Origin of the sequence: Acinetobacter sp. Tol 5 (genome assembly GCF_019702905.1) — a bacterium.
Taxonomy (GTDB): Bacteria; Pseudomonadota; Gammaproteobacteria; order Pseudomonadales; family Moraxellaceae; genus Acinetobacter; species Acinetobacter bereziniae.
Map to the genome: position 1 here is coordinate 1,211,103 of NZ_AP024708.1, position 57,671 is coordinate 1,268,773.

Below are 57,671 nucleotides of genomic sequence, written 5' to 3' on the forward strand. Positions count from 1 at the left end.
AAACCACAATGTTTATGCGCTGGACATATTTCTCAGATTTTAAACCGATTGAACATCAATGGCGCAATTATGATGAGATAAGTGACAACATTAAGCATGCAATTGTTGCGGCTGAAGATGCCAAGTTTTTAGATCATCATGGTTTCGATTGGGATGGGATCGAAGATGCTTTGCAACGTAATCTAAAGAAAGACAAAGTTGTCGCTGGGGGTTCAACCATTTCGCAACAACTGGCTAAAAATTTATTTTTCTATAACCGCCGTTCAGTGATTCGTAAAGGGCAGGAAGCCATTGCAACGACCATGATGGAGCGTATGTGGACTAAGCAGCGTATTCTTGAAGTGTATATGAATTCTGTTGAGTTTGGCGATCATATCTATGGAGTAGAAGCAGCCTCACGTTATTATTTTGGTAAAAGTGCAAAAAGTTTAAACCGAGAGCAAGCTGCCTTTTTAGCGGTGATTTTGACCAATCCCAAATACTATCAAGAAAATCGCAATGATCCTAAATTGCTCTATCGAAAAAAACTGGTATTAAAATATATGCGTTATACCCGTATCCCAAAATAATCTGCAATATTTAAAAAGTGAAATTATCATGTTAGGGTCTGTGGACAATTCGTCTATGTTTGCGACTAGGTGTGTTTTTTAGACGATTCTAGGCATGAAATACGAAATTTAGTCATTCTAAATGAGTAGTTCGTAACGACGAAGCGACAAAAAACACACTAGTCCCGAAGGGTTGTGGCTAAAATTATCTCTGGCTACGTTATGAAACTTGAAAATAGTCTCGCTATTCTCTTCATTTCATGCCTTGCCTGCTCAATTTTAACCTACAACGCAAGTCATTTATGAAATGTCCACAGCCCCTAAGAAAAGCACAAAAAAAATGTGCTTTTTTTATATCGTGATGCTTTTTTTATGAAATTGTCATAAATTTGAAGCATACTAGAATAATGACATTTTCTTGATGCAGGTTTATTGCATGAATACCGCAGTGACTCCAACAATACCGACAGAATATTCTTATAATGAACGATATATCAATCGTGAACTTTCTATCTTAGATTTCCATTTGCGTGTTTTAGAGCAAGCTGTTGATCCTCTGCATCCGCTACTAGAACGTATGAATTTTTTGCTGATTTTTTCTCGCAACATGGACGAGTTTTTTGAGATTCGTGTCGCTGGAATGATGGAGCAATTAACGCTGGGGAATGAAAGTCGTTCACCTGATGGGCTTACACCTAAGCAAGTTCTAGATCAAATCTCTAAAACAGCCCATGAAGCCATTGAACGCCAATACCGTATCTTAAATGAAGAGATCTTCCCGAAACTCCGTGAAGAAGATATTTGTTTCTTACGTCGTGGAGAACTGACACCTGCTCAGTCGGTGTGGATTAAAAAATATTTTCAAGAACAAGTTGCGCCTGTATTGACGCCAATTAGTCTTGATCCTGCGCACCCATTCCCACGCTTAGTAAATAAAAGCTTAAACTTTATTGTCACTTTAGAAGGTAAAGATGCTTTTGGTCGACAAATTGATTTAGCGGTTGTTCCAGCACCTCGTTCTTTACCGCGTGTGGTACGTTTACCTGATGAATTGACGGGCGGTAAAGAACATTTTGTAATGTTGTCTGCGATTATTCATGAACATGTCTCTGATTTATTTCCAGGGATGACTGCAACAGGTTGCTATCAGTTCCGTGTGACACGTAATGCAGATTTAGCGCTGAACGAAGATGTTGAAGACTTGGCGAAAGCACTTAAAGGTGAATTGAGTTCACGTCGTTTTGGTCGTGCGGTGCGTTTAGAAGTCACTGAAAACTGTCCAAAACATATTTATGAATATTTGTTGGATGAATTTGATTTAGAAGAAGAGCAACTTTATAAAGTCGATGGACCAGTAAACCTCGCACGTTTAGTATCAAATTTTAAACGTCCACATATGCGCTATGATTCACATGTGCCTGCAATTCCAAAAGTATTGAAAAAGTCTGAAAATATTTTTTCAGCCATGCAGAAGCAAGATATTCTTTTGCACCATCCCTTCGAATCTTTTGCACCTGTAATCAATTTGTTGCGTGAAGCAGCACGAGATCCTCAAGTTCTTGCGATCAAACAAACCTTGTATCGTAGTGGAGCGGATTCAGAAATCGTACAGGTCTTAGCCGAAGCGGCGCGAAATGGTAAAGAAGTCACAGCAGTGATTGAACTGCGTGCTCGTTTTGATGAAGAATCAAACATTGCTGTTGCCAATGTATTGCAAGAAGCAGGAGCCGTGGTGGTATATGGTATTGTGGGCTATAAGACACATGCCAAAATGATTTTGGTGGTTCGCCGTGAGAATAATAAACTTGTTCGCTATGTTCATTTAGGAACAGGCAACTATCATGCAACCAATGCACGCATATATACCGATTATGGTTTATTAACCACAGACAAAGAACTCTGTGAAGATGTGCATCGTATTTTTCAAGAGTTGACGGGCATGGGTAAAATGGCGAAGTTGAAAAAACTTCTACACGCACCGTTTACCTTACATGCACAGTTAATCGCTTATATTGATGATGAAATTGCCAATGCTAAAGCGGGTAAACCAGCTCAAATCATTGTGAAGGTGAATGCTTTAACAGAGGTTCAGTTAATCAATAAGTTGTATGAGGCTTCGCAAGCAGGTGTACAAGTCGATTTGATTATTCGTTCAATCTGCTGTTTACGTCCTGGTTTAGCAAATCTCTCGGAAAATATTCGTGTACGTTCAATTGTTGGACGTTTCTTGGAACATACCCGTGTTTATTATTTTGGTAATAACGGAAATGCCCGTATTTATTGCTCAAGTGCGGACTGGATGGATCGAAACTTATTTAATCGTGTCGAAGTATGTTTCCCAATCGAAGATCCTGCACTGAAAAAGCGTATTTATCAGCAAGGTTTGGTGAATTATCTTAAAGATAATACTCAAGCTTGGTTGTTACAGGGAGATGGTACATGGGTTCGTGCTCAACCTAAAGAAGGTGAAACTGTACACAATGCACAAAAAACCTTGTTAGAGCATTTTAACGGCTAAACTTAATATTTCACGATTTAAACCCGATTGATTTCAATCGGGTTTTTTTGTTTCTTCAGAATATGGCTAGAGATAAACCCGTTTATAAAACAAAGATAGTTAGCTGAAAGTTAAAGCGGTTTAGCTTTGAGTTGAAACAGTATCAAAGGGAGGACAAACAAATAAATAATTGCAACGATTAACCAGATTGCACCCGACCATTGAGTATGAAAGTGAAAATAAATACTCGAAAAAAATAAGGGAGAAATGACTGAGGCTAGACTCACGGTAGATGCAATCAAGCCCTGAAATTGTCCTTGTATATCTGCGGAAACTTTTGCAGATGCTAACGCTTGTAAGGATGGTGTTCCAATACTGCCTAAGGCAAAAATTGGCATGATGACAAAGATGATCCAACCTTGTTGAGCAAAAGCCATGATATTTAGAGCAACAAAGAGACAGCCTAATCCAATGAGTACGGTATTTCGTTCACCCCAAAATTTGACAGCATGTTGGGGGAGCAAGGATTGAACCAGAGCTTGGCATAATCCAAAAGTACCTAAAGAGAGCCCGACCCAAAAACTGTTCCAATGAAAGGTGTCATGTCCCCAAAGTGCCCAGCAAACCCCATAAGCCTCACCACAGGCACTAAATATAAAAAATATTACCATTAGAGGAATTAGGTTTCTTTGACTAAGTGCAACTTTAAATATTTTAAATGGATTTAAACTGGCATGGTTTTGAATGGTGGCATGTTGGGGGCGAGATTCAGCCAAAGCAAAGAGAGCAATTAAAAAATTCAATCCCGTCAAAAATGCGGCGATCAGAAAGGGGAGTTTGAGTCCGTATTGTCCTAATAGTCCACCGAGTACAGGACCTATAATGAAGCCCAAACCAAACATGGCATTGAATCTACCAAAGTACTTGGCGCGATTTTCTGTTGATGAAATATCAACGATATAAGCTGAAGCGACAGCCATATTGGCACTGGTCATTCCAGCAATGATTCTTCCGATGAACAACCAACTTAAATGCGAAGAGAAAGCCAATAATAGATAGCTGATCGTTGAGCCAGCTAAAGAAATTAACAGTACAGGTCTTCTTCCTATTTTATCGCTAAGACTGCCCAAAATCGGAGAGAAAATGAATTGCATCATTGCATAACAACCGATGAAAAAACCCATCAAGAGTGCTACGTTTTGTTGTTGGCTTAGCGTTTTAAGTAATGAGGGGAGTAATGGGAATACAATTCCGATTCCAATCGAATCTAAAACAATCGTTGAAAAAATAATAAATAAAGGTCGATTCATGGTGCGTCCTATCGAAAATTCAGGCACAGAAAAACTGTGGAAACCTGTTAACGATGCTTGAAAAATCCAAGCCCTTGGGAACGCTGACCAATAGAGTGATTGGCTATGTGTCGCTTACAGCATTTTTCAAAAATTGAAAAATAAAACAAAGTAAGTCGATTTTTCGCGATTTTTTATCGTAACAAACCATGCAAAGTTAGAAAGCTAACGGTGTAATGTGCAAATATTAACACCTTTAGTTTGAAGAAAACATCATCTTTAAAATTTGGCTAACCCGCTAGACATAAATTCGGTGATTTAAAGAATCATCTGCTTAACATTAATGATTAAAAAAGGAGTCATATTTGACTCCTTTTAGAAATTCGCAGATTAACGTAAATTGGTGGTGATCTTCTGAAGAATTTGCAACAAGACATCAAATTCACTTTGCAGTGGTGTGCTTTTACGTGTGACCAAAGCGAGTGTACGAGAAGGTGCATTTTCAATTGGTTTTACCACAATTTGATCATTGTTTTTCAACATATGGGCATGAATCGCAATCTCAGGGAGTAAGGTATAGCCCAAGTTTGAACTCACCATTTCAACCAGTGTTGGTAAAGAACTTGCCTTTAAACGATGATCATTTTTACGTTCACCAATTGGGCAAACACTTAACGTATGATCACGCAGGCAATGTCCTTCTTCAAGCAACATCAGATGTGACAAATCTAGGTCGTCTAAACTTCTTGCATTCATGGCATTTTGATCTGCTTTATTGCAAACCAAGAATAAATCTTCTTTTGCAATTTCAGCAACTTTTAGACCGCGTGTGTCAAAAGGCAATGCCAGCATGATCACATCTAAATTACCGTGCTCAAGTTTTTCAACAATTTTTTCACTTTGTGCTTCGTGTAAATGTAGTTGAATCTTAGGAAGTTGTTTATGCACTTCTTCCAAAAGTTGAGACAAAATAAATGGTGCGATGGTGGGAATGATCCCTAAATGTAAATCACCAGTCAAAGGCTCACTCATTTCACGACTTAAACGCATTAAGTCTTGTGCATCGGCGAGTAGAACACGGGCTCGGGCAACAACTTGTTCACCTAAGGGAGTTAAACGTACGTTTTGGCGATCACGTTCTACGAGTACGCCACCCAATAAACGCTCTAACTCCATAATTCCACCCGATAATGTGGATTGAGTTACAAACGAACGGCGCGCTGCTTCAGTAAAGTGCAACGTCTCAGACAATGTCACTAAATATGACAACTGTCTTAGGGATGGTAATGCAGCCATAGTGTCCTAATGCTTATGATTTAAAATGATGTGCAAATAAGCCGCTAAGTTGAGGAACAAAATGCGGTGGGATATCATGCCCCATTCCTTCAATTAATTCAAATTTAGCGCCCGAAATTGCTTTCGCAACTGCCTTACCATGACTTGGAGGTAGTAAACGATCTTTAGAACCATGTAACACCAGCGTTGGCTTATTGATCTGTTTATCCAATTTAAGTAAGGAACCTGTACATAATATTGCTAAAAACTGTTGAAGTACACCCGCAGGATGATAACTACGGCGATATAATTTACGCGCGGTCTGAATTGCCTCAACTTGATTAATATAACCTGGGGACCCAATCACTTGAAAAACCTTGAGTGAATGATTCACAATCCCTTCTTCATCACGAGATTCAGGCTTGCCTATTAGACTAAAGAGTTGCTTTGGAAAAGGCGGGGGTAAAAGCGGTTGGTTGTTACTGGTAAACAAAAGTCCAACTTTCTCAATTTTTTCTGGATATTTTGCCGCTAAAATTTGAGAAATCATTCCACCCATTGAAGCACCGAGAATATGCGGTTTTTCAATTCCTAAGCGATCAATCAATAACGCGACATCATCTGCCATATCAAATAGATTATAGGGTGCGCCATCATTCGGTAAGCCTAATGCAAAACGCCCCATGAGTTTATACGAGTTTAAACGTGGACCTTTGTGGCGAATTTTTGACGATAAGCCAATATCACGATTGTCAAAACGAATGACATGAAAGCCTTGATCTATGAGGGACTTACAAAAAAAGTCGGGCCAAAATAACATTTGCGCTCCCAATCCCATAATCAAAAGAATCGAAGGGTGTTCTGGATTTCCTCCTGTTTCGACATGAAGTTGAATACCATTACCTAAATCGACTTTGGTTTCATTCATGAATGAAGCATACGGTGAAATTTGGAATTGAAGTGCGCTATTCATTGTTATTTTCCTAAGCAAGGATATTTTGATTAAAAAATATCCTTGCTATTAAACCCTTAAACTGATGCAGGAATCAAGTCTGGAACCAGTTTTGTTAAAGTAAGGCGTTGTTTACCTGCCGTTGCTCCTAGTAAGACGAAACCACGTAATGTTCCATCAGCATCAGTGGCTTTAGATAACATTCCATCGTCAAACTCTTCATTTTCCCACGTGACTTCAACACCAATTGGCGCAGGTAAGACCGTTAATGGTGCAGCTGGCGTTTTTACCGCAACAGGCATTGCTGGGTAATGAACTGTAGTCGTTTGACCACTTAATGTTTTGGCTAAAGCGCGAGCTTGTTGCATGATTGGCATTACATATGGCAACAGTGTTCCATTTACTTCCGCACAGTCACCAATTGCAAAAATATCCGCTTGATTGGTTTCAAGTAAAGTATTGGTAATCACGCCTCGACTGGTGTTGATTTCTGCTGTCTTTGCTAACGCGATATTCGGTTGTAGACCAATCGCGGAAAGGACCACATCTGCGACTAATGACTGACCACTTGCCAATGAAACGATATAACCGCGTTCGGTTTTAGATACTTTTTCTACAGTTGTACCTAAAACAAAGTTGATACCCGATTCTTCAAGATTTTCTTTAAATGCTTGTGCGACATGCTGCGGAAGCAGACGACCTAAGGGTTGTGGTGCCAAATCAATCACTGTGACTTGATGACCTGTATTTTGTAAATCATTGGCAAATTCGCAACCGATCAGACCCGCACCCAAGATCACGACACGTTTATTTCCACATTCACCTGTCGTGCAATGTTCCAGTGTTTCTCGAAATGCACGATAGTCTATGAGCGAGTTCACGACATGGATGTCGTCACTGCCATCACCAGCAATGGCCAAGCGAATTGGGTTTGCACCAACAGCAAGGATGAGTTTCGAGTAGGCTTGAGTTGAAGTCTGACCATCTTTTTCAAGGGTTAACTCATGCTTTTCTGCATCAATGTTTTTTACCCAAGTTTCTTTTTCGATACGCATATTTAATTGCGTACTCATTTTTTCAGCATCGCCTAAACCTATTTGCTCAGGTGCTTTTTTGCCAACTAAGGCATTCGACAATGTAGGTTTCGCATAATTGACCGCATCATCTGCGCAAATCATCACTAACGCTTGTTCAGTGTTTAACTTACGGAATTCTCTTGCCAGTGTATAACCTGCCATACCAGAACCGATGATGATGATTGGTTGCATATCTTTCTCCATACATGCCTAAAAGAGTGGGGGATTGAATAATTTTTATGACAAATATACGTAAAAAAGACCATGTAAACATGGTCTTTACGCGATATTTTAGATCTCTACCATTTCAAAGTCTGCTTTAGAAACACCGCAGTCTGGGCAAGTCCAGTCGTCTGGGATATCTTCCCATTTGGTACCTGCTGCGATGCCGTCTTGTGGCCAACCCTCTGCTTCGTCATAAATCCAACCACAAACGATGCATTGATATTTCTTCATCTGATTCTCCGATAACTGACAGGTAGATTGCTTTTCTGCCAGTAAAATTCCATCCGCTGCTTGACTCAAATAATATGCAAATAAAGTGTGTACATATTCCTCTAAATTTTTACGCAGTTCTGTGTCTAAAGTAAAGTAAATATCGGAGTTTATCTCACTCTTGTAAAAGCTGAATGGCAGGTCAGGACAAAAGCAATGTTTATTATGCCAACTGATTGGGTAAAGTTTTTAAGGAAACTGATTTTTAGTAAATGTCAATCTGACGTCCTAAATTGTTTAAATCATTGAATATAGACTAAGGTCTGAATGATAAATTACAAAAGTATTGTTAAAATAAAATAAGGTTAAACTATAGCCAATATTTTATATAAAAATGGCTTTAATAAAATCAATAACTTAAGTTGGTGTAGGATCTTTCTGGGTTTGGTGTCGCTGTCAATTTTGCTTAAAAAGCGTTAAAATTCACGCATTAATTTTCTTTTAAATATCTCCCTAATGATGAACATGTCTACTGCTTTGTGGTCAAGTATTCGTACTGTCCAAGATTTTCCAAAACCAGGTATTTGTTTTTATGATTTAACCCCATTGTTTATGAACAATCTGGGTGAATTGGCTGATGCATTGATTGCAAGTATTCCTGATGAACAATTGGCAGAGGTGGAGAGTTTTGTTGCGGTAGAAGCACGTGGTTTTGTTTTAGCGAGCTTATTGGCACAACGTACAGGCAAGGGGTTATTGCTGGTGCGTAAAGCAGGAAAATTGCCACCACCGGTTGTTGGCGTGGGCTATAGTCTGGAATATGGTTTAGATCGTTTGGAAATGTCCGCTAACATTGCACCACAAAAAGTGATTATTGTGGATGATGTATTGGCAACAGGTGGAACACTCAAAGCAGTCAACCAATTGATGCACAAATGTCATCATACAGTATTGGGTGCGAGTATTTTTCTTGATTTGCCTGACTTACATCAAGACTTGGGTTTAAAGATTTGGTCTGTCTTAGATGAACGCTCAAAACCCGTAGAAAAAGCAGTCGCTTAATCTGTTTAAAAGCCTTGTTTTAACAAGGCTTTTTTATATATGCATCGACAAGTTTAGTCTGTTCATAGAAATCAATAAATAAAAGTCTGTTCCATATAGCGAATTAAGCGATTTAGATTTTCGGGTTGAGCCAATCGATGATGTCCCCCTTCAACAGTTTCAATCTGCATATATGGGTCTAATTGTTCAAAAACTTTGTACATATCCAAGACTTCATCACCCAATTCAATATATGCAATTTGAGGAATATCATGCTCAAGATCAGCTTCATTGATCTCAGGATAATCGTCACGAAAGTCAGGTTTTAAACTTGGATTGGCAATCACAGTCGGGATACGATGTTTCTGAGACATTTTTAATGACCAATAGCCACCTAAACTATGTCCTACCAATAAATCTGGCTTAATTTTTTCAATGATATCGTGATAAAAACGTTCAACAGTTTGATAGTTTAAATTGCGATAATCCACATTAATGCAATATTTTTTAATTGCATTGATGGCATGGAACTTGGTTGATTCTTTAGATGAATCCAAGCCATGTAAAAATAAAATTTTAGTATTGCTCATTGTTATCACTTGCATATTGTCTTTATATCTATAGACAGAAACAATAATTCATGGATTTAAAAACTTTCCATTTCAACTATTTTTGGTATGAAGCTAGTGTACTGAGCAAGATATTTTTTATAACTTAGCTTTTGGTCTAAGAACTTTTATTTTTTCCATCAAATAAATTAGATTATTTTGTAATGTATTGAAAAATAAATATTAAAATTATTTCTATTTAAATGCCTTGTTAACAAAAATTAATCATTTCTATCCGTGATTATACTAAGCTATATGCAACACAATTAAAAAAGAGATTGGGATGATCACATTAAAATACGATATCAAAATCCATGCAACTGCACAGAAAGTATGGAATATTCTTTGGGATACGCACACTTATTCTCAATGGACACAATCCTTTTGTGAAACGTCACAAATGCAATCGGATTGGAAAATTGGTGGTGAGACATTATTTCAAGATGCCAATGGTGATGGAATGGTTGCTACCATTGTCGAGTTAGAGCAATTTAAAAAAGTGGTTTTCAAACATTTAGGCATATTAAGAAATGGTATAGCGGATACCACAAGTGCCGAAACCCAAGAATGGAATGGCACATTTGAGCAATACCATCTAGATGAACAAGATGGTATAACCACTTTACACGCTGAGGTTGAAACTGCTGAAGAATATCAAGAAATGATGGATCGTGGGTTTCAACAAGGCTTTGCTGTTGTCAAATCATTGGCAGAACAACCTTAGTTAAATCAGACCTTTTTATTCATTTAGTAGGTTTAAGATGAATTGATGTTGTTTCGTTTTTGGGTGCATGACATTGAATAATGATCGGTTGTTCGATAGAAAAGGATGTTAATACACCTGAAATATTGCGTGGGTAAAAGCGAATTTTTTTAAGTAAGGGCTCTAATATCATTTTAATGTCATGATTTATTTTAGGGACATATTCCATTTTTCGAATTTGTCCTTCTGTGCCAACGAGAAATTTGACATTCAATGCGATATTTCCCTGTGAATCAAATTGTATTTTAGGGTTCGAGTTTGCATCTACAGGTTGGCAAAACGGTTCTAACACACTTTGTAATTGGGAAAAATGAGGCTTGATTGCATAGCTAATGGTCTTAGGAAATTTGATAAATAAGCTGTATTTTCCATAATAATATGTTGTTCTTGCAATATTTTCTTCATCAAGATTGAGGGGTTTATTTTTAAAATCATTACTGACCTGAGGAAGTTGTGCCAATGTTATTGTGTTGGCGATTTCTAAAGCTCTTTTGTTGAGTGTTTTTTGTGTGGGGTGTGGATTCATCAATTTAATTTGAATCTTTTGAGTCTGCTGATTTGGGCTGATTTCCAATTGCCAAATATAATCTTGATTTGCAATATTTGTCGTTTCAATTTTTATTGGGAGATCTTTGCGAGTATTACTCATGACAATGATTTGCTCTGCGGTAATTTCGCCTGAAAACAACAAAACATTGAAAAGAATGATACTTTGGGCGAATCCTTGCCAGTATTTATTCATGATTTTTAATTTTTACAGGGTTCATTGAGTTATATTCATACGCATTATGTTGTAAATCTGCTATGCTATGCAACTTCCGTTTTTTAATATAATCGAGGCAGAGATGACGCAACAAAACGCTCAATCGACTTCTGAACAACCCATTTCCGAAAACGATTTAATCGCACAGCGTCATGCCAAGTTAAAGCAAATTCAAGATCATGCCAAGGAAACTGGTGTTAGCCCGTGGCCAAATACTTTTAAGCGTGAGCATTACGCACAGGATTTACAAGATCAATTTGCAGATCAAACGAAAGAACAAATTGAAGCTGGTGAACAAGTCCACGTTTCTGTCGCAGGTCGTGTGATGTTGAACCGTGGATCATTTATTGTGATCCAAGACATGACAGGTCGTATTCAGCTCTATGTTCCTCGTAAAGAACTTGCTCCTGAAGTATTGGAAACTGTAAAAAGTTTAGATCTAGGCGATATTATTGCTGTTCAAGGCTATATTGGTCGTTCTGGTAAGGGCGATTTATATGTACATATCGAACATTTTGAATTATTGACCAAATCTTTGCGTCCACTTCCAGATAAGTTTCATGGTTTAACTGATACTGAAGTGAAGTATCGTAAACGTTATTTAGATTTAATTGTGAATGAAGAAACACGTAAAACTTTTGAAATTCGTGCAAAAGTAGTCTCTGGTATTCGTAATTACTTAACCAATGAACGTTTTATGGAAGTTGAAACTCCGATGATGCATGTGATTCCAGGTGGTGCGTCAGCACGTCCATTTGAAACACATCATAATGCATTGGACATGCCATTATTCTTGCGTATCGCACCTGAACTATATTTAAAACGTTTAGTTGTTGGTGGTTTTGAACGTGTATTTGAGATTAACCGTAACTTCCGTAATGAAGGGGTATCAACACGTCATAACCCAGAATTCACCATGATTGAGTTCTACCAAGCTTATGCTGACTACAAAGATCTTATGGCTTTGACTGAAGGTATGTTGGAAAAACTGGCGATTGATATTTTAGGGTCAACGGATGTGCCTTATGGGGATGAAGTATATAGCTTCAAAGGTCCATTTAAGAAAATCTCAATGTTCGATGCAATTTTAGAGCATAACCCAAGTTTGACTGCAGAAAATGTATCTGATCGTGAGTTCTTGGCGACATTTGTACGCGAAGAGCTTAAAGAGCAAGTGAAGCCTGGTTTTGGTTTGGGTCGACTACAAACAATCGTATTTGAAGAAACTGTTGAAACTCAATTACGTCAGCCGACATTCATTACTGAATATCCTGCTGAAACTTCACCTTTGGCACGTCGTAATGATGACAATCCACATATTACGGATCGTTTCGAGTTCTTTATTGGTGGTCGTGAGCTTGCAAATGGTTTCTCAGAGTTAAACGATCCAATTGACCAAGCTGAGCGTTTCCAAGCACAAGTTGCTGAAAAAGATGCGGGTGATGATGAAGCAATGCACTTCGATGCGGACTTTATTGAAGCATTAGAATACGGCTTACCTCCAACAGCAGGTGAAGGCATCGGTATTGACCGTTTGGTGATGTTGTTTGCTAATGCACCAAGTATTCGTGATGTGATTTTATTCCCACATATGCGCCATAAAAATTAATTGATGCGATTAAAAAAGCCACTGAATTCAGTGGCTTTTTTTATTTTTAGATAGATTTAAGTAGATTAGAAATGGAATACACCTAAACCATTTTTGATTTCATCTAAGGTATCTTGGGTAATAACACGGCATTTTTCAGTGCCTGTTTTTAAGATGTCCATGATGTAATCTGGGTCTTTTGCAAGTTCCATACGACGTTCACGAATTGGTGTGATCAACTCTTTTAGAACACCTTCAAGGCGCTTTTTCACTGTACCATCGCCTAAACCACCGCGACGATAATGTGCTTTCAGTTCTTCAACTTCTTCTTTGTTTGGATCGAAAGCATCTAAGTAGGTAAATACAATATTACCTTCTACTTGACCTGGATCTTCGATACGCAAGTGATTTGGATCGGTATACATTGCATTGACTGCTTTTTTGATGTCTTTATCTGTCGCATCTAAGACAATGGTATTGCCCAAAGATTTTGACATTTTAGCTTTACCATCAAAACCAGGTAAACGACTCATATTGGATAAAAGTGCTTTACACTCAGGTAAAACCTCTTGACCAATTTGACGATTTAAACGACGAACAATTTCGTTGGTTTGTTCGATCATTGGAATCTGGTCTTCACCTACAGGAACGACTGTCGCTTTAAATGCAGTAATGTCAGCAGCTTGAGCAACGGGGTAGCACAAGAAACCTGCTGGAATATCTCGTTCGAAGCCACGCAATTGAATTTCAGCTTTAATTGTTGGATTACGCTCTAAACGTGACACAGTGACAAAGTTTAAATATAACATGGTCAGTTCATTTAATGCTGGCAAGCATGATTGAACACAGATCGTAGTTTTGGTTGGGTCAATACCAACAGCTAAATAGTCTGTAGCGACTTCAATAATATTGCGGCGAACTTTTTCAAAGTTATCAGCATTATCAGTTAAAGCCTGAGCATCAGCGAGAAGTAGATGCTGATGATGAGAATCCTGTAAGCCTACTCGTGAGCGCAAAGAACCTACAAAATGTCCCAAATGTAGTTGTCCAGTAGGACGGTCGCCTGTCAAAATCACAGGACGATTATCTTGATTCGTCATTATCGCTTCCAAAGTCTTTATAGAGACAGTCGTGTTTTGTGAATGGGCACTATTGTACGAGATAATTTATTTTAATGTCAGCGAAAAATAGCCCAGAACCAATTTTTATGGATAAATGTGAAAATCTACAAAATTTTATATAGAAAAATGAAATTTCACTTTAAAATAGTGTGATAACTAAAATTTTGGATAAGAAATGGCAAGTAGTTTATTAATATTATTAGATGATATTGCAGCAGTGCTTGATGATGTTGCAGTCATGAGTAAAATGGCAGCAAAAAAAACAGCAGGCGTTTTAGGTGATGACTTAGCACTCAATGCACAACAAGTCAGTGGTGTTCGAGCTGAACGTGAACTTCCCGTCGTTTGGGGTGTTGCGAAAGGTTCATTTATCAATAAACTCATTTTAGTACCATTAGCTCTATTGATTAGTGTGGTTGCCCCTTGGCTGATTAATCCTTTATTAATGATTGGTGGTTTGTTTCTATGTTATGAAGGTGTAGAAAAAGTACTGCACAGTTTGAAGCATAAAAAAGCCACAACTGAAGAGGGTGCTCAACAAGAGCTTGAGCAGATTGAAACTGATTTAGCAACTTTTGAAAAAGAGAAAATTAAAGGTGCGATACGCACTGACTTTATTCTTTCTGCTGAAATTGTGGTGATTTCTTTAGGTACGGTTGCAACCGCTGCTTTTGGTACAAAAGTCATGGTGCTGTCCGTGATTGCCGTGATTATGACTGTAGGGGTCTATGGCTTTGTTGCGATGATTGTCAAAATTGATGATTTAGGTTTGTACTTGACGCAACAAGCATCGAATGTAAAAAAAAGTATTGGTCGCGGCTTATTGGCATTTGCACCGAAACTCATGAAAACATTAACTATTGTTGGAACAGTTGCGATGTTCCTTGTGGGAGGAGGGATTATCAGTCATGCGGTATCTACTTTGCACCACTTGACTGAAGAAGCTGTCGATCATATTGAACACATTCCAACAGTGGGAAATATCATTGGTGCACTCACACCAACACTGATCAATCTGGTCATTGGTATTGTTGCTGGTTTGGCTGTGGTATTGGTGGTTGGACTGATTCAAAAATTACGTGGTCAATCTAAAACTGCTTCATAAAACAATCTTTGTAAAACTGATTCCAATTTAAAAATAAAAGGACAAATCTATGCGTTGGAAAGGACGTAGAGAAAGCGATAATGTCGAAGATCGCCGTGGTGGTGGCGGTGTGAAAGCGGGTGGTATTAGCATTTTAGGATTGGTTGTTGCTTTTATTGCTTGGAAATTTTTTGGTGTTGACCCGCAGCAGGCATATCAAGCAACCAAGCAAGTCACCTCAGGTAATGTGAGCCATAATACTGCACCTGCCAATGCGACGCCTGAACAGCAAGAAACAGCTTCTTTTGTTAAAACAGTCTTAGCAGATACGGAAGATACTTGGAAACAAGTGTTTATTCAACAAGGTGCCCAATATACACCACCAAAACTGGTGATGTTCAGTGGCGCTGTGCAATCAGGTTGTGGAACAGCTGAGTCTGCGATGGGACCGTTTTATTGTCCAGCAGACCAAAAAGTTTATATTGATACTCAATTCTTCAAAGATATGCGCCAACAAATGGGTATTTCAGGTGAAAAAAACCAATCTGAGTTATCTGCACAAGATGAAGCAGGTGATTTCGCACAAGCTTATGTAATTGCACATGAAGTTGGTCATCATATTCAAAATTTATTGGGTATTTCCTCGCAAGTTCAACAGGCTCGTCAACGTGCTAATCAAGCTCAGGGTAACCAACTCTCAGTGCGTTTGGAATTACAGGCAGATTGTTTAGCAGGTGTATGGGCGAATCGTACACAACAGCGTACACAATTTCTTGAGCAAGGCGATATCGAAGAGGCAATGGATGCCGCAGAGAAAATTGGTGATGACTATTTGCAGAAAAAGGCACGTGGTTATGCTGTTCCAGATAGCTTTACCCATGGTACCAGTCAACAACGTATGCAGTGGTTCAATACAGGGATGAAATCAGGCGATATCAATAGTTGTGATACGTTTAAATAAGTTGTTTAAGTTCAATGGTTTAAAAAAGAGCACAAGATATGCTCTTTTTTTCTAAATAGATTTTCCAAGCCAATTTTTTATGTTAAAAAATATAACGAAAAAAGTCAGACTGTACTTTTTTTTGTAAAATTATATTGATTGTTAAATGGTCTTTTATTCTATATTTAATAAAGAAATGATTGAGTGTTTGATGTGCATTTAAATTAAAAATCGAAAATAGGGTTCGAATGGGTAATTATTTCTTTCTCCAAGTTTTTACAGTAGTTTTTGCGCTTTCTATTGCGACGACCATATTTAATAAACGTATACTCGGTTTTCCTCAAGCGATTGGTGTACCTATCGTTTCTGCAATTTTTGTCTTTATCTTGCAATGGGGTGCCAGTTTACTGAATGGTAACCAATTTATCTCGATTAATATTCATAATATTGAAGAGGCAGTGCGCCATGTCGATTTTTATGATTTTTTAGTCAATGGTGTGATTTGTTTCATTCTGACATCATCCGCATTGAAATTTAAAGTTTCTGATTTAAAAGTCTATTGGAAGCCGATCAGTATCTTAGCCACAATTGCACTATTGTTGTGTGCAGTATTTTTTGCAGGATTGGTGTTTGGCTTCCAGTTCTTGATTGGAAATCCTGTGTCTATTTTAGTGTTGTTATTACTTGGTTCAGCACTTGGAGCAACGGATCCAATTGGGATTAAAGGCGTACTGAGTTCAGTACGTGCACCACATCATTTGATGGTCAAATTAGAAGGTGAATCCTTATTTAATGACGCAATGTGTATTGCCGTCTTTATGACCTTATTGAATGTCCTTGAAGGTGAACATTTCAGTCTGATTGCAACCCTACAAACCCTATTATATGAAATTGTAGTGGCTGTGATCATTGGTTGGGCATTCGGTTTAGGGATTTTACGTTTATTACGTGGTAAACATGAGATGGAATCTCTCATCTTAACTACGGCATTGTTGGCGTGTGGTTCGTATCTTGTGGCATTGTTTGCGCACGCATCTGCACCAATTGCTTGTGTCATCGGTGGTTTGATCGTCGGGAATAAATGGAAAGAAATTCTACAAGACCGTGAAATTCGTGAGGTCAATCACTTCTGGCATACGGTTGAAGGGATTATTAATTCATTCTTATTCACTTTGATTGGTCTGGAAATCTTTATTTTGGATCTTAGTACCAGTCTTATTCTGGGTGGTATTTTTGCATTCTTTGCCCTGCATTTATCACGTTTTGCGGCAAATTTCCTTGCTTTTGCATTCTTCCCATCATTTCGAAAAAAGAGCTATAACGGTAGTCTTGCCATTTTGTCATGGGGAGGGGTTCGAGGAGGTATTTCACTTGCATTGATTCTTGCTGTGGCAAACGTACCAGAGTTACGTGATTACAGCAGTATTTTGATTGGTTATACTTTTATCAGTGTATTACTTTCAGGCGTGGTCTGTGGTCTAGGCTTACCTGCGGTAATGAATGCTTTTTATTACAATCCCAACGAAGAAACTCAAGGTTTCAAAGGCTGGTATCAACGCATGTGCAATAAAATGAATCGCAAAGGATTTAAATATATTGTGGGTGAGGATGCTGAAGGTCACGAAACAATTACGATTTATAATCCGGAAGCATTGGTTGATAAAAAATCTGATGATGGCGTTGCAACCGTTCATCACCCAGAAAAGGCTCAAGAAGTGAAGCGCTTGGAAAATCCAGCAAATTTCTGATTCAAAAAGTCACATTCAAATGTTGAACTTTAATGTCATACCAGCTTAAAAAATACCCTTCAACATGAAGGGTATTTTTTAAGGTCTCATAGATTAGCGAATCATTATTTCGCATTTTTTGCCAAGAAATCCAAATACGGCTTAATCAACAATTGCTCTTGTTCAAGAAGTGGTAAATGTCCTACACCTTTTAAGATTACAGGTTCTTGAGCATTTTTTAACAAACCCTTCAATTCAGCAGCAGCTTCAACATTGATAATTTGATCCTTATCACCCCATGCAATTAATACAGGCTGATCAATAGAGCGTGCTGCAATCGCAAATGAATCAGGGGTAAACAATTTAGACATTACAATCAATTGTTCAACCAGTTTTGTTGTGTTCGCAGATTGACTGATCATCAGTTTTTCTTGAGAGTCTTTTAATTCTTTTGGAATAAATGGTGGAAGGCTAGTCGCTATCTTCATTAAGCGATCAAAGTCGCCAGGTTTACTGACGATCATATTGCGTAAAGTGGTTGGATCTTTAAGATATGGCGTATTGGCAGATTTAAATACGCCTGCACTGTCGATTAAGAACAGTGACTTGGTATCGACAGGATACTGAGCAGCATATAGTAACGAAATCGAACCGCCCATTGAATGTCCTGCAACATTTAGACCATTCTCAACTTTGATTGCTTCTGCAAAACGACGTAACTTTTCAGTCAAATTCGGGAGTGAGTAGTCAAAATCATTTGGAACTTTACTATCACCTTGACCCGGTAAATCAGGAATAATGACATGATAATATGGCGTTAAATAACGTGCCACACGGTTCCAGTTGTCTCGGCTACCTGCAAGCCCATGTACAAGCATAAGCGTTGGTTTTCCTGCAGGTCCCCCTTCACTGTATGCCCAGTCAATATCACCAACCTTAACTCGTTTGGTTTCCATTCCAGCCCAAGCGCGTTCTTGTTGAAGAACACTTTGAATATCAATACTTGGAGCAGCATAGGTATTGGACAAACCGAGTGATGTCACAGTGCCCATGACCAATGCGGTAGATAAAAGCAGTTTATTGAAGATTCCTTTCATTTTTGCATACTCTTGTTGTTGTATTTCAGGTAGGGTTTAAGATTAGAATATGTACTATTAAATTACATTTGCCTAAAATGTTCGAAGCTTATTTTCTAAGTCAATTTTGTTGAGTTATTTTCAACATTTTTTAATTATTTAAATGTTAAGGTCTAATGCAAAATCATGAACTGGCGCAGATGATTTTAAATGTCATCGTGCAGATTCCAAAAGGCAAAGTGGCAAGTTATGGTCAAGTCGCAAAGTTTGCTGGCTTACCAAAACATGCACGGCTTGTCGGGCGTGTACTGGGACAACTTCCAGAAGATCATGATATTCCATGGTATCGGGTCGTCAACTCACAAGGTCGTATCAGTCTGAATAAATTGGATGAACATGGTATGTGTATACAGACGGCAAAATTACGCGAGGAAGATGTGGTCGTTGTTGATGGCAAAATTAATTTAAAAAAATACCAATGGTCACCTTAAAATTAAAAACCTCACCATAATTCTAGCGTGAGGTTTTTAGACATTGAGTCAATTTATTTAATGACTAAAACAGGAATTTGTAATTCAGTTAACAAATTTTGTGCAACACTTCCCATGATAATTTTTTTCAATCCTGTACGTCCATGTGAGCTAAGAATGACTAAATCAGTTTTTAAATCTTGCACGGCTTGATTTAATGTATGCGCAATATTTTCACCTTCAAGTAAGCGAGTTTCTACTTGGACGCCTTCTGCAGCGAATTGTGCTTTGGCTTCGTTGATATTGGTTTGAATAAATTCACGGGCACGTTCAATGAGCATATTACTTTGACCGTTTGCCAAATATTCTGATGCAATATATGGGTCCAATGTCATGACTTGTACAACTGTAATTTTACTTTTAAATGCTTTTGCAAATTCCACAGCATGTTTAACAACAGATAAAGATGTTTCTGAGCCATCTACAGGCACGAGAATGTTTTGATAAGCCATGACTATTTTCCTTATTTTAACAAAAAGCTGAATTGAATATTTATACGCATCACCAGTCTACAACATGATCATAACGCGAATATGAAATGAATAAAACCCAGTAAAAGCATAGGGATAATTAATATAAATATCATAAATTTAAATCAATGCATTAGCATAAACTCCCATTAGTTATGCGAGGGCTCCTGGTGATACTGTGCTGAGACAGGAATCCGCCAAAAATGAATTTAATCCATGCTATAATTAATGTGTATTTTATTGTTTTTAAAAATTAAATTACTTTGATTTATAAAACATATACAGAATAATGTACGGATAAAAAATCAATTGAAACAATTGGTAAATTGTAAATCAAAAACATGCTTTAGAATGAACTTGAAACAAACTCAAAGGGAATAAGACTGCTCCACATCATTTATACAAAAACATTGAGGAAATGATCATGGAATATCAAACAGTTATTATAGAAAAGAAAAATGGGGTAGGTTATTTAAAGCTTAACCGTCCAGAACAATTGAATAGCTTAACGCCTGAGATGAGTCTAGAAATTATAGAGATACTCAGGCAATGGAAAGAGGATGTTGAAGTTCGTGTGATTGTCATTGCAGCAGTTGGCAAAGCATTTTGTGCAGGGCAAGCAATAAGTCCAGAAGTTCTCAATAGTGGAGTCATTGACTTAGGTGAGGTGTTGGAAAAATACTTTAATCCACTCTTAGACATTATCAATGATATGCCCAAAGTCATCATCTGTGCGGTGAACGGCATCGCTGTTGGGGCGGGGGCGAGTTTACCATTGTTATGTGATATTACACTTGCAGCAAAATCAGCAAGTTTCTCGCAAATCTTTAGTAAAATTGGTCTTATTCCTGATTGCGGTGCAACATGGTTACTTCCACGCTTGATTGGCTTTGCTAAAGCCAAAGCATTGATGTTGACAGCAGAAAAGATCAGTGCAGAAGAAGCTGAACGAATCGGAATGATTTATAAAGTCGTGGCAGATGATCAGTTGGCTTTAGAAGTTGTACGTTTAGCTGAGTATTTTGCTACGCAAGCCAGTTTGAGTTTTGCATTGATCAAACAAGCGATGCGGGTCACCATGCACAATGATTTTTATACTCAAATTAAAGTTGAACAGGATTTACAAAGAAGGGCGGGTCAGTCGGAAGATTTTTTAGAAGGAGTCCGTGCTTTTTTAATGAAAGATCAAGCCCATTTTAAAGGACGATAAATCATAATGCCTATCTTTAAAAGCCAATCTAACAGCATTGTTCAATGGATAATATTGACATGGGTGTTCTTGCTCTCTCATGCTGCTGTTGCCGATCAAATTAAAGCCATTCCTTGGATAAAGCTAAAAACAGAAAGCTCACAAGCTAAACAAATTTGTCAGGCATTAAAAGTCAATTGTGGAAAGGATGTAGAAGTTTGGAAAAAGCAATCAGGGGCTGACACTCATTTATATTTAACTGACGATACACCGCAATTAATCGAATTTATAAAAGAAAACAATCAGTATGTTGTACTGAATTCTTGGAGTTTTCAGCAGTATCAGCATCATGGTCGTAACAGTGATTTTGATAAGGAATTAAACAATGATGGATTGAGTATTTATCCTGCATTTTATCCTTTAAATCGTCAAAAGCTTGCTATTGCTGTAGTTAAGCGCTGGAGTACGACTTACTCTGGAGGTGGAAGAGCAGAAGAGATCGCTGATTTTGTCATGTTAGAACCGAATCATGCCTATAAACTGGCGTTGGCTGATGTTGCTTTTCATTCATATGAGATGATTCGAGCTTGTTTTTCTCAAGAGGAATATCAATCTTCTCCACACTGTCATGATGAAAGTGGTTCTAATTTATCCATTCAATTTAAAGATATTGGCAAAGAGTATTATCAATGGCGGTTAAATTTTACTGATTTTAATTGGGAAGCGTTCAAACCTGAATCATCAAAAGTTGTAGAAAAGTCGTATAACATTGTGGTGCCTTTCAGCAAAAATAGTGACCTGATATTTTGAGTAAATAATCAACAAGATTACACAATACATAATTTAATTATGTATTGCATAAATTATAGATTTCTTATAGGATGAATTTAGAGTAAAAGTTCACTGTCACCAAACTGATATTTTTGGCATTAGACAGGCTGAATGATGGAATGAAAAGGACCAGCTTTCATGGTGCTTTGATCAATGAATCAAAGTAACGATAAGCTGTTCTCAGCATTAAAAAACGGATGAATTTATCTAAATAAGGGAAACTAGATGGATATTTTAGATAACCCATTAGAATTATGTGGTTTTGCTTTTATTGAATTTGTATCGACGGAAAATGGATTAGATCAAATTTTTGAAACCATTGGTTTTAGCAAAGTTGCAAAACATAAATCTAAAAAAGTGTATTTGTGGCGTCAAGGTAATATCAATATTATTTTGAATTATCAACCAGAGTCTTATGCTTCATTCTTTTTCAAAGAGCATGGACCTTCTGCTTGTGCAATGGGATTTAGAACCCGTGATGCAGCTAAAGCTTTTAAAAATGCTATAGCACTAGGCGCTGAACCTATGTATTCACAAGCAGGACCGATGGAATTGAATATTCCAGCGATTAAGGGAATTGGAGGAATGCCAATTTTCCTTGTAGATCGTGATATTTACGAAAATGATTTTGTTTTCTTTGATGATGTAGAAAAAAATCCGCGTGGCGCAGGGCTTAATGAAATTGATCATTTAACCCATAATGTGTATAAAGGTCGCATGGAATATTGGGCGAATTTCTATGAAAAAATCTTTAATTTTCAGGAAATTCGTTACTTTGACATTAAAGGTGAATATACCGGTTTGACCTCTAAAGCATTGACTGCGCCAGATGGTATGATCCGTATTCCATTGAATGAAGACTCAGACAAAGGGAATGGTCAAATTGCAGAATTTCTGGCTGATTTCAATGGTGAAGGTATTCAGCATATTGCCTTTATCACAGACGATTTAATTTCAACCTGGGATAAGTTGAAAGGTTTAGGTTTGAAGTTTATGACCGCGCCACCAGAAACTTATTATGAAATGTTAAAAGATCGTTTACCTGGTCACGGTGAACCAACTGAAGAGTTACAAAAACGTGGTATTTTGTTAGATGGAAATACCAAAGAAGGCGAGAAAAAGCTGTTATTACAGATTTTCTCTGAAAACATGCTTGGACCAGTTTTCTTTGAGTTTATTCAACGTAAAGATGATGATGGCTTCGGTGAAGGAAACTTTAAAGCATTGTTTGAATCTATTGAACGTGATCAAATCCGTCGTGGTGTATTAGAAGCCAAATAAAGTGATTGGTATCAGCAGAAAAAGCCAAGAAAGTGTTTTCTTGGCTTTTTTATTTGGGAGATAAAGCTATAACTTAACGCGTTTGAATGTATTGATTAATTGCAGCCACTTCATGTCTAAATAGTTCAAGTTTGTCACTGCCTGTATGCACAGGTAGAAATACTTCACTATCCAGAGCCACAATGCAGAATTCCATAGCTTGATGTGCATTAAAAATAGGTAAACCAATAGCATTGATGCCTGTAAGAAGATCACCTTGAGCAATTGCCATACCTTGTTCTAAAGTGGTTTCTTTAAGTTGAATAAATTCATCCCAATGACTCGGTTTAATCTGATAATGATTGATTGCGGCTTTTTCCCATTCCGCAAATATCAATGGTTTGATGATTGGCTCAGGTAAATATGCTGCAAAAACTCGCCCAGCAGCTGAGTTGACCAATGGCATAATTGAACCGACTTTTGTGACAATTGAAATTGGGTGATTAGATTCAATCGATTGTACAACCAAAGGACCTTTAGGTGACCATTTACTGATTTGAATACCACAGCCAATTTTATTTTGTAATTCATAAATTCGATGCTGTACCAACTGTAGGGCATCGGTATGTTGAATGCAGTTTAAACCTAAACGCCAAGCCTGATCACCCAGTGCATATTGACCATCTTCCAGTTGCTTTGCATAGTTCATGCGTATGAGGCTGACTAAATAACGATGTACTTTGGCAGGATGCATATCCAGCTTGCTTGATAGTTCTTTTAATATAATCGGTTTGTTATGTTCCAAAAGGGCATTGAGAACGGCTAAGCCCACTTCAAGTGATTGAACGCCACCAGATAACTTTTCTTCAATCATTCAACAACCCTTGATCGCATTTAATCTTGCAGCTTTGATTTGCTGTCGATATTTGATTTTACATTCAGCACATAATGCCTGAGCATGCTACAAAATAGAAATCATCTTTTTAAATGAGATAAATAGATGAATAGCATAAGCATACTATGCATTGAGCATTTTAGTGTGACTTTACCACGTATTGTATATCAACATGCTCAAGTTAAAATAACAGACCTTGCTGAAATTTAGGCAATAAAAATCGGGATCGAAGCCATTGATCTTCCATCCCGATCAGATTGTGCTTTATGCAGCTTGAATATTTTTAATCCTGACTGCTGTCGCCGCTTGAATGTCATCAAAACTGACATTATCTGCTAACTCAACCAGTTCTAAACCATTTTGAGTTACATCGAGTACACCTAAGTCGCTGATAATACGATGAACGACTCTGCGACCAGTCAATGGCAGGGTGCATTGAGGTAAAATTTTAGCTTGACCCTCTTTGGTCGTATGCTCCATTAAAATCACGACTTTTCGAACACCTGCAACAAGATCCATTGCACCGCCCATGCCTTTGACTTTTTTACCCGGAATCATCCAATTGGCGAGATCACCATGTTCAGAAACTTCCATCGCACCTAAAATAGCAAGGTCAACCCGACCACCACGAATCATGGCAAATGATTCTGAACTTGAAAAAAATGCACCACCTTTTTTAACGGTGACAGTTTGTTTACCAGCATTGATCAAGTCCGCATCTACATTGTCTTCAGTTGGAAATTCATCAATGCCCAATAAACCATTTTCGGATTGTAACCATACATCCATTCCTTCAGGGATGTAATTGGCAACCAAAGTCGGTAAGCCAATGCCGAGATTGACATAGAAACCGTCTTGCAACTCTTTGGCAGCACGTTGAGCTATTTGTTGTTTTGTCCAAGCCATTCTGTCACTCCTTATACTGCAACTTTTAATGTACGTTGTTCGATACGCTTTTCAGGCTGAGCATTGAGTACAATGGCATTGACATAGATTCCTGCTAAATGAATGTCATCAGGATCAATTTCACCAAGTTCAACAATATGCTCAACTTCAACAATCGTATAACGACCTGCCATTGCACACTCAGGATTGAAATTACGTGCAGTTTTTCGGAATACCAGATTACCAGCTTTGTCCGCTTTATAAGCTTTGATTAATGCAATATCTGCACAAAGTGAAGTCTCTAGGAGAAAAGACTGACCATTAAACTCACGAAGCTCTTTACCTTCAGCAATACTGGTACCAACACCAGTTGCAGTATAGAACGCTGGGATTCCAGCTCCGCCTGCACGAAGTTTTTCTGCCAATGTGCCTTGAGGTGTCAATTCAACTTCAAGTTCACCATTTAAAAACTGTCGTTCAAATACTTTATTTTCCCCAACGTAGGATGAAATCATTTTTTTGATTTGTTTAGACTGCAATAACAGCCCTAAACCATAATCATCCACGCCTGCATTATTACTGATGCAGGTTAGTTGCTTTACTCCACTTTGTTTAAGCGCATTGATCAAAGCTTCAGGAATACCACAAAGTCCGAATCCGCCCACAGCAATGGTTTGTCCATCTTGCACGATACCTTGCAGGGCTGCTTCGGCACTCGTTGATACTTTATTGACCATAATGATTACCCTAACTCAGCTTCATGTAAGAAATGCGTATGTTGAGGTGCGCGTTTGGTTCTGCTCCATTCATCCAGCATATCGACCTTCATTTCTTCAGTAATTTTTGAAATTTTCGCATCGGCATGAACATCGTTATATGTTAGTTCTAAACGATGTCCATTCGGATCAAAGAAGTAAATCGAGTGGAATATCCCATGATTGGTAATACCGAGCACTTTGACACCATTGGCTTCAAGATGCGATTTTGCAGAAAGAAGTGCATCTAAGTCTTCAACTTCAAATGCGATGTGTTGAACCCATTGAGGCGTATTTTCATCGCGTCCCATTTCTGGTTGAGTCGGTAATTCAAAAAACGCCAACACATTGCCTTGACCTGCATCAAGGAATAAATGCATATAAGGATCAAATGCTTTAGTTGATGGAACATGGTCTTCTGCAAAAGCCAAAATAAACTCCATGTTGAGCATTTTTTTATACCATTCCACTGTTTCTTTGGCGTCTTTACAACGATAAGCCACGTGATGAATTTTTTTAATTGCAAAGCTCATGATAAAACTCCTTTTTTGTTTATTCCCAATCTGGTTGTTGTTCTGGGGTCGCCTTTAAGAATGCAGGCAGGCTTAGGCAGTGTTGATCAATGGATTGAATCTTTGGAAAGTCGCTTAGATCAACATTGAAACGTTTGGCGTTATACACTTGAGGAATCAAACAACAATCTGCAAATGTGGCTTGAGTGCCGAAGCAGAATTGACCATTTGAATCTTTTAATTGCATCTCTAAGCTTTTAAAACCTTCAATAATCCAGTGTTGGTACCATTGATTTTTCTGTTCATCATTTACAGCGAGTTCATGTTTTAAATATTTCAGCACTCTGAGATTATCTAAGGGATGAATATCACAGGCGATGGTTTGTGAAAAAGCACGGATTTTGGCGCGCTCAACAAGATCTGTAGGTAATAAAGGAAGTGATGGGTAACGTTCTTCCAAATATTCCAAAATATTGAGTGACTGTATAAAAGACTGATCTTGATCAATCAAACTTGGTACAAGCTGGCTGGGATTGAGTGCGATGTAGCTTTCTTGTTGTTGCTCATTTTTGAGCAAATGGACAGGCTGTATGACATAATCCAATTGCTTGAGGTTTAAAGCGATCCGAACTCGATAAGCCGCAGAGCTACGAAAATAACTATACAGTTTCATCACACAATTCCTTGTGTTGCTTAAAGCTAAACTGTTTGGCTGGTAAAATCGTATTTGCCACCTGACCAAAGCCCACTCGAATAGCACCTTTTTCAGCATAGCCTTTCATTACTACACGGTCGCCATCTTCAAGGAAGCCGCGCTTTTCACCATTGGATAAGGTGAGGGGTTTGGTGGTGTTCCAAGTAAGTTCGAGTAGGCTTCCATAAGAATTTTCTGTAGGACCTGAAATTGTGCCAGAACCCATTAAATCTCCAACTTGAACATTACAACCTGAAATGGTGTGGTGAGTCAGCTGTTGCGCCATCGACCAGTACATGTATTTAAAGTTGGTTTGACAAATCACTTCACTTTGCTGTGATTGTGAGCTTTGTAGTTCCACACTGAGATGAATATCAAAACTGTTGGGAGTATGTTCTTTTAAATAATCTAATGGCTCTGGCAGTTGTTGCGGACCTTTGACTTTAAAGGGTTCTAAGGCTTGCATCGTTACCACCCAAGGTGAAATTGCACTGGCAAAGGTCTTGGCATTAAATGGACCTAAGGGCACATATTCCCATTGTTGAATATCACGTGCAGACCAATCATTCAGCAAGACCATGCCAAAAATATGATCCCACGCATCTTCAATTGCAATCGGTTCACCCAACTCAGTTGTCTTACCTACGATAAAAGCTGTTTCGAGTTCAAAGTCGAGTTTACGGGTTGCCGAAAAGAGAGGGCGTTCTTCATGAGGAAGTTTAATTTGACCAGAAGGGCGGACAATCTCCTTACCGCTAACAACCACAGAACTGGCACGACCATTATAACCCACAGGTAGCTCACTCCAATTTGGAAGCAAGGCATTTTTAGGATCTCTAAACATAGTTCCTACATTGGTTGCATGTTCTTTAGAGGAGTAGAAATCCGTATAGCCAGAGATTTGTACTGGTAAATGTAAGGTGACTGTATTTTGTTTGAATAATACTTTTTGGCGTAATTCTGGATGATCACGAAGGGTTGGATTGTCTGCAGAAAGCAAGTCTTGTAGGGTTTGGCGAATGTAATGCCAATTTTTTTTACCTGTTTCGATAAATTTATTCAGGCTGCTTTGATTAAAACACTGAGTTTTGCAATTTGGAAGTAATCCTAATGTTTCTAAAGCAGCGAGGTCGATTACCCAATCACCAATCGCGACACCGACACGTTTATCTCCCTGAGCGGTTTCACTAAAAATGCCATAAGGTAAATTATGAATGCTGAAATCAGATTGAGGTGCGATCTCAAGAAAGGTTGTTAAATGTTGTGTCATGGTGCGCTTTCCTTGTCTCTTATGAATGAGAACTTATTTCGTTTTCTCTTTTTCCACTCAAGCTTATGAAAAACAAATAAATATTATTGTTTTTATCCGTCTTCATTATGCTGACTAGTCCAGAATGATCTACATGATGATTTCTATCATACTGAAAATTAATAATTACACAATACATAATTTAATTACATAATTCATAATAATTGTTATTTGTTGAAATTTCTGCTTATATGCGCAGTTATGAGAAAAGTAAATCAATTATTTTTCGATTAGATATAGGCATTTTTGATTAACTTATGATATACGTAATTTTGAATATAAAAATTACGCGACAAGGATGAGAATAATCATATGTCAGAACACGAGCAAGGAAACCTGAAACATGGTTTAAGCAATCGCCATATTCAGTTGATTGCACTGGGTGGTGCAATTGGTACTGGATTGTTCCTCGGGATCTCGCAGTCGATCAAGCTTGCGGGACCTTCGGTGATCCTCGGTTATGCGATTGCAGGGCTGATTGCGTTTCTTATGATGCGACAGTTAGGTGAGATGGTGGTGCAAGAGCCAGTCAGTGGCTCATTCAGCCATTTTGCTTATAAGTACTGGGGCTCATTTGCAGGGTTTATGTCAGGCTGGAACTATTGGGTACTCAATGTTCTGGTTTGTATGGCTGAACTCAGTGCAATTGGTTTATATATCCAATATTGGTGGCCTGAAATCCCAACATGGATTTCAGCATTGGCGTTTTTTATTTTAATTAACGGCATTAATCTTTTGCATGTAAAATTTTTTGGTGAAATGGAGTTTTGGTTCTCCATCGTCAAAATTTTGGCAATCTTGGCGATGATTGGCTTTGGTTCCTATTTACTTGCAACGGGTACAGCAGGACCACAAGCAAGTATTACCAATCTCTGGGCATTGGGCGGTTTCTTCCCATTTGGTGTTGAAGGGTTGATCATGGCAATGGCAGTGATTATTTTTGCTTTTGGCGGTATTGAATTATTTGGAATCACTGCCGCAGAAGCGAGAGATCCTGATAAAACTTTGCCTAAGGCTGTGAATCAAATTATTTATCGTATTTTGATTTTTTATATCGCAACACTGTTTATTTTGTTTGCCTTGTTCCCTTGGAACAAAATGGCGGAAGGTGGAAGCCCTTTTGTTATGGTCTTTGCTTCGCTGGATAGTCAAGGCGTAGCGACTCTGTTGAACTTCGTGATTCTTACTGCAGCAGTTTCGGTATATAACGGAACGAGCTATTGTAGCAGCCGTATGTTATTGGGTTTGGCTCAACAGGGCAATGCACCGAAATTCCTTAAACATATCAATAAACGTGGCATCCCAACCAATGCAGTGCTTGTTTCTGCATTTGTCACTGTTTTATGTGTATTGTTGAATTATGCATTTCCAGAAAAAGCATTTGGTTTGTTAATGATGCTCGTGGTTGCCGCAATTGTGATTAACTGGGTGGTGATTTCATGGACACATCTAAAATTCCGTAAAGCTATGCTAGCGCAAGGGCAAACCACCAAATTCCCTAGTATTGCTTATCCATTCAGTAATTATCTGTGCATGATTTTTATGTTCGGTATTCTTGTTGTGATGTCATTTACCCCTGATATGCGCATCGCCGTAATGATGATTCCTGCTTGGATATTGTGTTTGATGTTTGCCTACTATCTAAAACAAAAAAAGTTAAAGAATGCGCATCGCAATGTAGCTTTAAATTCAGATCTATAAGCAACAATTGGTTAAATCTTATAAAAAGGGTTAAATGAAAATTTAACCCTTTTTTGTTTTGATAAGATTGAGCCTACATTTTACTCATTGGTTTGATTTTTTAAGAATTGTATTAGTTGAAGTAGATCATCAGTCTGTAATTGCGCTCGCATTTTCAATATTTGCTTTTCATCAAGTTCATAAAGCCTTAGGGAGAGTAGTTGTGCAATCTCTTGCTCAGTAAAGCGATATTTAATGAGCTTCGCAGGTACACCGCCCACAATTGCATACGGTGGGACATCTTGGGTGACTACTGCACCTGTTGCAACAACAGCACCTTCACCGAGTTTTACGCCTTGCATGATCATGGCACGACTCCCAATCCAACAACCATCCGCAATGACTGTATCCCCGGCAGGTAAAAAACTACGGGTATCAAAAGGAAATGTTGAGATCCAGTCAGGGCGGTGTAACTGATTCCCTCCCATCATGATTACGGATTCAGCACCAAAACAAACGAAGTTACCGATATACAATTGGTCAATCGGCTTTTCGGTAGTGGATGCTTTGTCATGTAAATAACGCACTACACAACGCTCAAAACCTTGATCCCAATACGCTGAGTAATAGGAGTAATTACCTTTTATATGAATGTTTGGATTTTTAACAGTTTTGGAAATAAATTCAAATTCACACCAGTGTTTTACTGGTGAATTTATCGAGTTAGGCATTCTAAAGGTTGCTTGATGTGCGGAGAGTGTTGTGACTATTTTATATGAGCTTTATAGGATTGAGCTATATAAATTCAATAAAATAGCCTAAGTAAACCAACATCATTTCCATGTTCTATCTTTAAAAAGTGAGAAATATTTGAATGATATTTCAGCTTGGTTTGTTTTAAATAAGTTTTAAATGAAGCAAATGCGAGCCATGCGTATGACGAATATGATCTGCACGATGGTTAAAATAGCGCTCAGTGATCTGTTGACCTGATAAATCTTCCAAGACTTGATATCCCATTTTGATCACTGCCTGATGTAAAGCATCTGAACCAAAAGCACCGATCAAAGGTTCTTTAAGAAATTGAGTAAATTGAGTTAAAGCAAACGCACCAAACCGTTCTATACCTTGTAATTCTCTATAATCAATCGAGTAGTCCATAACCACTTCACTTTGTTTATGTGCAATGGATGCAATATTTTTCAAAGTGGCTAATGTGGTTTGCGGTGTTAAATAATGCGTTGTGCCTAACCAAGAGAAAAAAGCAGGGTGTTTAGATTGGAAACCACTTCGGGTTAAAACTTCAGAAAGCTTTTCTTTTTCAAAATCAATGCTGACAAATTCAACATTTTCAGGCAATTGTTGGGATGTAGAAATCTTCTTTAACTTCTGTATTTTGGTCTTCTGTGTATCAGGATGATCAACTTCGAATATTTTAAGTAGCGGATATTGAGCTGCTAAACGTAAAACAAATGAGTCTAAGCCTGCACCGACCAAGACATATTGATGGATTTGATGGTTCTCAATTGCATGTTGTAAAAGATCTTCACAATATCGTGAACGACCAACCACTTGCCCAGTCAATTTACCAAAGGTTTGATTCATCAACTTTGAATTAAGTGTTTTGCAAAACAAGGCGTTATTCAGTAATACCCGCCAACGGCTATTGGTCATTGCTAAAGCGTACGGATCTGAAAATACAGGATCGCTAGCGTTTAAATGGTGGTTGGCACGCAGAGCAGCCGCTGCTTCTGCTGTGCGACTTACACGCCCAGCTTTCATATTGTTCCTCAAGAAATTTTTATTTTCCATCAATCTAATGCAAATAGATTATTTAACAATGGCAATAAATTTTGACAAGGTGGTGATAATTGCTATTTTTAAGGCATCTGATCTTTACCAGTATAGTCAATTTGTTAAAAACTCATCCAGCAAAATATAATTTATCCTGAGTGAAAAGATTAAAAAATTAGAATATGTAATTGAAAAATATATATTTTATTTTTTTGTTTTAGCTCTAAAGTGTAAAATGATTTGCACAAGCGATGCCTCCTTAACAATTGCATATGATGGGTTATTTTTTTTCAGGTTGTTTGAATTATTGTTGTTGTAGAATCAAATATTATTCTCGAAAAGAAAAAAGGGCTGAATAATCAGCCCTCAATATGATGAGTAGTTTTACTTAGATATACTCAACACTGACCACTTCATATTCGACTTCGCCTTGAGGCGTGACGATTTTTACTTCATCGCCTTCATTTTTACCTAAAAGACCACGTGCGATAGGAGAGTTCACTGAGATTTTATTAATTTTAAAATCTGCTTCATCATCACCTACAATCTTATAGGTTTTCTTTTCTTCAGTATCTAAGTTTTCAATCGTAACTGTTACACCAAAAACAACACGACCTGTTTGCTCAAGTTCTTTTACATCGATCACTTGGCAAGCACCGAGTTTACCTTCAATGTCTTGGATACGACCTTCACAGAAACCTTGTTGTTCACGTGCTGCGTGGTATTCTGCGTTTTCTTTTAAATCCCCATGTTCACGAGCTTCTGCAATTGCAGCAGTAATACGTGGACGATCAACAGATTTCAACTGTTGTAATTCTTTCTCTAAGGCAACCTTGCCTTCGGGAGTCATAGGATAACGTTGCATTGTTGTCCCTCAGTTTCGTATTTAAAAAAATACTGGTTTAGAAATGAAAAAAGCCCGCCACCGATAAGGTGACGGGACTTATCGGAAACGAATTAACCTAGTGTTTGCAAATCTTGCAAGCGATATACATCCATTGGCAATTGAATTGCTAAAGCTTGGCATACAGCATCAGCACCATTCAAGGTTGTTGTGTAATACACTTTACCTTGGAGTGCAGAGCGACGGATTGAGAATGAATCCTGCTGAGCTTGTTTGCCTTCAGTGGTATTGATAATGAGGTGAATCTCGCCATTTTTCAAGCGGTCAACAATATTAGGACGACCTTCTGTGACTTTGTTCACACGTTCACATTCAATACCAGCGTCTTTAATGACATCATAAGTACCGCCAGTTGCGATAATTTTGAAGCCTAAATCCACCAATTGTTTCGCAATACCAGGTGCACGAGGTTTGTCTGAATCACGTACTGAAATAAATACATGTTTCACTTCACCTTCAGTTGGCTTTCCTGGTAAACGATCATTAGAGCCTAACACAGCTTTGTAGAAAGCTTCACCAAAAGTTTTACCCACACCCATAACTTCACCAGTAGATTTCATCTCTGGTCCAAGAATTGGATCAACACCTGGGAATTTATTGAATGGGAATACTGCTTCTTTTACTGCAAAATGAGTTGGGATAATTTCTTTTGTGAATCCTTGAGATTCTAAAGATTGACCAGCCATACAACGTGCAGCAACTTTTGCTAACGATTCACCAATACATTTCGATACAAATGGTACTGTACGAGATGCACGTGGGTTAACTTCAAGAATATAAACATCGTTGCCTTTTACAGCAAATTGAACGTTCATCAAACCAATAACGCCAAGCTCTTTCGCCATAGCCACTGTTTGACGACGCATTTCATCCTGAATCTCTTGTGAAAGAGAGTAAGGTGGAATCGAACATGCTGAGTCACCAGAGTGAATACCTGCTTGTTCGATGTGTTGCATAATTCCACCAATCACAACATCTTTACCGTCAGATACGCAGTCAACATCAACTTCTGTCGCATCATCAAGGAAGTGATCGAGTAATACAGGTGCTTCGTTAGATGCTTGAACCGCATCACGTAAGTAGCGCTTAAGTTCATCGTCATTGTAGACGATTTCCATTGCACGACCACCAAGCACATAAGAAGGACGTACTACCAATGGATAACCCACTTTAGATGCTTCAGCCATACCTTCTTCAGCAGATTTTACAATGCTGTTGCTTGGTTGGCGAAGATTCAAACGTTGAATCATTTGTTGGAAACGTTCACGGTCTTCTGCACGATCAATTGCATCAGGAGATGTACCAATAATTGGAGCCCCAGCTTCTTCCAAAGCACGTGCCAATTTCAATGGTGTTTGACCGCCATACTGCACAATGATGCCTTTTGGCTTTTCAGTACGCACGATTTCAAGTACGTCTTCCAGTGTGATTGGTTCGAAGTACAAACGGTCAGAAGTATCATAGTCTGTTGAAACAGTTTCTGGGTTACAGTTGACCATGATGGTTTCATAACCATCTTCACGCATAGCAAGCGCAGCATGTACACAGCAGTAATCGAACTCAATACCTTGACCAATTCGGTTAGGACCACCACCGATGACCATAATCTTGTCTTTGCTAGACGGATTAGATTCACATTCTTCATCATAAGTTGAATACATATAGGCTGTATCTGATTCAAACTCAGCAGCACAGGTATCAACACGTTTGTAAACTGGATATACACCCAAGTTCCAACGATGCTTACGGAATTGCTTTTGCGAAATACCCATTAAGTTTGCGATACGCAAATCAGATAAACCTTTACGCTTAAATGAACGGATATTGTCAGCGTTTAAGTCACCAAAACCTAAAGTTTTAATTTGTTCTTCAGTCTTGATGATGTCTTCGATTTGGATCAAGAACCAACGATCAATATTGGTTGCAGCGAAAACTTCTTCTAGAGTAAAGCCATGACGGAAGGCATCAGCAACATACCAAATACGATCTGGACCAGGTACTTTAAGCTCAACTAAGATTTTATCTTTTGCGCCTTCTGTACCCACAGCGATTTGTTCATCGAAACCACAAGTACCGACTTCAAGACCACGTAATGCTTTCTGTACAGACTCTTGGAAGTTACGACCAATCGCCATCACTTCGCCCACCGACTTCATTTGTGTTGTCAATGTTGCGTCAGCTTGTGGGAATTTCTCGAAATTGAAACGAGGAATTTTAGTCACTACATAGTCAATTGCAGGCTCGAATGATGCAGGTGTAGTACCGCCAGTGATGTCATTTTTCAATTCATCAAGGGTATAACCGACTGCAAGTTTCGCTGCAATTTTTGCAATAGGGAAACCTGTTGCTTTAGATGCAAGAGCCGAAGAGCGAGATACACGAGGGTTCATCTCGATCACGACCATACGACCGTCTTTCGGATTAATACCGAATTGAACGTTTGAACCGCCGGTTTCTACACCAATTTCACGAAGTACCGCTAAAGACGCATTACGGAGTAATTGGAACTCTTTATCAGTCAGTGTTTGTGCAGGCGCAACAGTGATTGAGTCACCTGTATGGACACCCATTGGATCAAAGTTTTCAATGGTACAGACAATGATACAGTTGTCGTTTTTGTCACGAACAACTTCCATCTCGTATTCTTTCCAACCAATCAATGATTCATCGATCAACAATTGTTTAGTTGGCGAAAGATCGAAACCACGCTCACAAATTTCAATAAATTCTTCTTTGTTGTAAGCGATACCACCACCTGAACCACCCATCGTAAATGATGGACGAATGATGACAGGGAAACCAAAACGCGCTTGAATTTCAAGTGCATGTTCCATGCTTTCAGCAACATCGGCACGAGGACATTCTAAACCGATCTTACGCATAGCAATGTCGAACAATTTACGGTCTTCAGCTTTTTCAATCGCTTCTTTGGTTGCACCGATTAATTCAACATTATATTTTTTTAAGATACCGTTGGCATCAAGTGCAAGTGCACAGTTCAATGCCGTTTGACCACCCATAGTTGGAAGAACAGCATCTGGGCGTTCTTTCTCAATGATCGCAGCTACAGTCTGCCACGTAATCGGTTCAATATACGTTGCATCTGCCATTGTTGGATCAGTCATAATGGTGGCTGGGTTAGAGTTCACCAAAATAACACGATAGCCTTCTTCACGAAGGGCTTTACATGCTTGTGCACCTGAGTAATCGAACTCACATGCTTGTCCGATGACAATCGGACCCGCACCAATAATTAAGATGCTTTTAATGTCTGTACGTTTAGCCATGGTCGCTTCCTTAATTACTTCTTAGATGCTTCAATAAGTTCGATGAAATGATCGAACAATGGGGCACAGTCATGTGGACCAGGGCTTGCTTCAGGGTGACCTTGGAAGCTAAACGCAGGTTTATCTGTACGATGAATCCCTTGTAGAGTTTGATCGAATAAAGATTTGTGCGTTGCTTTAAGATTTGCAGGTAAAGTTTCTGCATCTACAGCGAAGCCATGGTTTTGAGAAGTAATCATCACTGTACCGTGGTATTGACTTTGGTCATCAATGTTTTGTACAGGATGGTTTGCACCATGGTGACCATGTGGCATTTTTACTGTTTTAGCACCAGATGCTAAAGCAAGAATTTGGTGACCTAAACAAATACCAAATACAGGCAGGTTTGTAGTTTCAACAATAGTCTTCACAGCTTCAATCGCATAATCACATGCTGCTGGATCGCCAGGACCATTTGAAAGGAACACACCATCTGGATTAAGTGCGAGCACTTTTTCAGCAGGGGTTTGAGCAGGAACCACAGTCAACTTACAACCGCGATCTACAAGCATACGTAAGATGTTGGTTTTGACACCATAATCGTATGCAACTACATGAAATTTAGTTTCAGGTTGAGAGAAGCCTTTGCCTAATGTCCATGAACCTTCAGTCCATTCAAAACCTTCAGGATCGCAACATTCTTTAGCAAGGTCTAAACCGTTTAAGCCACCAAAGGCACGTGCTTGAGCAATTGCTTCTTCTTCAGTGATGTTTTCACCTGCAAGAATACAACCGTTCTGTGCACCTTTGTCACGTAAGATTCGTGTTAATTTTCGTGTATCAATATCAGCAATGGCAACGACGTTATGTTGTTTTAAATATTCGCCAAGAGATTGATTTGCGCGGAAATTGCTGTGTAATAAAGGAAGGTCACGAATGATGAGACCATTCGCCCAGACTTTATGAATTCGACCTGATTCAGTGTCTTCTTCATTACAACCAGTATTACCGATATGAGGATAAGTTAAAGTTACAAGTTGCTGTGCATAACTTGGATCAGTCAAAATTTCTTGATAACCAGTCATGGCAGTGTTAAAAACGACTTCACCAGTCGTACTTCCCGTAGCGCCGATCGATGTACCTTTAAAAACAGTACCGTCAGCAAGGGCTAAAATGGCGGGGGTGCTCAAACCATAGCTCCTGAACTAAAACCACAAAAATAGGGCTGTAAAAAAGCGAGTAGACGAAAAAAAAGGAAGGCTAATTAAATCCTACCCTCCTCATGTCTGCTCGCTTATAACTTAACAGCGCATTATACGCATGAACTGATTAAAAGTCCATTTTATTTAGGTGGATATTGTGAGATAAATGCCTTGCTATTTTTTACTAGTTCTGCTTTTCATATGAATTTTTTGAAATTGTAAGTATTTAATAATTGTCAGACAAATCAAAATCTAAAATTTATTTCTTCACGCTATCTTATTGTTTCGTATTCCAGGGGGAATCAATATGACGATATCTAAAGAAAGTGTGACTGAAAAAGTAACAAAAGATACAGCAGCTTTGAAAGAGGTTGTAGCTGAAACTACGGAAAATTTAGAGAAACTGGGCAAAGATGCGCAGCAAAAAGTCTCTCAAGCTGTGGCGGATACTCAGAAAAAACTGGAAGCTGAAACAGAGCAACTGAATGAACAGGTTCAAGATCAAGTCCAAAACTTCAAACAAGATTTGGTACAACGTCTTGATGTAATCAAAACCCAATTTTCTACTTCACAAAAAGACTTGGTTGAATTAGCTGATTTCTTAAAATCGGAATTAAGCCTTTTGGTGAAAGAGTTGACTGAAGTAGGTAAAGAAATTCGTGAAGATGTTTCACAAATTTCCTCTAAACATAAAGTTCAGCTCACTGAAACACTAAAACGTTCTAAAGAGCATACGTTGGAAGTTTGGCATAAAGTTACGACAAAGCAATAAGTTGTTGTTTGGGCTGTATATAAACAACTATACCTAAATAAAAAGTGAGGCAAATGCCTCACTTTTTATTTAAAAGACAATTCAACAGTGACGATTAAAAGGTATGTAACCAGTCGCGTTTATTGTGAAAGTCAGCTTGCTGTCCGCTATGCTGCATGGCGAAGAAGTGTTGACCTTGTGTGGTATTCAAAACAGCACTGAGTCCTATAAATAGATCAGACCACTTGAGTTTATGTGCAAGCATAAACTCAGTCAGATCTAAACTCACATTTAATCCATAATGTGTACGCTTAAGCTGATTTAATTCAATATCGTATGCAACTACAGGAGGCATATTCTCAGGATAGCGATATTCTTCAAATTGATAGGCTTGCCAAGCTTGAGAAGGGGAGAGGTTAACTTCTCGATATTGATCTTCGCCCTGCACGCCAATAAAAATTTCAAAACAGGTATTTTCCCAAAGAAAATCTTGACGCGGATGTGCTGTAACAGGTTCAGGGTATACAATAAATTGATTGGGATCTCTTAACCAATAACCTACATTTAAGGTGTAGGGATTGACCTGCTCAATCGCACCCACTAAAGAGATACTTTGAAAACGACGATCAAAAGCATTCAGTTCGTAACTTGCCATGAAAATAAATCTTAATTAGAAAGATGAGCGTGACGAACCAAATTAGAGAGTTTTTGATTTTGTTTGGCTGCTTTTTTGTAAAGCAAAGCAATTTTACCGATGGTTTGCACCACTTCTGCGCCAGTTGTTTCAGCTATTTCAGTGATGGTTGCTGTGCGTGCTTCGCGATCTTCGCCCGCAATTTTAACTTTAATTAACTCATGATCATTTAAAGCACGGTTTAATTCTTCAACGACACTTTCAGTCAAGCCTTTATCACCAAGCATTACAACTGGATTTAATGCATGTCCGATTTGACGTAAACGTTTACGTTCTTGGATAGATAGAGTCGCCATAAAAAATAACCTGATTTTAAAAACGACTTAGTATAACAAAAGCCATATCGCTGCGCTGTAAATTCTGTAGAAATATTCGATGAAGCTTATTCAAAAAAACATATCAATATCTATCGATTTTAATCCATATGTATACTGCAATGAGAATATTTTTCACGTACAATCACAAGTTAGTTATCCGTTTAGATCAAGAGAGTTATGGCTACACGCATTACCAACCAGAAGTTATCCAAAAGTAGTCGTGCGTGGATGAGAGAGCATTTAGATGATCCTTTTGTGAAAAAAGCACAAAAAGAAGGCTATCGTGCTCGCGCAGCATATAAACTTCTTGAAATTCAAGAAAAATATAAAATGATTAAACCCGGAATGACTGTGGTTGACTTGGGAGCTGCACCAGGAAGCTGGTCGCAAATCGCAGGAAAACTGGTCGGTGATAAGGGTTTAGTGATTGCTTCAGACATTTTGGAAATGGACGCTTTACCAGATGTTACTTTTTTACAAGGTGACTTTAGAGAAGAAGAAGTTTTCGAAAAATTGTTAAATATTTTAAATGGACGCACTGTAGACGTTGTAATTTCAGATATGGCCCCCAATACATCAGGTAATAGGGCTGTAGATCAACCTCGCCAGATTTATTTGTGTGAACTTGCGTTAGATTTTGCCAATAAAGTTCTAGGACCTAAAGGGCAATTTGTAGTTAAGGTTTTCCAAGGCAGTGGATTTGATGAGTTCCGAAAGCAAGTCGTGGACAGTTTTGATGTATTGAAAACAGCAAAACCTGCTGCTTCACGTGCACGTTCAAAAGAAGTTTTTTTAATTGGACAGGGTCGTAAAAAAGTTTCGCAATAGCGGGCATTTTTAAGGTATGTTCTTAGTTCGTAATGAATTGCCAACAAATGCTTGCCAAGTTGTTAAAAATTGTGCATTTTGTACCTTTTTAATCTTTATTGCGAAATTCATTACTCGCTTTTTGTTACGATCAAGCATGATTGAGCCTGATCAAAATAGTTATATATGGGAATAAAGCTTTGAGCGATTACTTCAAAAATGCCGTATTGTGGCTGGTCATACTGGGTGTGCTGATCTTAATCTTCAGCAATCTCAGTGACCGCAGTAAGCCTTCTGCGATGAATTATTCTGAATTCGTCACAGCGGTGAATGCTGGTCAAATTAGTAAAGTCACAATTGATGGTGAAAGAATAAGCGGCGAAAAAAAGAACGGTTCGAACTTTGAAAGTATTCGCCCAGCAGTTCAAGATCCTGAACTGATGCCTACACTCATCAAAAATAACGTTGTTGTTGAAGGTACTGCACCTCAACGTCAAGGTTTGTTGATGCAACTTCTCATTGCAAGTTTCCCTGTACTCTTAATTATTTTATTGTTCATGTTCTTCATGCGTAACATGGGCGGTGGTGCAGGTGGTAAAAATGGTCCAATGAGTTTTGGGAAATCGAAGGCGAAAATGCTTTCGGAAGACCAAATTAAAGTAACATTTGTTGATGTTGCAGGTTGTGATGAAGCGAAACAAGAAGTTGTTGAAATCGTAGATTTCTTAAAAGACCCTGCAAAATTCAAACGCTTAGGAGCAACAATTCCTAAAGGCGTGTTGATGGTTGGTCCTCCAGGTACAGGTAAAACTTTACTTGCGAAAGCGATTGCGGGTGAAGCAAAAGTTCCTTTCTTTAGCATCTCTGGTTCTGATTTCGTTGAAATGTTTGTAGGTGTGGGTGCTTCGCGTGTACGTGATATGTTTGAACAAGCGAAACGTCATGCACCATGTATCATCTTTATTGATGAGATTGATGCTGTTGGTCGTCATCGTGGTTCAGGTACTGGTGGTGGTCATGATGAGCGTGAGCAAACATTAAACCAGATGTTGGTTGAAATGGACGGTTTCGAAGGTAACGAAGGTATTATCGTTATTGCTGCAACCAACCGTGCCGACGTACTCGATAAAGCATTGTTACGTCCTGGACGTTTTGACCGTCAAGTGATGGTGGGTCTTCCTGACATCAAAGGTCGTGAACAGATTTTGGCAGTGCATTTGAAGAAACTTCCATCTGTAACAGGTGTTGATCTTAAAGTACTTGCACGTGGTACACCGGGCTTTTCTGGTGCGCAATTGGCAAACCTTGTCAATGAAGCGGCATTATTTGCTGCACGTCGTAATAAGAACACTGTCGACATGCATGACTTTGAAGATGCTAAAGACAAGATCTATATGGGACCTGAACGTAAGTCGATGGTGATTCGTGAAGAAGAACGTCGTGCGACCGCTTATCATGAAGCAGGTCATGCGATTGTAGCGGAAATTCTTCCGGGTACAGACCCAGTACATAAAGTAACCATTATGCCGCGTGGTTGGGCGCTTGGTGTGACTTGGCAGCTGCCAGAACATGACCAAACCAGCCATTACAAGTCTAAGATGTTGAATGAACTTTCTATCTTATTCGGTGGTCGTATTGCAGAAGAAGTATTCATTAACCAAATGTCGACAGGTGCTTCTAACGACTTTGAACGTGCAACTAAAATGGCGCGTGCAATGGTCACCAAGTACGGTATGTCTGACAAAATGGGTGTGATGGTTTACGAAGATGAAAACCAAAATGGTTTCTTTGGAAACGTAGGTAGTCGCACTATTTCTGAAGCAACTCAACAACAAGTTGATCAAGAAGTACGTCGTATTCTTGATGAACAGTACAAAGTTGCACGTGATATTCTTGAAAATAACAAAGATATTGCGCATGCAATGGTGAAAGCCTTGATGGAATGGGAAACTATTGATCGCGATCAAATCCGTGACATCATGGAAGGTCGTGAGCCGCAACCACCTAAGGTTTATGTTGCTGATAATCCAGTGATTGATGTGACGCCTACAGATGGTCCATCAACTCCGCCACCATTACCAGCAACCTGATTGGAATAAATCAAAAAGAGTCTCATACGAGGCTCTTTTTTTATGCAAATACAATTTATTATTAAAAGAATTTATCTTGAAATGGAGTGTAATTGCTAAACTAAAGCGACTTAATCATGGAGAGGCGACATGCAATTGGTGTCACTGCCGAATAAAATTTTGCGTTGCGGGCGTTTGAGTTTAGATCTATCAAAAGCGCATGTTATGGGGATACTGAATGTAACTCCAGATTCTTTTAGTGATGGAGGTCTACATAATCAAAAAGATCAAGCCATTGCATATGCTAGACAAATGATTGATGCAGGTGCAACTGTGATTGATGTCGGTGGTGAATCTACACGACCTGGTGCATCAACTGTAGCAATCACTGAGGAAATCCAACGCGTCATTCCTGTAATTGCTGAGCTTGCCCAATATGACGTGGTGATATCGGTTGATACTTCGCAACCAGAAGTGATTCGTGAAGCAGTCAAGGTCGGCGCACATATTTGGAATGATGTAAGAGCATTAACTCGTCCAAATGCATTGCAAACAGCTGCAGAACTAGATATTCCTGTGATTATTATGCATATGCGTGGTGAACCAACAACCATGAACCAACTGGACCAATATCAGGATGTAACTCTGGATGTGATTAAGGAACTTCAACAACGTGTCGATCAAGCGATACAAGCAGGGGTTAAGCCTGAAAACATCATGATTGATCCCGGTTTTGGTTTTGCTAAAAATGCGCAACAGAACTTAAAATTATTGAATGAGTTTTATAAATTGAACGCAATGGGATATCCCATTTTATCCGCCTTATCACGTAAGCGTTTTATTGGAGAGGCTTTAGGTGGAGCAGATGCTCAAAATCGTGCGATAGGCAGTGTCGCTGCGCATTTGATGAGTATTCAGCAAGGTGCATGTATGGTACGTGCACATGATGTAAAAGCAATGTCAGACGCCATTCAAATTTGGCAGGCAATGCGTACCGCGATTTAGCGATAGGTGTTTTAAATTGAATTTGATTGGATCAAATGATCTTTCTTCATAGGTATAAGTATGACGATTGAAGCGCATTTCTCTCTCTAATCAGAAAAGTGATTTAAAAAAATAGCATTAAGGTCGCAAGTAGATTTGGTGAATTGTATGGTTTGTGTTATATAAGCGCGTGAATTGCTGTTTTATTTTAGGTTGCTATGTTTAACGATCTACTTCTCCCAATGTTCGATGATGAATATTATCCCGATATTCTAGTTGCCGAAATAAAGCAACTCATTGAACAATTTGCTAAAAAGGTGGCTAAAACCAGTTTTAGCGATGCTGAAATTTATTCTTTGGCAAATCTGACTGTGACTGAAATTAATGAAATGAAGCCTCAGTTTGAAGACTTAGACTCCTCACTGGATGATACTGCTGCAGATTATATTGCTGAAGCGTTGATGATGGTGATACAGGATCAAGGTTATCTTGATCTTGAAATGGAAGAGCTGGTTGCAAATAGAGAGTGGTAAACACTCTCTTTTTTATTGCAAGATTTGAATCTTGGAAACATTAAAATTCGATAGTTGCTATAGTGCTCAATGGTTATAAAATTATTTTGGGTCGTTTGTTTTGTTTAAGTCTTATTTTATTCAAACATCTTCATCTATAAAAAATTAAATCTTTAATTTAGCGACGATTAAAATATTGTAGGTAGATTGCAGGATAATTTTATCGCTTGAATATGCTAATTTTCTGATAAAAACATAAATATGTATTAATTTTAAACATTTAAATATCAATTGTTTAAAGTGTGAGCATTAGTTTATTTAAGTGCTTGACGTAGGGTGTATAACTTTAGATAATGCGCACACAGTTTATGGCTATGTAGCTCAGTTGGTTAGAGCACCGCACTCATAATGCGGGGGTCACAGGTTCAAGTCCCGTCATAGCCACCATTTTTATAGACCATGCTCACCGCATGGTCTCTTTTTTTGTGTGATCAGGCTGAATTAAATCAAACATTATTTTAATAAAGCTTGATATGTTTATAACAAAAACAAGAGAACTGAAATTGTTACATGAGGATGTTCAATTTATCCAACACATCGTAGTCATATATTAGCCTTTTACCAATGTACGTGTCGTGATGGTTTTTTAAATAAGGGCAAGCTTTATCAACCATAAAATTTCTCGTACTACTTTTACATATCCTCAATCTGTTGAGAGCAGTTACAGTAAAATATAATTTGCTTTGACTCACAAAATCTATGATATGAAAATTTTGTTTGATGATATTAAGCTTTTATTAATGTAACGTGAATTCGATACAATTAAATCTTCAACTCATTGAAAGATAATAAATCTATGTGGATTTTTTCTGGATTTTCATCCGATTTTGGATGAGGAGCGGAGCTCCGCAAGGGCTCGCCATACTTGTTTTGGCATGAGGAGCGAAGCTCCGTAAGCGCAACCATCAATATAGTTTTATTTCTCTTGACCAATAAAATGAAGGCGATCAATAGATTGTTTGATGATCTAAAGCTTGTACTGCCACGCTTTAGTGCTAAAGTTTAAATTCTTTTGCGTAGGCGATGGCTCACTTTTCAGAGATGAAAAGTGACAAAAATCTTTCGTTGAGCGAGGGGTACATCCTTTACCCCCGCTGAACATGGCGACATCCATGTCGCCTCAAGATCGCAAGACCATCAATGATTCAAAAAGTACAAAATAAATGAATCATCCAAATCACTTGTATGAATAATCAGGCGGTTTGACTGTATCATCTTTCATCAAGGATTTTTATCGTACTCAGGTTAATGTACTTTATATTGATGATTTAAATCGATTAACTGAGACGTTGTCTATAGAAAGACGATCTATGTTTTATCAATGGTTATGCTTTCTCAGCAAGAAAATTTTCTATAAAGCGCTGGGTTTGTGGATCCAAGTAGAATGGTGCTATCAAAGATTGGATGATGCTGTCTAACAAGCCGTGCTGTTCTAATGCACCTAATGTATGTGGAATAAAGCGATCTGCTTCAATGAATAAGTCATTTTTATCTAGACCTACAGAGTGTAATAATTCCTGTAGACTGTATTCACCAAAATATTCATAAAATGCTTCTACTACATTAAGAATAACCTGTTGCATATATTCTGTTTCGCGAAGCTCTTTCCATGTTTCATAAACCAAGATAAAGAACTCTTCAAAATCTATGGATTGAAGTTGAGAAAACGTTTCTTTTAAGGAGCGTTGTTTGATTTCAGTCCAGATGTGTGTCGCGATATCTGCTAAATCCTCATTGGGAAGCATAATAATCGTGCTGAGTTGTTTACGTATTGCTGACGCAAGTTGGTTTTCTAATTTTAATTCAATATTTTGCTGTTGGTCTTGGATAAAGCTCATGACTTTGGAACCAAGACGATTTTGTTTAACTGTGTAGTGGCGAAGCTGATTAAGCCAAGGTGTGTTACTTTCAACAATTTGATTGGCGAGTTGTAAGCTGACCTGTTGAATCTGCGGATTATGTTGTAAATTTTCTTGAAGATAATCTCGGAGCTGTTCAAGTTCTAAAATTTTGAACATCCATAATTCAAATGATTCATCTGAAAGTAAATCATTGATAACGGTTTGGCTACCAATTGCATATTGATGAATTTTTTGCGCAACGACACCAATAAACTCAAGAATATCAGCGCCCAAATTTAGTTCAAATGCATATTTTTGAACCACTGAACAGAGTTGTTCAAGTTGTATCACGTCTTTTAAAAGAATTTTGTCAGCATTCTGATAAGTTTGAGAAATAAAATTTTGAATGAATTGAGGATTTTTTTGATCAAGTAATTGTTGTTTGGTATAACGCACTTGCTCAAGCAAAAGTGCTTGAGCAAGTTCCTGAGCAAAGCTCGCTGGGAGTGAATTATTCACATTCACGAGGCTTATACACCAGGTTTCCAGCCATTTACAATCGGGTAGCGACGTTCGCGACTAAATGCACGTGAACTGATGCGTGGTCCAATTGAACCTTGACGGCGTTTGTATTCATTGCGATCAACAAGACGAATTACTTTTTCGACCACTTCACGTTCAAAGCCCTTGGCGATGATGTCCTCTTGGCTTTGTTCTTCTTCGATATAGGCGTATAAAATCGCATCGAGTATATCGTAAGCAGGTAGTGAATCTTGGTCTTTTTGATCTGGACGAAGTTCAGCTGAAGGTGGACGGGTAATCACACGTTCAGGAATTACAGGCGTTTCAGAAATGCTGTTACGATACTTTGCCAATTCAAACACGATGGTTTTATAAACGTCTTTCAGTACTGCAAAACCACCCACCATATCGCCATATAAAGTACAGTAACCGACAGAAAGTTCAGATTTATTGCCTGTTGAAAGCACTAAATTACCAAATTTATTAGATAAACCCATCAACAGTGTGCCACGCGCACGAGCTTGAAGGTTTTCCTCTGTTGCATCAGCAGGTGAGTTGCCAAAGAAAGGATAGAGCGTATGCATGAAACTGTTTACAATTGGATGAATTTCAGCAATACCAAATGTCACTCCCATACGCTTTGCTTGCTCAGTAGCATCTTCAACACTGATTTGAGAGGTATAAGTATAAGGCATCATTACCGCTTGAACTTTATCCGCACCAATTGCATCAACAGCAATTGCAAGCGTTAAAGCGGAGTCAATACCTCCTGATAATCCAAGAATTACACCAGGAAAGCCTGAGCGTTGCACATAGTCACGTGTTGCTAAAACTAAACCTTGGTAAATCTCAGCCATGGTACTTAAAGCAGGTGCAGTTTCGACGACTTGATAGCTTTTGTTTTCGATTTGGTATTCTGTAAAGTAGAGGTCTTCAATGAAGCTCGGTGCTTGTAATGCAACTTCGCCTGATTGGTTAATCACAAAACTTGTACCATCAAAAATCAGATCGTCTTGCCCACCGACTTGGTTGACGTAGACCAAGTGCAAATTCAATTGTTTCGCTAATTCTTTCAGCGTTACGATACGGTGTTGAGGTTTACCAACTTCATAAGGTGAAGCATTGAGTACCAAAACGCTTTCGACATTCAATTGAGCTAACTGTTGAACTGTATTGAGTGACCAGACATCTTCACAGATCAATACACCAAACTTATGACCCAAGTATTCAAAAACGAGGTGTTGATGACCTTCATTAAAATAACGCTTTTCGTCAAATACACTATAGTTAGGTAAATTTTGTTTGTTATAAATACCGAGTACCTGACCATCTTTCATGACAGCAGCAGCATTATAACGTTGACCATCATCTGTAAGATTTACAAAACCAAATACCAAAACAATATCTTTGATCGTGGCTAGTTTTTCAAAAGCTTGAGCTGTACGTTTAGCTAAGCTTGGGCGTAGAAATAAATCTTCAGCTGGATAGCCGATAATAGAAAGTTCGGGGAAAACAATAATTTCAGCATTCTGTTTTTTTGCTTCATTGGCTTGCTCAATCATCTTTTGAACATTTGAATCAAGATCACCAATGAATGGAGAGAATTGCGCAAGAGCAATTTTAAAACTTTTCATTTAAACCAAATCCTATTCCAATAGGGTAATTTATATACATTTTGTTGATTTTTAAAATGTAGTTATTCAACGTATGTATATATAGACACAACAAAAACTGCCAAAGGGCGAAGCTATAAAATCATCAAAAAATCATCAAAAATCTTTATTTTTTTGCAAGGCAAAAATTTCAGACATTGAGTATTTTAACTAAAAAAATGTCAGAAGCTAGTGATTCATCAAGTTTATTCAGTGCAGCATCAATGACACCATGAATTTAGAGTATTTTTTTTGTAGAAACTAGTGATTTTTCATTATTTTTTGCTTTTTACATCGGAATTAATGTTCTTTTTAAAAAAATCATGAAATAGATCACAAAAAAGTCCGAAGCAAAGCGAAAAGTGTCAAATTTTAGCTTTGATTTAATTCAAAATGATATTTTCAATTCGATTTAAATAAATGTCTTTAGCGATGTCTCCTTGTTGCTCGATATTATAGTCAAAATAAGACTTTCCTTGAACCAAAGTATAGCGATAAGGGTTATAGCGACCAAAACTAAGATACATTGCAGACTGCAAAATTGCACCTTTTAGCAGGACTTTTTCATGGCGTTGGTATTGATAGATATGGGCCATTTCATGAATGAATACAGCTTGATAGGCTAAACTCATGCAAGAAAAATCTTCACAATAATCGGCATCTTTTAAATGAATATAGCCATTAGGTGCCATTAAGATGCCAACGGGTTGCCAAGGCAAATATGGGTGATTCATGATTTTTACCTGATCATAATCAATCAAGTCACCAAACACAGTTCGGCTAATTCGAATTTCTCCATTTGTTAATGGGCGATATTTAAATTGATCAATTTTGAGTATTTTTGCCAAGCGCCAAAAGTAATTCAACATTGTTAGCAGGGATTAAAATAAAGTTAGAATCAGTTTAGCATTGAATATAGGACAGCCAAATAACAATCAATTTTATAATGATGAGTAAGTCCAACGAGATCATCTGTATCAATTAAATATGCTTATCTGTGACTCACAAATCTTCTAAGAATCTTGATAAAAGTATAGGGTCTGTGGACAATTCGTCTATGTTTGCGACTAGGTGTGTTTTTTAGGCGATTCTAGGCGCGAAATACGAAATTTAGTCATTCTAAATAAGTAGTTCGTAACGACGAAGCGACAAAAAACACGCTAGTCCCCGCTGCGCCTTGCGCTGCAAACAAAGCAGTGCTTTGTTCTTGCTCAGGGTTGTGGCTAAAATTATCTCAGGCTACGTTATGAAACTTAAAAATAGTCTCGCTATTCTCTTCATTTCATGCCTTGCCTGCTCAATTTTAACCTACAACGCAAGCCATTTATGAAATGTCCACAGACCCTAAAGTTCATTGGATTGTATGAGATTGAAATCAAATCATTTTTATGAAATGACGCTATGCAATTTCAAGTCCTACAATAAAAGTATGAATAATATTTAATATTTGCTGAGGATTTTCTTTATGTGGCATATGCTTTGCACCTGCAATAATCTCTAATTGAACTGTTTTAGTTGCATAATCGATAAACTGTTGAGGTTGAGCCAAAGAGCCATATTCATCCAGTTCTCCATGAATGACCAAGAGAGGACATTGTATTTGCGTTAACGTGTCTCTTAACTGCCAATGGCGGAATTGAGAAGATAACCATGTTTCAGTCCAAGCATTTAAAACCCATTGAGCTTTTTCTCCATGATATTTTTTAAGACGATTCATTTGTCCTAGATGTTGAAAGTTGGTTTTGGCATCTTGAATTCCAGTAAGGGTTTGTTGTTCTACAAAAGCCTGTGCTGAAATGGTGATTAAGGCTTTACATTGCTCTGGATACTGCACAGAACAGTGAGTTGCCATCCCACCGCCTACACTATGTCCCATCACCATAAAATCTTGAATTTTGAATTGCTCTAAAATGACTGAAAAACCTTCTATTGCTTCATTTTTCACAAAATCAATATCCAAGAAGTCGGGATGGGGAGATGATTGTCCAAAACCTAATCGATCGTAGGCAATCACTTGGTGTCCTGTTATTTGGGCAAGTAGTTCAGGGAATTCTCGCCAAAGTTCTACTGAACCCAAAGAATCATGCAAAAGAATGATTGGTGTAGTTGAGTGCTGATCAGGCGACCATGACTTTACATAAAGTTTTGTGACGGAGGAATATGATTTTATATCTAGCCAAGCTTCAACAATTTTTATATTAGACACGTCAGTCTCATTTCTTCATCAAATCAATCTGTGACTCACCATAATGACTTTTTTAACTCAGGTCCAAGTTAAGTGGATGATTAAAAATGTCCTCTCGGGTCATTATTTATCAGCAAATACACTTGTTTCAGTTATTTGTCGGACACTTTGTTGGATAGTCATAAATTGCCAATCGATTGACCGTAAATGCTAATGGTATTTGATGCAATATGTCTTAATTTCGGCTGTATAAAAGCATGGTTTTGACTAGGAATGTGAATTTGTACTGGATTTTTAGACAAAGCTTTGCACTATAGATAAATAGATGAGGTTTTATATGTTGCTTGCTAAACCAGTCAAAAAGGTCTTTGCAAAAGTTTTTCCCAGCCAATTGGTGGATTTAACTGAGCAGGTTGCTAATATTCCGATTCGTCATTTTGATTTTAAATTCAGCCCTGATGAGCTGGATGTTAAATTTTTTATGCAAAAGGAATGGGCGACTGCTTATTTTGCAGCACTTTCAATTTTTTTGACTTATGGCGAAGAATTGGTGATTGAAACTGCACGTCACCATCGTGACCAAATCAAAGATCCAATCTTGAAACAGCGTTTAACCAGTTTAATTGGGCAAGAGGCGATTCATTCTAAAGTCCATGAAGAATATAATGAAACGATGATTCCCAATCATTTGCCAGTACAACTATACCGTTTTCTTGCTGAACAAGTATTTAACAATACTTTTCTAAAATTTCCACAGCCATTGAAGCTTTCAATGATGGCTGGAATCGAGCATTTTACTGCTGTTTTTGCTCAATATGCCATGACACACCAAGATATTTTTAATCATTCACTCGATGAAAAAACACGTGCTTTATGGTTGTGGCATATGCTTGAAGAATCTGAACACAAAGATATTGCATATGATACCTATCAAGTTCTTTCGGCAAATTATAGTTTACGCATTTTAGGATTCTTTATTGCCTTGATCACGCTTGGGGTGGGTGTCGGTGCAGGTGCATTATTTTTGCCGTTTTTACGGCGTCCGCAAAATACCTTGAGCTTAAGCTTTTGGAGAGAAGCGAAGGGGAGTTGGGATTTACTCTTTGGCTTAAAGGATGGGGTGTTTGGCAGTAGTTTAGGGCATATTTTTGATTATCTGCGTCCAAGCTTTCATCCCAATGATCATGACACCAGTGAACTATTGGACTATTTCAAGAAAGAGCTGCTTGATCCAGAGACAGGAACGCTGACTCCTTATTTTATCAAAGAATTTACGCCAGCGATCCGTAACTAAACCTGAGTGAATTGAACATCTTTTTAAACAAGAGTGACTAAATGGTTGCTCTTTTTTTGTATTGCTTAATAGCACATTTGACCCACTTTGATTTCTCAACACATCACAGAACTTATCTTCATGGGACATTTTCTATCTTGAAGAACAACACCGCAGAGTAATTGTTAGACAATCCGTTGTGGTTGTCATAATTTGCTAATCGAATGTCTGCATATGCCAATGGTAATTGACAAAGCATGTCGTAATTTTTAGTGATCAAATTAGAGTTTTTACTCAAAAGGCAAGCTGTGCCATGTGTTAAATAGACCTGTGCACGGGTGACCAGATTAAATGAATAAAGAGTATTTTCTATGTTCGTGAAACCGTTAAAAAAAGCTGTCGCTAAAATGTTTGCTGCAGCGCCATTTAGTTTGGCAAATCAAACACCGATTATTCCTATTCGGCATATGAAATTTGATTTTGATCCAGCAAAACTCGATCACAGATTTTATATGGATGCCGAGTTAGCAAGTGCTTACTTTGCTTCATTGTCAATTTTTTTGACACGCGGTGAAGATTTGGTGATTGATACAGCACGATATCATCGTGATTTCATCACTGATCCTTTGCTTAAGCAACGTGTAACATCATTGATTGGTCAAGAAGCCATTCATTCTAAAATGCATGAAGAGTTAAACGAAGCCTATTTAATGCGTGATTTGCCTGTAAAGCTTTTCCGTACTTGGGCAGGATGGGCGTTTGAATATGGATTTGAACGTCTTCCTCAGCCAATGAAACTTTCATTGATGGCGGGAATTGAACATTTCACGGCTGTTTTGGCTGAATACATGATGAATCATGAGGAAATTTTCTTCCGTTCTCAAGATGAAAAACAGCGTGCGATCTGGATGTGGCATATGCTTGAAGAATCTGAGCATAAAGACATTGCCTTTGATGTTTTTCAAGAATTATCAAATAACTATTTATTACGTATTGCTGGATTTTTCCCTGCTTTGATCACGATTCTTGTATTGATTTCAGCAGCTTCATTTTTGGTTCCTTTTTATCGGAATCCAAAAAATTTAATCAGCTTACGTTATTGGAGTGAGATTCCTTACAATTTTCGCCTGATTTTTGGTTTAAAAGATGGTGTTTATGGTAGTAGCTTTAAGCATATTTTTGATTATCTACGTCCAAATTTTCATCCAAATGATCATGATACCTCTGAATTTTTGGAATATTACAAAGAAAAGTTGCTGAACCCTGAGAACGGTATTCTTACGCCTTATTTAACGAAAGAATTTTACCCGACATTGCGTTCGTAAAATAAAAAAATAGATGGATTGAAGAGATATGGGATTTTTTTCTAAAAAAGTAAAACCTAGCCAAAATGCTTATGCAGTGGTGACTGGTGCTGGCAGTGGAATTGGTCGTAGTTTTGCCTTGGAGCTTGCCAAGCGTGGTGGAACGATTGTTTGTGCTGATATTAATTTAGACGCTGCTCAAGAAACGGTAAATTTGATTGAGTCACAAACTTCTGGAAAAGCCTTTGCTGTGCAATGTGATGTTGGACTGAAAGAGCAAGTCAAAGCGCTGGCTGAACAGGCTGAAAAATTAATGAATCATCCTGTGAGTTTGGTTATTAATAATGCGGGTGTCGGTTTAGGTGGCAAGTTTGATGAAGTTTCTTTAGAGGATTGGCAATGGTGTATGCATGTCAATTTGTGGGGAGTGATTCACGGCTGTCATTACTTTGTCCCAAAGTTTAAACAACAAGGTCGCGGCGCAATTATTAATGTGGCTTCAGCGGCTGGTTATACCGCAGCGCCAGAGATGACGGCTTATAACGTGACCAAATCCAGTGTATTGGCTTTGTCAGAAACCCTATCCGCTGAACTTCGCAAAGACAATATTCGCGTCAATGTGTTATGTCCAACATTGGTACCAACCAATATTATGAAAAATGGTCGTTTACCGGGACATTACGCAGGGCTAGCCGATGATTTGCTAATGAATCATGCATTTACCACCAGCGATCAAGTTGCTATCAAGACCTTAAATAATCTGGATGCAAACAAGCTTTATACCATTCCGCAACCCGATGCAAAGCTGTTCTGGATCATGAAACGTGCTTCGCCAGCATTGTATGCCAAGGTGTTGGGTATTGGTTATCCATTATTTAATAAATACGTAAAATAAGATTTGAGTAGACGACTATGACGACTGAAACCACTTTAGATACACATCCAGAAGATAAAAGCGTGAAAAAGACGACAACGCAAACAACGTTGGAAGAGATTAAGCATGTGACTCAACCGAACACAGCACAATCTGCAAATTTAGAAGACAAAGCATTGGAAGTAAAAACCGTATCCAAGCCTGCGAAATCCACTGCTGCGAAAGTTGGCGCTGCTAAAGCGGAGATTCAAAAAACGGCTAAAGCTGCGGTAAAGTCGACTCAACAAAAAGCTACAACTCAAACAACAGTGAAACCAGAGAGCGCTGAACAGACTGCTGATAAAAAAGTAACCAGTGCTCAGAAAAAACAGCCCGTTCATACCTACGATACTATTGTGGTCGGGGCAGGTATTTCTGGAATTGCTGCGGCTTATCAAATGAATCAAGTGGGCTATCATGACTATGTTGTACTAGAAAAAGCCAACCGTGTTGGTGGTACGTGGCGTGATAACAATTATCCAGGTTGCGGTTGTGATGTGCCATCTGCGCTTTATTCTTTTTCATTCTCTCCTAGTCATAAATGGAGTCATCTGTTTGCCAAACAGCCTGAAATATTAAGTTATTTAGAAGAGGTGGTGGAAAAATACGACCTTGGTGAGAAAATTGAATTTAATAATGAATTGATCAGTGCCAAATGGGATGAAGTACAACATATTTGGCACTTAGAAACATCTAAAGGCGCTTACCAAGCAAAAACAGTGATTTTTACTACAGGTCCAATTACTGAACCTTCGATGCCTAAATTAAAAGGTATTGAAACATTCAAGGGAGAAATGTTTCACTCTGCACGTTGGAATCATGATTATGATTTAACAGGTAAACGTGTGGCTGTCATTGGTACGGGCGCTTCAGCAATTCAATTTATTCCACAAGTTCAACCTTTAGCGAAACAATTGATTGTGTTCCAGCGCACAGCACCATGGGTACTTCCTAAGGCTGACATGGAATTGAATGAAACTGCGAAAGGGATTATTTCTAAGTTTCCAGTCATTCAACAAACTTGGCGCAACAGTATTGCTCAGATTTTAAATGGGATTAACTTTGGGTTACGCAATCCGAAAGTACTCGAACCTGTCAATTTTTTAAGTAAGCAATTACTCAAATTACAAATTAAAGATGAAAAACTGCGTAAAGACGTGACCCCTAACTTTACCATTGGATGTAAGCGTTTATTGTTTGCGAACAATTATTATCCAGCCTTGCAACAAGACAATGTTGACCTTGTACCTCATGGTTTGGTGGAAATAGACGGTAATACGGTGATTGCAGCCAATGGTGAGCGTCATGAAGTTGATGTGATCATTTGGGGAACAGGTTTTGAAGTTTCTCATCCGCCGATTGGTAAACGTGTTTATGATGCCAATGGTCAAGTCCTTGCAGAGCGATGGAAAAACAGTTCTCCAGAAGCGTATTTAGGTGCAAGCATTGAACATGTTCCCAATGCATTCTTGGTCTTGGGTCCAAATATTCTGGTCTATGATTCATTTATTGGTATTGCAGAAGCGCAAGTCGGCTATATTGTTGATGGTTTACTAAAAATGCGTGATCAGAAGTTCACCCGTTTTGAAATTAAGGGGGATGTGATTACCCAACATAATCGACGTCTACAAAAGCACCTAAAAACAACGGTATTCAATGCAGGTGGCTGTAAGTCTTATTATCTGGATGAAAATGGACGAAATTTTGCGGCATGGCCTTGGTCATTACAAGAGCTTCGTAATCAGTTAAAACAACTGGATTTAAATCATTACACGGTGACGCGAAAAGATTAAAACCTTCACTAAATTGTAGAAGGTGATTCGAAAGCCCTAAATTTATTTAGGGCTTTTCTGTCTTGTATAAATGCAATTTGAGAATAATGATCTCTGCGACAATTAAATTAACCACCCAACCTAACCAAGACTCCAATTGATAGATATGCACAGGTGTCAGCCAATCAAAATAGGGCTGTAAAGTGTAAAGTCCCATTTTCCATGTTCTTAAACTTAATGCAGAAAGGCTGAGAGCGAAGCTCCGAATCATCCAGTCACGATGTAAAATCCAATGTTTTTTCAATAAAAAGTACAACGCGGATAGGGTGGTAATCGCCCAGAGTGAACTTAATAAGACAAAGCTGATTTGGGTAGATAATCCTCCAGCTGCTGAAAAAGCTAGAATTAAACCACTGGGTAAAGAAAACCCTAAAATGGTGATCAGATACAGCCAACCACTCCAGCGATGAATTCGGGGAAAACGCGTGCGAAAGACACGGAAAAACTGTGTAAATCCAGCGATGAGTACAAAGCTACTGCTGATCACATGGATTTTAAAAGCCGTCTGCCAAGGTTGAGTATTGACTACATCTTGCTTAAGCAATAAAAAATGCTGTTCTGTGTTCCAAGGAAAATATTGCAAACATATTGCGACCATGAGGTAACACAAATAGGCATAGACCAAGAGAGAAACTATACCTAAACTTATCGTGGGCAGATTGTTTTTTATTTTTGCCATACTGTTATGTAATAAAACGGGTTCAGTAAATTATAATCAAAGATATATCCAAACACAGTGTTTATATTTGGATTGAATTTGATTTTTTTGCATTATGTTGCGCCACAAATACGATAATTTGTTTTAAAATTACCGTGAATATGTATCACTCATCGTCATAACAAATAGGAATAACAATGAATAAGCGATTAATAACATGTATCGGGCTTTCCGCAATTTTTACTCAAAGTGGCTATGCACTGGATATTCAACAATTACAGAAATCTTGGTCTGGAAAATATGATGAACAAAAAATCGGTGTTTTTATCCAATCGATAGATCGAAATCAGGTCAAAGGTTACAGTATTTTGGGTAAGAACAAACAGAACTTCACAGGTAAGGTACAGAACACAGCTCAAGGCTATAAAATTACCGCAACTGAAAGCGGTGCACCTTCAAGCAGTGGGGTATTTACTTTTGTAGTGAGCCATAGTCAACCTAATCTGTTGGAGTCGAGTTGGGAGTCTACAACAGCAAAAGTAAAACCTAAATATTTTGACTTAAAACCGCAACAATGTCGTTATCAAAAAGATGTGGGTGATTATCCTGTTGCTTCTCAACGTTTATTGAAAGATCAAGATATACAAATTCCCGCAGAAGAACTGGATTGGATGCGTAATGAAATTTATGCACGACATGGTTATTCATTTGCAAATCGTGAAATTGCCAATCAATTTGCTGATCAAAACTGGTATATGCCATGTAGTACCAATGTAGAAAACCAATTAACTCAGATTGAAAAAACCAATATTCAACGAATTAAAAAAATACGTCCATACATGGCTAAAATGGAATGGGGACGTTAAGCACACAATCCATCACAAAATCTGAGCGTTTATTTTATGCTTTACTATTCTTCAGTTCGATTGAGTACTATGGTTTTTGTTCTAAGCGCATCTGCCCTGAGTTTTGCAGCAACTCCTACAGATCAAGCAGTGATCAACAGTATAACGAACCTAAACGATTCTCAAGCGACACCCGCCAAAGCGATCATGATTGATTATATGAAAGAGGTTCATTTGTTGTCTGGAGAGCTGGCTTATCTCTCTGGTGTAACATTTGAAAATGCAGGACGAAATTTTTGGGGAGGCTATATATTGACGCGCCCAAAGTTAAAACAATCTCGAATACTTGAGTTCGGTGGTCAAGCCAATGATTTCACAGTACATACGGTGCAATATCGAGCAAAACCAATCGATTTGGTTGAAATAGAGTCTGCAGGCTCGGGGCAGGGGCAAGTTTCCCAGACAACGGATTTAGTCTATTTTGATGGGTGGAAAGCTAAAATTATTGCAACTGCTGAATCTTCGAGTCATCCGGGGCGTTTTAGTGAGAAGTTGGGCGAGGAAGATTGTAAAACGGGTGGGGAAATTGTTTCAAGTTTAAAGATTTTACCCAGTCGCAATGAAGTGATTAAAACTATTCAATCATCCAATGCATGTAAAAATGCAAAAGTCACAACCCAAACGGAAAGAATCAAAATCGTACTATAAGTGCTCTTGTTGATTGCAGTGCTCGGTGATTCGATAAGATCGGATTCACTTTTTCCATCTCTGAAGAAATGAAGCATCATCTGTGCAAAGTCATTAAACTTTAAACATAAGGCAGGGTAGTCACAACACTCATATCATCACCCAATATATTCGATGATTAATTTTATTATTGAAGATAAAACGATATTTTATTGTATGTGTTTTTCATAAACTCACTATGCAATAAAGTACGGGATTTTATATTTATTATACGCATCAATGGTATATGGATTTTCAAAAAAGCACACAGTCAAAGGCTCTGTGCTTTTTTGATTGATATTGAGAGTTAAATTGCCTGGGTATTTTCATTTAGCCAGTTTAAAACATCACCTTCTAAGTGGGGCGCTAATCGTTCTCTGACTATTTGATGGTATTGGTTCAGCCATGCTTTTTCATCATCATTTAACAACTCTAAAATAATACAGCTACGGTTAATCGGGCACAGTGTAAGTGTTTCGAATTCTAAGAACTGACCATAAGTCGTATCTTCAAAATGCTTAAGTTTGTTAACGACAAGATTTTCAATTCGAATCCCATACTTTTCTTGATGGTATAAGCCTGGCTCATTAGAGCTAATCATGCCTTCACGCATCTTGGTAAAAGATGTCGCTGGCGCATAATAAGAGATGACTTGAGGTCCTTCATGAACATTCAATGCATAGCCTACACCGTGACCTGTACCATGACGATAATCCAAACCATATTTCCACAGGGTTTGACGTGTGATCGAATCTAAAAGAGGTGAT

General features: G+C 38.2%; 53 protein-coding genes and 1 tRNA gene (2 of these 54 cut by a window edge). 25 read left to right on the top strand and 29 right to left on the bottom strand.

What is annotated here, in order from left to right; translation table 11 throughout:
- Nucleotides 1–569, top strand: the 3' portion of a protein-coding gene (gene mtgA / locus TOL5_RS05645; RefSeq protein WP_046759719.1) for a monofunctional biosynthetic peptidoglycan transglycosylase. The gene continues 106 nt to the left of window position 1, outside the view; the window shows 569 of its 675 coding nt (coding positions 107–675); its start codon lies off the left edge, out of view; it ends in the stop codon at nucleotides 567–569.
- Nucleotides 570–984: 415 nt separating this feature from the next.
- A complete protein-coding gene (gene ppk1 / locus TOL5_RS05650) occupies nucleotides 985–3,066 on the top strand; it encodes a polyphosphate kinase 1 (RefSeq protein WP_058969012.1) in 2,082 nt (693 codons plus the stop codon).
- Between the two features lie 110 nt (nucleotides 3,067–3,176).
- Here ppk1 and TOL5_RS05655 read toward each other — a convergent pair whose 3' ends face one another.
- The 5 genes from TOL5_RS05655 to rubA all read right to left on the bottom strand — a co-directional run bounded on the left by TOL5_RS05655 (nucleotide 3,177) and on the right by rubA (nucleotide 8,093).
- The gene (locus TOL5_RS05655; protein WP_121773825.1) at nucleotides 3,177–4,355 is read right to left on the bottom strand and encodes a TCR/Tet family MFS transporter; all 1,179 of its coding nucleotides are present in this window, start codon (nucleotides 4,353–4,355) and stop codon (nucleotides 3,177–3,179) included.
- A gap of 369 nt (nucleotides 4,356–4,724) precedes the next feature.
- A complete protein-coding gene (gene oxyR, locus TOL5_RS05660) occupies nucleotides 4,725–5,630 on the bottom strand; it encodes a LysR family transcriptional regulator OxyR (protein WP_004829493.1) in 906 nt (301 codons plus the stop codon).
- 13 nt (nucleotides 5,631–5,643) lie between these two features.
- Entirely contained in the window at nucleotides 5,644–6,582 is a 939-nt protein-coding gene (gene estB, locus TOL5_RS05665; RefSeq protein ID WP_121773826.1) for an esterase EstB, read from the bottom strand.
- 56 nt (nucleotides 6,583–6,638) lie between these two features.
- Nucleotides 6,639–7,829: an NAD(P)/FAD-dependent oxidoreductase gene (locus TOL5_RS05670; protein ID WP_042090036.1), complete on the bottom strand. Its 1,191-nt coding sequence runs from the start codon at nucleotides 7,827–7,829 to the stop codon at nucleotides 6,639–6,641.
- 99 nt (nucleotides 7,830–7,928) lie between these two features.
- The gene (rubA, locus tag TOL5_RS05675; protein WP_004678010.1) at nucleotides 7,929–8,093 is read right to left on the bottom strand and encodes a rubredoxin RubA; all 165 of its coding nucleotides are present in this window, start codon (nucleotides 8,091–8,093) and stop codon (nucleotides 7,929–7,931) included.
- Between the two features lie 495 nt (nucleotides 8,094–8,588).
- On the opposite strand from rubA, the gene TOL5_RS05680 reads away from it, so the two are divergent.
- Complete coding sequence (locus TOL5_RS05680; RefSeq protein ID WP_121773827.1) at nucleotides 8,589–9,134, top strand: adenine phosphoribosyltransferase; 546 nt, start codon at nucleotides 8,589–8,591, stop codon at nucleotides 9,132–9,134.
- Nucleotides 9,135–9,205: 71 nt separating this feature from the next.
- Here the strand turns inward: TOL5_RS05680 and TOL5_RS05685 are convergent, their stop codons facing one another.
- Entirely contained in the window at nucleotides 9,206–9,703 is a 498-nt protein-coding gene (locus TOL5_RS05685) for a YqiA/YcfP family alpha/beta fold hydrolase (protein ID WP_004829489.1), read from the bottom strand.
- Nucleotides 9,704–10,004: 301 nt separating this feature from the next.
- On the opposite strand from TOL5_RS05685, the gene TOL5_RS05690 reads away from it, so the two are divergent.
- Nucleotides 10,005–10,445 carry an SRPBCC family protein gene (locus TOL5_RS05690; protein ID WP_005033023.1) on the top strand — a complete coding sequence of 147 codons (441 nt, stop codon included), beginning with the start codon at nucleotides 10,005–10,007 and terminating at the stop codon, nucleotides 10,443–10,445.
- Nucleotides 10,446–10,464: 19 nt separating this feature from the next.
- On the opposite strand, the gene TOL5_RS05695 is transcribed toward TOL5_RS05690, so the two are convergent.
- Entirely contained in the window at nucleotides 10,465–11,226 is a 762-nt protein-coding gene (locus TOL5_RS05695; protein ID WP_121773828.1) for a hypothetical protein, read from the bottom strand.
- A 103-nt stretch (nucleotides 11,227–11,329) separates the two neighbouring features.
- On the opposite strand from TOL5_RS05695, the gene lysS reads away from it, so the two are divergent.
- Nucleotides 11,330–12,856 carry a lysine--tRNA ligase gene (lysS, locus tag TOL5_RS05700; RefSeq protein ID WP_005033018.1) on the top strand — a complete coding sequence of 509 codons (1,527 nt, stop codon included), beginning with the start codon at nucleotides 11,330–11,332 and terminating at the stop codon, nucleotides 12,854–12,856.
- A gap of 65 nt (nucleotides 12,857–12,921) precedes the next feature.
- Here lysS and trpS read toward each other — a convergent pair whose 3' ends face one another.
- Complete coding sequence (gene trpS / locus TOL5_RS05705) at nucleotides 12,922–13,935, bottom strand: tryptophan--tRNA ligase (RefSeq protein ID WP_005033016.1); 1,014 nt, start codon at nucleotides 13,933–13,935, stop codon at nucleotides 12,922–12,924.
- A gap of 196 nt (nucleotides 13,936–14,131) precedes the next feature.
- Here trpS and TOL5_RS05710 point away from each other — a divergent pair, with 196 nt between their 5' ends.
- The 3 genes from TOL5_RS05710 (at nucleotide 14,132) to TOL5_RS05720 (ending at nucleotide 17,728) form a co-directional block, all read left to right on the top strand.
- Nucleotides 14,132–15,061: a DUF808 domain-containing protein gene (locus TOL5_RS05710; RefSeq protein WP_121773829.1), complete on the top strand. Its 930-nt coding sequence runs from the start codon at nucleotides 14,132–14,134 to the stop codon at nucleotides 15,059–15,061.
- A 49-nt stretch (nucleotides 15,062–15,110) separates the two neighbouring features.
- Nucleotides 15,111–16,001 carry a neutral zinc metallopeptidase gene (locus TOL5_RS05715; protein WP_121773830.1) on the top strand — a complete coding sequence of 297 codons (891 nt, stop codon included), beginning with the start codon at nucleotides 15,111–15,113 and terminating at the stop codon, nucleotides 15,999–16,001.
- A gap of 227 nt (nucleotides 16,002–16,228) precedes the next feature.
- Entirely contained in the window at nucleotides 16,229–17,728 is a 1,500-nt protein-coding gene (locus TOL5_RS05720; RefSeq protein WP_221260673.1) for a cation:proton antiporter, read from the top strand.
- A gap of 104 nt (nucleotides 17,729–17,832) precedes the next feature.
- Here the strand turns inward: TOL5_RS05720 and TOL5_RS05725 are convergent, their stop codons facing one another.
- On the bottom strand, nucleotides 17,833–18,804 hold the full coding sequence (locus tag TOL5_RS05725; protein WP_005033008.1) for an alpha/beta fold hydrolase: 972 nt from the start codon (nucleotides 18,802–18,804) through the stop codon (nucleotides 17,833–17,835).
- Between the two features lie 155 nt (nucleotides 18,805–18,959).
- Between TOL5_RS05725 and TOL5_RS05730 the strand changes: the two genes are divergently transcribed.
- Nucleotides 18,960–19,274, top strand: coding sequence for an MGMT family protein (locus TOL5_RS05730; protein WP_042090045.1), 315 nt, complete (start codon nucleotides 18,960–18,962; stop codon nucleotides 19,272–19,274).
- A gap of 53 nt (nucleotides 19,275–19,327) precedes the next feature.
- Here TOL5_RS05730 and TOL5_RS05735 read toward each other — a convergent pair whose 3' ends face one another.
- Nucleotides 19,328–19,765, bottom strand: coding sequence for a universal stress protein (locus TOL5_RS05735; protein ID WP_121774297.1), 438 nt, complete (start codon nucleotides 19,763–19,765; stop codon nucleotides 19,328–19,330).
- A gap of 442 nt (nucleotides 19,766–20,207) precedes the next feature.
- On the opposite strand from TOL5_RS05735, the gene TOL5_RS05740 reads away from it, so the two are divergent.
- From TOL5_RS05740 to hppD, 3 genes are all read left to right on the top strand, one after another.
- Nucleotides 20,208–20,993 (top strand): enoyl-CoA hydratase-related protein, encoded by a 786-nt coding sequence (locus TOL5_RS05740; RefSeq protein ID WP_009586328.1) that lies wholly within the window; start codon nucleotides 20,208–20,210, stop codon nucleotides 20,991–20,993.
- A 6-nt stretch (nucleotides 20,994–20,999) separates the two neighbouring features.
- Nucleotides 21,000–21,782: a hypothetical protein gene (locus TOL5_RS05745; protein WP_121774298.1), complete on the top strand. Its 783-nt coding sequence runs from the start codon at nucleotides 21,000–21,002 to the stop codon at nucleotides 21,780–21,782.
- Between the two features lie 246 nt (nucleotides 21,783–22,028).
- A complete protein-coding gene (hppD, locus tag TOL5_RS05750) occupies nucleotides 22,029–23,084 on the top strand; it encodes a 4-hydroxyphenylpyruvate dioxygenase (protein WP_004829476.1) in 1,056 nt (351 codons plus the stop codon).
- Between the two features lie 73 nt (nucleotides 23,085–23,157).
- Here hppD and TOL5_RS05755 read toward each other — a convergent pair whose 3' ends face one another.
- From TOL5_RS05755 to fahA, 6 genes are all read right to left on the bottom strand, one after another.
- Nucleotides 23,158–23,937: an IclR family transcriptional regulator gene (locus TOL5_RS05755; RefSeq protein ID WP_121774299.1), complete on the bottom strand. Its 780-nt coding sequence runs from the start codon at nucleotides 23,935–23,937 to the stop codon at nucleotides 23,158–23,160.
- Between the two features lie 285 nt (nucleotides 23,938–24,222).
- Nucleotides 24,223–24,864 (bottom strand): CoA transferase subunit B, encoded by a 642-nt coding sequence (locus TOL5_RS05760; RefSeq protein ID WP_221260674.1) that lies wholly within the window; start codon nucleotides 24,862–24,864, stop codon nucleotides 24,223–24,225.
- An 11-nt stretch (nucleotides 24,865–24,875) separates the two neighbouring features.
- The gene (locus tag TOL5_RS05765) at nucleotides 24,876–25,580 is read right to left on the bottom strand and encodes a CoA transferase subunit A (RefSeq protein WP_121774300.1); all 705 of its coding nucleotides are present in this window, start codon (nucleotides 25,578–25,580) and stop codon (nucleotides 24,876–24,878) included.
- A 5-nt stretch (nucleotides 25,581–25,585) separates the two neighbouring features.
- Nucleotides 25,586–26,131: a VOC family protein gene (locus TOL5_RS05770; protein ID WP_005032987.1), complete on the bottom strand. Its 546-nt coding sequence runs from the start codon at nucleotides 26,129–26,131 to the stop codon at nucleotides 25,586–25,588.
- Between the two features lie 19 nt (nucleotides 26,132–26,150).
- On the bottom strand, nucleotides 26,151–26,783 hold the full coding sequence (maiA, locus tag TOL5_RS05775; protein ID WP_121774301.1) for a maleylacetoacetate isomerase: 633 nt from the start codon (nucleotides 26,781–26,783) through the stop codon (nucleotides 26,151–26,153).
- On the bottom strand, nucleotides 26,770–28,074 hold the full coding sequence (gene fahA, locus TOL5_RS05780) for a fumarylacetoacetase (RefSeq protein ID WP_121774302.1): 1,305 nt from the start codon (nucleotides 28,072–28,074) through the stop codon (nucleotides 26,770–26,772). The genes maiA and fahA overlap by 14 nt, the downstream gene beginning before the upstream one ends.
- 351 nt (nucleotides 28,075–28,425) lie before the next feature.
- Between fahA and TOL5_RS05785 the strand changes: the two genes are divergently transcribed.
- Nucleotides 28,426–29,814, top strand: a complete 1,389-nt coding sequence (locus tag TOL5_RS05785) for an amino acid permease (RefSeq protein ID WP_005032980.1) — start codon at nucleotides 28,426–28,428, stop codon at nucleotides 29,812–29,814.
- A gap of 80 nt (nucleotides 29,815–29,894) precedes the next feature.
- Here TOL5_RS05785 and TOL5_RS05790 read toward each other — a convergent pair whose 3' ends face one another.
- From TOL5_RS05790 to carA, 5 genes are all read right to left on the bottom strand, one after another.
- A complete protein-coding gene (locus TOL5_RS05790; RefSeq protein ID WP_121774303.1) occupies nucleotides 29,895–30,524 on the bottom strand; it encodes a CatB-related O-acetyltransferase in 630 nt (209 codons plus the stop codon).
- Nucleotides 30,525–30,690: 166 nt separating this feature from the next.
- On the bottom strand, nucleotides 30,691–31,575 hold the full coding sequence (locus TOL5_RS05795) for a class I SAM-dependent methyltransferase (protein ID WP_121774304.1): 885 nt from the start codon (nucleotides 31,573–31,575) through the stop codon (nucleotides 30,691–30,693).
- A gap of 400 nt (nucleotides 31,576–31,975) precedes the next feature.
- On the bottom strand, nucleotides 31,976–32,452 hold the full coding sequence (greA, locus tag TOL5_RS05800) for a transcription elongation factor GreA (protein WP_004829465.1): 477 nt from the start codon (nucleotides 32,450–32,452) through the stop codon (nucleotides 31,976–31,978).
- 92 nt (nucleotides 32,453–32,544) lie between these two features.
- On the bottom strand, nucleotides 32,545–35,778 hold the full coding sequence (carB, locus tag TOL5_RS05805) for a carbamoyl-phosphate synthase large subunit (RefSeq protein WP_009586339.1): 3,234 nt from the start codon (nucleotides 35,776–35,778) through the stop codon (nucleotides 32,545–32,547).
- Nucleotides 35,779–35,792: 14 nt separating this feature from the next.
- Nucleotides 35,793–36,947 (bottom strand): glutamine-hydrolyzing carbamoyl-phosphate synthase small subunit, encoded by a 1,155-nt coding sequence (gene carA / locus TOL5_RS05810; protein WP_009586352.1) that lies wholly within the window; start codon nucleotides 36,945–36,947, stop codon nucleotides 35,793–35,795.
- A 319-nt stretch (nucleotides 36,948–37,266) separates the two neighbouring features.
- On the opposite strand from carA, the gene TOL5_RS05815 reads away from it, so the two are divergent.
- Nucleotides 37,267–37,731: a hypothetical protein gene (locus TOL5_RS05815; RefSeq protein ID WP_042090056.1), complete on the top strand. Its 465-nt coding sequence runs from the start codon at nucleotides 37,267–37,269 to the stop codon at nucleotides 37,729–37,731.
- A 94-nt stretch (nucleotides 37,732–37,825) separates the two neighbouring features.
- Here the strand turns inward: TOL5_RS05815 and TOL5_RS05820 are convergent, their stop codons facing one another.
- Complete coding sequence (locus TOL5_RS05820; RefSeq protein ID WP_004829461.1) at nucleotides 37,826–38,365, bottom strand: DOMON-like domain-containing protein; 540 nt, start codon at nucleotides 38,363–38,365, stop codon at nucleotides 37,826–37,828.
- Nucleotides 38,366–38,376: 11 nt separating this feature from the next.
- Nucleotides 38,377–38,700: a ribosome assembly RNA-binding protein YhbY gene (yhbY, locus tag TOL5_RS05825; protein ID WP_004829460.1), complete on the bottom strand. Its 324-nt coding sequence runs from the start codon at nucleotides 38,698–38,700 to the stop codon at nucleotides 38,377–38,379.
- Between the two features lie 198 nt (nucleotides 38,701–38,898).
- Here yhbY and rlmE point away from each other — a divergent pair, with 198 nt between their 5' ends.
- The 5 genes from rlmE to TOL5_RS05850 all read left to right on the top strand — a co-directional run bounded on the left by rlmE (nucleotide 38,899) and on the right by TOL5_RS05850 (nucleotide 43,540).
- The gene (rlmE, locus tag TOL5_RS05830) at nucleotides 38,899–39,549 is read left to right on the top strand and encodes a 23S rRNA (uridine(2552)-2'-O)-methyltransferase RlmE (protein WP_004829459.1); all 651 of its coding nucleotides are present in this window, start codon (nucleotides 38,899–38,901) and stop codon (nucleotides 39,547–39,549) included.
- Between the two features lie 179 nt (nucleotides 39,550–39,728).
- On the top strand, nucleotides 39,729–41,618 hold the full coding sequence (gene ftsH / locus TOL5_RS05835; protein WP_004829458.1) for an ATP-dependent zinc metalloprotease FtsH: 1,890 nt from the start codon (nucleotides 39,729–39,731) through the stop codon (nucleotides 41,616–41,618).
- Nucleotides 41,619–41,747: 129 nt separating this feature from the next.
- Nucleotides 41,748–42,602, top strand: coding sequence for a dihydropteroate synthase (folP, locus tag TOL5_RS05840; protein ID WP_004829457.1), 855 nt, complete (start codon nucleotides 41,748–41,750; stop codon nucleotides 42,600–42,602).
- Nucleotides 42,603–42,799: 197 nt separating this feature from the next.
- Entirely contained in the window at nucleotides 42,800–43,114 is a 315-nt protein-coding gene (locus TOL5_RS05845) for a DUF5713 family protein (RefSeq protein WP_004829456.1), read from the top strand.
- Nucleotides 43,115–43,463: 349 nt separating this feature from the next.
- A tRNA-Met gene (locus tag TOL5_RS05850) sits at nucleotides 43,464–43,540 on the top strand.
- A gap of 938 nt (nucleotides 43,541–44,478) precedes the next feature.
- Here TOL5_RS05850 and TOL5_RS05855 read toward each other — a convergent pair.
- The 4 genes from TOL5_RS05855 to TOL5_RS05870 all read right to left on the bottom strand — a co-directional run bounded on the left by TOL5_RS05855 (nucleotide 44,479) and on the right by TOL5_RS05870 (nucleotide 49,374).
- Nucleotides 44,479–45,519, bottom strand: a complete 1,041-nt coding sequence (locus TOL5_RS05855) for a hypothetical protein (RefSeq protein ID WP_005032964.1) — start codon at nucleotides 45,517–45,519, stop codon at nucleotides 44,479–44,481.
- A gap of 5 nt (nucleotides 45,520–45,524) precedes the next feature.
- Nucleotides 45,525–47,150: an NAD+ synthase gene (locus tag TOL5_RS05860; protein WP_199934986.1), complete on the bottom strand. Its 1,626-nt coding sequence runs from the start codon at nucleotides 47,148–47,150 to the stop codon at nucleotides 45,525–45,527.
- A gap of 401 nt (nucleotides 47,151–47,551) precedes the next feature.
- Nucleotides 47,552–48,037, bottom strand: a complete 486-nt coding sequence (locus TOL5_RS05865; RefSeq protein WP_004829453.1) for a hypothetical protein — start codon at nucleotides 48,035–48,037, stop codon at nucleotides 47,552–47,554.
- Between the two features lie 530 nt (nucleotides 48,038–48,567).
- The gene (locus TOL5_RS05870) at nucleotides 48,568–49,374 is read right to left on the bottom strand and encodes an alpha/beta fold hydrolase (RefSeq protein WP_121774306.1); all 807 of its coding nucleotides are present in this window, start codon (nucleotides 49,372–49,374) and stop codon (nucleotides 48,568–48,570) included.
- 316 nt (nucleotides 49,375–49,690) lie between these two features.
- On the opposite strand from TOL5_RS05870, the gene TOL5_RS05875 reads away from it, so the two are divergent.
- The 4 genes from TOL5_RS05875 to TOL5_RS05890 all read left to right on the top strand — a co-directional run bounded on the left by TOL5_RS05875 (nucleotide 49,691) and on the right by TOL5_RS05890 (nucleotide 54,636).
- Complete coding sequence (locus TOL5_RS05875; RefSeq protein ID WP_042090057.1) at nucleotides 49,691–50,647, top strand: metal-dependent hydrolase; 957 nt, start codon at nucleotides 49,691–49,693, stop codon at nucleotides 50,645–50,647.
- 350 nt (nucleotides 50,648–50,997) lie between these two features.
- Entirely contained in the window at nucleotides 50,998–51,951 is a 954-nt protein-coding gene (locus tag TOL5_RS05880) for a metal-dependent hydrolase (RefSeq protein ID WP_121774307.1), read from the top strand.
- Between the two features lie 28 nt (nucleotides 51,952–51,979).
- Nucleotides 51,980–52,825 carry an SDR family NAD(P)-dependent oxidoreductase gene (locus tag TOL5_RS05885; protein WP_009585084.1) on the top strand — a complete coding sequence of 282 codons (846 nt, stop codon included), beginning with the start codon at nucleotides 51,980–51,982 and terminating at the stop codon, nucleotides 52,823–52,825.
- A gap of 17 nt (nucleotides 52,826–52,842) precedes the next feature.
- Nucleotides 52,843–54,636 (top strand): flavin-containing monooxygenase, encoded by a 1,794-nt coding sequence (locus TOL5_RS05890; RefSeq protein ID WP_009585077.1) that lies wholly within the window; start codon nucleotides 52,843–52,845, stop codon nucleotides 54,634–54,636.
- A 46-nt stretch (nucleotides 54,637–54,682) separates the two neighbouring features.
- Here TOL5_RS05890 and TOL5_RS05895 read toward each other — a convergent pair whose 3' ends face one another.
- Nucleotides 54,683–55,354 carry a DUF2306 domain-containing protein gene (locus tag TOL5_RS05895; protein ID WP_121774308.1) on the bottom strand — a complete coding sequence of 224 codons (672 nt, stop codon included), beginning with the start codon at nucleotides 55,352–55,354 and terminating at the stop codon, nucleotides 54,683–54,685.
- A gap of 176 nt (nucleotides 55,355–55,530) precedes the next feature.
- Here TOL5_RS05895 and TOL5_RS05900 point away from each other — a divergent pair, with 176 nt between their 5' ends.
- Nucleotides 55,531–56,199: a YARHG domain-containing protein gene (locus tag TOL5_RS05900; protein WP_004829446.1), complete on the top strand. Its 669-nt coding sequence runs from the start codon at nucleotides 55,531–55,533 to the stop codon at nucleotides 56,197–56,199.
- A gap of 69 nt (nucleotides 56,200–56,268) precedes the next feature.
- On the top strand, nucleotides 56,269–56,886 hold the full coding sequence (locus TOL5_RS05905; RefSeq protein WP_009585086.1) for a hypothetical protein: 618 nt from the start codon (nucleotides 56,269–56,271) through the stop codon (nucleotides 56,884–56,886).
- A 325-nt stretch (nucleotides 56,887–57,211) separates the two neighbouring features.
- On the opposite strand, the gene TOL5_RS05910 is transcribed toward TOL5_RS05905, so the two are convergent.
- On the bottom strand, nucleotides 57,212–57,671 hold the 3' portion of the coding sequence (locus TOL5_RS05910) for an aminopeptidase P family protein (RefSeq protein WP_221260675.1). Its footprint extends 1,343 nt past the window's final position; 460 of the gene's 1,803 nt are visible here — the last part of the coding sequence; its start codon lies beyond the right edge, outside the window — the gene reads right to left on this strand; it ends in the stop codon at nucleotides 57,212–57,214.

Coding starts and splice junctions, on each gene's coding strand:
- TOL5_RS05900 (WP_004829446.1), top strand. CDS start 55,531: ATGAATAAGCGATTAATAACATGTATCGGGCTTTCCGCAATTTTTACT.
- TOL5_RS05895 (WP_121774308.1), bottom strand. CDS start 55,354: ATGGCAAAAATAAAAAACAATCTGCCCACGATAAGTTTAGGTATAGTT.
- carB (WP_009586339.1), bottom strand. CDS start 35,778: ATGGCTAAACGTACAGACATTAAAAGCATCTTAATTATTGGTGCGGGT.
- TOL5_RS05880 (WP_121774307.1), top strand. CDS start 50,998: ATGTTCGTGAAACCGTTAAAAAAAGCTGTCGCTAAAATGTTTGCTGCA.
- TOL5_RS05680 (WP_121773827.1), top strand. CDS start 8,589: ATGATGAACATGTCTACTGCTTTGTGGTCAAGTATTCGTACTGTCCAA.
- TOL5_RS05860 (WP_199934986.1), bottom strand. CDS start 47,150: ATGAAAAGTTTTAAAATTGCTCTTGCGCAATTCTCTCCATTCATTGGT.
- TOL5_RS05790 (WP_121774303.1), bottom strand. CDS start 30,524: ATGCCTAACTCGATAAATTCACCAGTAAAACACTGGTGTGAATTTGAA.
- TOL5_RS05905 (WP_009585086.1), top strand. CDS start 56,269: ATGGTTTTTGTTCTAAGCGCATCTGCCCTGAGTTTTGCAGCAACTCCT.
- greA (WP_004829465.1), bottom strand. CDS start 32,452: ATGCAACGTTATCCTATGACTCCCGAAGGCAAGGTTGCCTTAGAGAAA.
- TOL5_RS05725 (WP_005033008.1), bottom strand. CDS start 18,804: ATGAAAGGAATCTTCAATAAACTGCTTTTATCTACCGCATTGGTCATG.
- TOL5_RS05865 (WP_004829453.1), bottom strand. CDS start 48,037: ATGTTGAATTACTTTTGGCGCTTGGCAAAAATACTCAAAATTGATCAA.
- TOL5_RS05820 (WP_004829461.1), bottom strand. CDS start 38,365: ATGGCAAGTTACGAACTGAATGCTTTTGATCGTCGTTTTCAAAGTATC.
- hppD (WP_004829476.1), top strand. CDS start 22,029: ATGGATATTTTAGATAACCCATTAGAATTATGTGGTTTTGCTTTTATT.
- TOL5_RS05875 (WP_042090057.1), top strand. CDS start 49,691: ATGTTGCTTGCTAAACCAGTCAAAAAGGTCTTTGCAAAAGTTTTTCCC.
- TOL5_RS05715 (WP_121773830.1), top strand. CDS start 15,111: ATGCGTTGGAAAGGACGTAGAGAAAGCGATAATGTCGAAGATCGCCGT.
- TOL5_RS05670 (WP_042090036.1), bottom strand. CDS start 7,829: ATGCAACCAATCATCATCATCGGTTCTGGTATGGCAGGTTATACACTG.
- TOL5_RS05885 (WP_009585084.1), top strand. CDS start 51,980: ATGGGATTTTTTTCTAAAAAAGTAAAACCTAGCCAAAATGCTTATGCA.
- TOL5_RS05690 (WP_005033023.1), top strand. CDS start 10,005: ATGATCACATTAAAATACGATATCAAAATCCATGCAACTGCACAGAAA.
- TOL5_RS05755 (WP_121774299.1), bottom strand. CDS start 23,937: ATGATTGAAGAAAAGTTATCTGGTGGCGTTCAATCACTTGAAGTGGGC.
- maiA (WP_121774301.1), bottom strand. CDS start 26,783: ATGAAACTGTATAGTTATTTTCGTAGCTCTGCGGCTTATCGAGTTCGG.
- TOL5_RS05765 (WP_121774300.1), bottom strand. CDS start 25,580: ATGGTCAATAAAGTATCAACGAGTGCCGAAGCAGCCCTGCAAGGTATC.
- TOL5_RS05730 (WP_042090045.1), top strand. CDS start 18,960: ATGCAAAATCATGAACTGGCGCAGATGATTTTAAATGTCATCGTGCAG.
- TOL5_RS05740 (WP_009586328.1), top strand. CDS start 20,208: ATGGAATATCAAACAGTTATTATAGAAAAGAAAAATGGGGTAGGTTAT.
- TOL5_RS05735 (WP_121774297.1), bottom strand. CDS start 19,765: ATGGCTTATCAAAACATTCTCGTGCCTGTAGATGGCTCAGAAACATCT.
- TOL5_RS05845 (WP_004829456.1), top strand. CDS start 42,800: ATGTTTAACGATCTACTTCTCCCAATGTTCGATGATGAATATTATCCC.
- rlmE (WP_004829459.1), top strand. CDS start 38,899: ATGGCTACACGCATTACCAACCAGAAGTTATCCAAAAGTAGTCGTGCG.
- TOL5_RS05685 (WP_004829489.1), bottom strand. CDS start 9,703: ATGAGCAATACTAAAATTTTATTTTTACATGGCTTGGATTCATCTAAA.
- rubA (WP_004678010.1), bottom strand. CDS start 8,093: ATGAAGAAATATCAATGCATCGTTTGTGGTTGGATTTATGACGAAGCA.
- TOL5_RS05815 (WP_042090056.1), top strand. CDS start 37,267: ATGACGATATCTAAAGAAAGTGTGACTGAAAAAGTAACAAAAGATACA.
- TOL5_RS05695 (WP_121773828.1), bottom strand. CDS start 11,226: ATGAATAAATACTGGCAAGGATTCGCCCAAAGTATCATTCTTTTCAAT.
- yhbY (WP_004829460.1), bottom strand. CDS start 38,700: ATGGCGACTCTATCTATCCAAGAACGTAAACGTTTACGTCAAATCGGA.
- TOL5_RS05655 (WP_121773825.1), bottom strand. CDS start 4,355: ATGAATCGACCTTTATTTATTATTTTTTCAACGATTGTTTTAGATTCG.
- ppk1 (WP_058969012.1), top strand. CDS start 985: ATGAATACCGCAGTGACTCCAACAATACCGACAGAATATTCTTATAAT.
- TOL5_RS05770 (WP_005032987.1), bottom strand. CDS start 26,131: ATGAGCTTTGCAATTAAAAAAATTCATCACGTGGCTTATCGTTGTAAA.
- TOL5_RS05720 (WP_221260673.1), top strand. CDS start 16,229: ATGGGTAATTATTTCTTTCTCCAAGTTTTTACAGTAGTTTTTGCGCTT.
- TOL5_RS05710 (WP_121773829.1), top strand. CDS start 14,132: ATGGCAAGTAGTTTATTAATATTATTAGATGATATTGCAGCAGTGCTT.
- folP (WP_004829457.1), top strand. CDS start 41,748: ATGCAATTGGTGTCACTGCCGAATAAAATTTTGCGTTGCGGGCGTTTG.
- estB (WP_121773826.1), bottom strand. CDS start 6,582: ATGAATAGCGCACTTCAATTCCAAATTTCACCGTATGCTTCATTCATG.
- TOL5_RS05795 (WP_121774304.1), bottom strand. CDS start 31,575: ATGAAAGCTGGGCGTGTAAGTCGCACAGCAGAAGCAGCGGCTGCTCTG.
- fahA (WP_121774302.1), bottom strand. CDS start 28,074: ATGACACAACATTTAACAACCTTTCTTGAGATCGCACCTCAATCTGAT.
- TOL5_RS05760 (WP_221260674.1), bottom strand. CDS start 24,864: ATGGCTTGGACAAAACAACAAATAGCTCAACGTGCTGCCAAAGAGTTG.
- lysS (WP_005033018.1), top strand. CDS start 11,330: ATGACGCAACAAAACGCTCAATCGACTTCTGAACAACCCATTTCCGAA.
- TOL5_RS05890 (WP_009585077.1), top strand. CDS start 52,843: ATGACGACTGAAACCACTTTAGATACACATCCAGAAGATAAAAGCGTG.
- TOL5_RS05745 (WP_121774298.1), top strand. CDS start 21,000: ATGCCTATCTTTAAAAGCCAATCTAACAGCATTGTTCAATGGATAATA.
- trpS (WP_005033016.1), bottom strand. CDS start 13,935: ATGACGAATCAAGATAATCGTCCTGTGATTTTGACAGGCGACCGTCCT.
- TOL5_RS05785 (WP_005032980.1), top strand. CDS start 28,426: ATGTCAGAACACGAGCAAGGAAACCTGAAACATGGTTTAAGCAATCGC.
- oxyR (WP_004829493.1), bottom strand. CDS start 5,630: ATGGCTGCATTACCATCCCTAAGACAGTTGTCATATTTAGTGACATTG.